General features: G+C 72.8%; 46 protein-coding genes, 1 tRNA gene and 1 riboswitch (2 of these 48 only partly in view). Of the genes, 27 read left to right on the top strand and 20 right to left on the bottom strand.

Going from position 1 to position 56,980, the window contains the following annotated elements; all coding sequences use genetic code 11:
• Positions 1 to 1,228, top strand: the 3' portion of a protein-coding gene (locus AB0D94_RS17770; protein ID WP_362052278.1) for a histidine kinase. The gene continues 83 nt to the left of window position 1, outside the view; 1,228 of the gene's 1,311 nt are visible here — the last part of the coding sequence; its start codon lies beyond the left edge, outside the window; its stop codon occupies positions 1,226 to 1,228.
• Positions 1,229 to 1,333: 105 nt separating this feature from the next.
• On the opposite strand, the gene AB0D94_RS17765 is transcribed toward AB0D94_RS17770, so the two are convergent.
• Together AB0D94_RS17765 and AB0D94_RS17760 are read right to left on the bottom strand one after the other, a co-directional pair.
• Positions 1,334 to 1,843, bottom strand: coding sequence for an SUKH-3 domain-containing protein (locus AB0D94_RS17765; protein WP_362052276.1), 510 nt, complete (start codon positions 1,841 to 1,843; stop codon positions 1,334 to 1,336).
• A 2-nt stretch (positions 1,844 to 1,845) separates the two neighbouring features.
• Positions 1,846 to 2,472: a YwqJ-related putative deaminase gene (locus AB0D94_RS17760; protein WP_362052274.1), complete on the bottom strand. Its 627-nt coding sequence runs from the start codon at positions 2,470 to 2,472 to the stop codon at positions 1,846 to 1,848.
• Between the two features lie 229 nt (positions 2,473 to 2,701).
• Between AB0D94_RS17760 and AB0D94_RS17755 the strand changes: the two genes are divergently transcribed.
• The 3 genes from AB0D94_RS17755 to AB0D94_RS17745 all read left to right on the top strand — a co-directional run bounded on the left by AB0D94_RS17755 (position 2,702) and on the right by AB0D94_RS17745 (position 7,273).
• Positions 2,702 to 3,697 carry an SMI1/KNR4 family protein gene (locus tag AB0D94_RS17755; protein WP_362052272.1) on the top strand — a complete coding sequence of 332 codons (996 nt, stop codon included), beginning with the start codon at positions 2,702 to 2,704 and terminating at the stop codon, positions 3,695 to 3,697.
• 7 nt (positions 3,698 to 3,704) lie between these two features.
• The gene (locus AB0D94_RS17750; protein ID WP_362052271.1) at positions 3,705 to 6,266 is read left to right on the top strand and encodes an SUKH-4 family immunity protein; all 2,562 of its coding nucleotides are present in this window, start codon (positions 3,705 to 3,707) and stop codon (positions 6,264 to 6,266) included.
• 134 nt (positions 6,267 to 6,400) lie between these two features.
• On the top strand, positions 6,401 to 7,273 hold the full coding sequence (locus AB0D94_RS17745; protein WP_362052269.1) for a DivIVA domain-containing protein: 873 nt from the start codon (positions 6,401 to 6,403) through the stop codon (positions 7,271 to 7,273).
• 641 nt (positions 7,274 to 7,914) lie between these two features.
• Here AB0D94_RS17745 and AB0D94_RS17740 read toward each other — a convergent pair.
• Complete coding sequence (locus AB0D94_RS17740) at positions 7,915 to 8,790, bottom strand: alpha/beta hydrolase (protein ID WP_362052267.1); 876 nt, start codon at positions 8,788 to 8,790, stop codon at positions 7,915 to 7,917.
• A gap of 81 nt (positions 8,791 to 8,871) precedes the next feature.
• On the opposite strand from AB0D94_RS17740, the gene AB0D94_RS17735 reads away from it, so the two are divergent.
• Positions 8,872 to 9,435, top strand: a complete 564-nt coding sequence (locus AB0D94_RS17735) for a CGNR zinc finger domain-containing protein (protein ID WP_362052265.1) — start codon at positions 8,872 to 8,874, stop codon at positions 9,433 to 9,435.
• A gap of 14 nt (positions 9,436 to 9,449) precedes the next feature.
• Here the strand turns inward: AB0D94_RS17735 and AB0D94_RS17730 are convergent, their stop codons facing one another.
• On the bottom strand, positions 9,450 to 10,322 hold the full coding sequence (locus AB0D94_RS17730; protein ID WP_362052263.1) for a hypothetical protein: 873 nt from the start codon (positions 10,320 to 10,322) through the stop codon (positions 9,450 to 9,452).
• An 80-nt stretch (positions 10,323 to 10,402) separates the two neighbouring features.
• On the bottom strand, positions 10,403 to 12,067 hold the full coding sequence (locus tag AB0D94_RS17725; RefSeq protein ID WP_362052261.1) for an MFS transporter: 1,665 nt from the start codon (positions 12,065 to 12,067) through the stop codon (positions 10,403 to 10,405).
• Positions 12,068 to 12,416: 349 nt separating this feature from the next.
• Between AB0D94_RS17725 and AB0D94_RS17720 the strand changes: the two genes are divergently transcribed.
• The gene (locus AB0D94_RS17720) at positions 12,417 to 13,205 is read left to right on the top strand and encodes an ABC transporter ATP-binding protein (protein WP_362052259.1); all 789 of its coding nucleotides are present in this window, start codon (positions 12,417 to 12,419) and stop codon (positions 13,203 to 13,205) included.
• A complete protein-coding gene (locus AB0D94_RS17715; protein ID WP_362052257.1) occupies positions 13,202 to 15,787 on the top strand; it encodes an FtsX-like permease family protein in 2,586 nt (861 codons plus the stop codon). Before AB0D94_RS17720 ends, AB0D94_RS17715 begins: the two co-directional genes overlap by 4 nt.
• Positions 15,788 to 15,884: 97 nt before the next feature.
• Here the strand turns inward: AB0D94_RS17715 and AB0D94_RS17710 are convergent, their stop codons facing one another.
• The 3 genes from AB0D94_RS17710 to AB0D94_RS17700 all read right to left on the bottom strand — a co-directional run bounded on the left by AB0D94_RS17710 (position 15,885) and on the right by AB0D94_RS17700 (position 17,996).
• Positions 15,885 to 17,243, bottom strand: a complete 1,359-nt coding sequence (locus AB0D94_RS17710; RefSeq protein ID WP_362052302.1) for a DUF2079 domain-containing protein — start codon at positions 17,241 to 17,243, stop codon at positions 15,885 to 15,887.
• A gap of 103 nt (positions 17,244 to 17,346) precedes the next feature.
• A complete protein-coding gene (locus AB0D94_RS17705) occupies positions 17,347 to 17,721 on the bottom strand; it encodes a type II toxin-antitoxin system VapC family toxin (RefSeq protein WP_362052255.1) in 375 nt (124 codons plus the stop codon).
• Positions 17,718 to 17,996 (bottom strand): type II toxin-antitoxin system prevent-host-death family antitoxin, encoded by a 279-nt coding sequence (locus AB0D94_RS17700; RefSeq protein ID WP_362052253.1) that lies wholly within the window; start codon positions 17,994 to 17,996, stop codon positions 17,718 to 17,720. Before AB0D94_RS17700 ends, AB0D94_RS17705 begins: the two co-directional genes overlap by 4 nt.
• Positions 17,997 to 18,225: 229 nt before the next feature.
• On the opposite strand from AB0D94_RS17700, the gene mfd reads away from it, so the two are divergent.
• Positions 18,226 to 21,756, top strand: a complete 3,531-nt coding sequence (gene mfd / locus AB0D94_RS17695) for a transcription-repair coupling factor (protein WP_362052251.1) — start codon at positions 18,226 to 18,228, stop codon at positions 21,754 to 21,756.
• Between the two features lie 96 nt (positions 21,757 to 21,852).
• Here mfd and AB0D94_RS17690 read toward each other — a convergent pair whose 3' ends face one another.
• Both AB0D94_RS17690 and AB0D94_RS17685 read right to left on the bottom strand, forming a co-directional pair.
• A complete protein-coding gene (locus tag AB0D94_RS17690; protein ID WP_362052249.1) occupies positions 21,853 to 22,032 on the bottom strand; it encodes an antitoxin in 180 nt (59 codons plus the stop codon).
• 79 nt (positions 22,033 to 22,111) lie between these two features.
• Positions 22,112 to 22,966, bottom strand: coding sequence for a hypothetical protein (locus AB0D94_RS17685; RefSeq protein ID WP_362052247.1), 855 nt, complete (start codon positions 22,964 to 22,966; stop codon positions 22,112 to 22,114).
• Between the two features lie 189 nt (positions 22,967 to 23,155).
• Here AB0D94_RS17685 and AB0D94_RS17680 point away from each other — a divergent pair, with 189 nt between their 5' ends.
• The 3 genes from AB0D94_RS17680 (at position 23,156) to AB0D94_RS17670 (ending at position 27,595) form a co-directional block, all read left to right on the top strand.
• Complete coding sequence (locus AB0D94_RS17680) at positions 23,156 to 25,363, top strand: N-6 DNA methylase (RefSeq protein ID WP_362052244.1); 2,208 nt, start codon at positions 23,156 to 23,158, stop codon at positions 25,361 to 25,363.
• Between the two features lie 109 nt (positions 25,364 to 25,472).
• Entirely contained in the window at positions 25,473 to 26,090 is a 618-nt protein-coding gene (locus AB0D94_RS17675; RefSeq protein WP_362052242.1) for a hypothetical protein, read from the top strand.
• Entirely contained in the window at positions 26,087 to 27,595 is a 1,509-nt protein-coding gene (locus AB0D94_RS17670) for a serine/threonine-protein kinase (RefSeq protein WP_362052240.1), read from the top strand. The genes AB0D94_RS17675 and AB0D94_RS17670 overlap by 4 nt, the downstream gene beginning before the upstream one ends.
• Here the strand turns inward: AB0D94_RS17670 and AB0D94_RS17665 are convergent.
• The gene (locus AB0D94_RS17665) at positions 27,583 to 29,943 is read right to left on the bottom strand and encodes a YfhO family protein (protein ID WP_362052238.1); all 2,361 of its coding nucleotides are present in this window, start codon (positions 29,941 to 29,943) and stop codon (positions 27,583 to 27,585) included. The genes AB0D94_RS17670 and AB0D94_RS17665 overlap by 13 nt on opposite strands.
• A 176-nt stretch (positions 29,944 to 30,119) precedes the next feature.
• Here AB0D94_RS17665 and AB0D94_RS17660 point away from each other — a divergent pair, with 176 nt between their 5' ends.
• Together AB0D94_RS17660 and AB0D94_RS17655 are read left to right on the top strand one after the other, a co-directional pair.
• The gene (locus AB0D94_RS17660; RefSeq protein WP_362052236.1) at positions 30,120 to 30,743 is read left to right on the top strand and encodes a SurA N-terminal domain-containing protein; all 624 of its coding nucleotides are present in this window, start codon (positions 30,120 to 30,122) and stop codon (positions 30,741 to 30,743) included.
• A 28-nt stretch (positions 30,744 to 30,771) separates the two neighbouring features.
• A complete protein-coding gene (locus AB0D94_RS17655; protein ID WP_362052234.1) occupies positions 30,772 to 31,812 on the top strand; it encodes a nucleoside triphosphate pyrophosphohydrolase in 1,041 nt (346 codons plus the stop codon).
• A 25-nt stretch (positions 31,813 to 31,837) separates the two neighbouring features.
• Here the strand turns inward: AB0D94_RS17655 and AB0D94_RS17650 are convergent, their stop codons facing one another.
• Entirely contained in the window at positions 31,838 to 33,049 is a 1,212-nt protein-coding gene (locus AB0D94_RS17650; protein WP_362052232.1) for a globin domain-containing protein, read from the bottom strand.
• 121 nt (positions 33,050 to 33,170) lie between these two features.
• Here AB0D94_RS17650 and AB0D94_RS17645 point away from each other — a divergent pair, with 121 nt between their 5' ends.
• The 9 genes from AB0D94_RS17645 (at position 33,171) to AB0D94_RS17605 (ending at position 43,814) form a co-directional block, all read left to right on the top strand.
• Positions 33,171 to 34,445: a cytochrome P450 gene (locus tag AB0D94_RS17645; protein WP_362052230.1), complete on the top strand. Its 1,275-nt coding sequence runs from the start codon at positions 33,171 to 33,173 to the stop codon at positions 34,443 to 34,445.
• Positions 34,446 to 34,548: 103 nt separating this feature from the next.
• Positions 34,549 to 35,604 carry a transglycosylase family protein gene (locus tag AB0D94_RS17640; protein WP_362052228.1) on the top strand — a complete coding sequence of 352 codons (1,056 nt, stop codon included), beginning with the start codon at positions 34,549 to 34,551 and terminating at the stop codon, positions 35,602 to 35,604.
• A 276-nt stretch (positions 35,605 to 35,880) separates the two neighbouring features.
• A riboswitch (cyclic di-AMP (ydaO/yuaA leader) is annotated at positions 35,881 to 36,052 on the top strand.
• Between the two features lie 3 nt (positions 36,053 to 36,055).
• Positions 36,056 to 36,790 (top strand): transglycosylase family protein, encoded by a 735-nt coding sequence (locus tag AB0D94_RS17635; protein WP_362052226.1) that lies wholly within the window; start codon positions 36,056 to 36,058, stop codon positions 36,788 to 36,790.
• A 286-nt stretch (positions 36,791 to 37,076) separates the two neighbouring features.
• Entirely contained in the window at positions 37,077 to 38,363 is a 1,287-nt protein-coding gene (gene eno / locus AB0D94_RS17630; RefSeq protein WP_362052224.1) for a phosphopyruvate hydratase, read from the top strand.
• Positions 38,364 to 38,491: 128 nt separating this feature from the next.
• Positions 38,492 to 38,980: a septum formation initiator family protein gene (locus AB0D94_RS17625; RefSeq protein ID WP_362052222.1), complete on the top strand. Its 489-nt coding sequence runs from the start codon at positions 38,492 to 38,494 to the stop codon at positions 38,978 to 38,980.
• A 79-nt stretch (positions 38,981 to 39,059) separates the two neighbouring features.
• Complete coding sequence (locus AB0D94_RS17620; protein WP_362052220.1) at positions 39,060 to 39,602, top strand: DUF501 domain-containing protein; 543 nt, start codon at positions 39,060 to 39,062, stop codon at positions 39,600 to 39,602.
• The gene (locus AB0D94_RS17615) at positions 39,599 to 40,540 is read left to right on the top strand and encodes a Ppx/GppA phosphatase family protein (RefSeq protein WP_362052218.1); all 942 of its coding nucleotides are present in this window, start codon (positions 39,599 to 39,601) and stop codon (positions 40,538 to 40,540) included. The genes AB0D94_RS17620 and AB0D94_RS17615 overlap by 4 nt, the downstream gene beginning before the upstream one ends.
• 380 nt (positions 40,541 to 40,920) lie before the next feature.
• The gene (locus tag AB0D94_RS17610) at positions 40,921 to 42,306 is read left to right on the top strand and encodes an NAD(P)/FAD-dependent oxidoreductase (protein ID WP_362052216.1); all 1,386 of its coding nucleotides are present in this window, start codon (positions 40,921 to 40,923) and stop codon (positions 42,304 to 42,306) included.
• 167 nt (positions 42,307 to 42,473) lie between these two features.
• A complete protein-coding gene (locus AB0D94_RS17605; RefSeq protein ID WP_362052214.1) occupies positions 42,474 to 43,814 on the top strand; it encodes a cyclopropane-fatty-acyl-phospholipid synthase family protein in 1,341 nt (446 codons plus the stop codon).
• An 83-nt stretch (positions 43,815 to 43,897) separates the two neighbouring features.
• On the opposite strand, the gene AB0D94_RS17600 is transcribed toward AB0D94_RS17605, so the two are convergent.
• Positions 43,898 to 46,450, bottom strand: a complete 2,553-nt coding sequence (locus AB0D94_RS17600; RefSeq protein ID WP_362052212.1) for an FtsX-like permease family protein — start codon at positions 46,448 to 46,450, stop codon at positions 43,898 to 43,900.
• A 95-nt stretch (positions 46,451 to 46,545) separates the two neighbouring features.
• Positions 46,546 to 47,310 (bottom strand): ABC transporter ATP-binding protein, encoded by a 765-nt coding sequence (locus tag AB0D94_RS17595; RefSeq protein ID WP_362052300.1) that lies wholly within the window; start codon positions 47,308 to 47,310, stop codon positions 46,546 to 46,548.
• A 429-nt stretch (positions 47,311 to 47,739) separates the two neighbouring features.
• On the opposite strand from AB0D94_RS17595, the gene AB0D94_RS17590 reads away from it, so the two are divergent.
• Both AB0D94_RS17590 and AB0D94_RS17585 read left to right on the top strand, forming a co-directional pair.
• Positions 47,740 to 47,821, top strand: a tRNA-Leu gene (locus AB0D94_RS17590).
• Between the two features lie 145 nt (positions 47,822 to 47,966).
• On the top strand, positions 47,967 to 48,824 hold the full coding sequence (locus AB0D94_RS17585; protein ID WP_362052210.1) for a Bax inhibitor-1/YccA family protein: 858 nt from the start codon (positions 47,967 to 47,969) through the stop codon (positions 48,822 to 48,824).
• Between the two features lie 140 nt (positions 48,825 to 48,964).
• Here the strand turns inward: AB0D94_RS17585 and AB0D94_RS17580 are convergent, their stop codons facing one another.
• Positions 48,965 to 49,195, bottom strand: a complete 231-nt coding sequence (locus AB0D94_RS17580) for a DUF4287 domain-containing protein (protein ID WP_362052208.1) — start codon at positions 49,193 to 49,195, stop codon at positions 48,965 to 48,967.
• Between the two features lie 101 nt (positions 49,196 to 49,296).
• Here AB0D94_RS17580 and AB0D94_RS17575 point away from each other — a divergent pair, with 101 nt between their 5' ends.
• Positions 49,297 to 49,635 (top strand): hypothetical protein, encoded by a 339-nt coding sequence (locus AB0D94_RS17575; RefSeq protein WP_362052206.1) that lies wholly within the window; start codon positions 49,297 to 49,299, stop codon positions 49,633 to 49,635.
• On the opposite strand, the gene AB0D94_RS17570 is transcribed toward AB0D94_RS17575, so the two are convergent.
• The 3 genes from AB0D94_RS17570 to AB0D94_RS17560 form a co-directional block, all read right to left on the bottom strand.
• Entirely contained in the window at positions 49,619 to 50,431 is an 813-nt protein-coding gene (locus AB0D94_RS17570; protein ID WP_362052298.1) for a hypothetical protein, read from the bottom strand. The two genes, AB0D94_RS17575 and AB0D94_RS17570, sit on opposite strands and share 17 nt — an antisense overlap.
• Before the next feature lie 385 nt (positions 50,432 to 50,816).
• Positions 50,817 to 52,037, bottom strand: a complete 1,221-nt coding sequence (locus AB0D94_RS17565; protein WP_362052204.1) for an acetyl-CoA C-acetyltransferase — start codon at positions 52,035 to 52,037, stop codon at positions 50,817 to 50,819.
• 218 nt (positions 52,038 to 52,255) lie between these two features.
• A complete protein-coding gene (locus AB0D94_RS17560) occupies positions 52,256 to 53,269 on the bottom strand; it encodes an SGNH/GDSL hydrolase family protein (protein WP_362052202.1) in 1,014 nt (337 codons plus the stop codon).
• A 135-nt stretch (positions 53,270 to 53,404) separates the two neighbouring features.
• Between AB0D94_RS17560 and AB0D94_RS17555 the strand changes: the two genes are divergently transcribed.
• Positions 53,405 to 54,790: a cystathionine beta-synthase gene (locus AB0D94_RS17555; RefSeq protein ID WP_362052296.1), complete on the top strand. Its 1,386-nt coding sequence runs from the start codon at positions 53,405 to 53,407 to the stop codon at positions 54,788 to 54,790.
• Positions 54,791 to 55,148: 358 nt separating this feature from the next.
• On the opposite strand, the gene AB0D94_RS17550 is transcribed toward AB0D94_RS17555, so the two are convergent.
• On the bottom strand, positions 55,149 to 55,532 hold the full coding sequence (locus AB0D94_RS17550; protein ID WP_362052200.1) for a hypothetical protein: 384 nt from the start codon (positions 55,530 to 55,532) through the stop codon (positions 55,149 to 55,151).
• 165 nt (positions 55,533 to 55,697) lie between these two features.
• Here AB0D94_RS17550 and AB0D94_RS17545 point away from each other — a divergent pair, with 165 nt between their 5' ends.
• Positions 55,698 to 56,540, top strand: coding sequence for a MurR/RpiR family transcriptional regulator (locus AB0D94_RS17545; protein WP_362052198.1), 843 nt, complete (start codon positions 55,698 to 55,700; stop codon positions 56,538 to 56,540).
• A 163-nt stretch (positions 56,541 to 56,703) separates the two neighbouring features.
• On the opposite strand, the gene AB0D94_RS17540 is transcribed toward AB0D94_RS17545, so the two are convergent.
• Positions 56,704 to 56,980: the 3' end of a diaminopimelate decarboxylase gene (locus AB0D94_RS17540; RefSeq protein WP_362052196.1), read on the bottom strand. It continues 1,088 nt past the right edge of the window; the window shows 277 of its 1,365 coding nt (coding positions 1,089–1,365); the start codon falls outside the window, past its right edge; the stop codon is at positions 56,704 to 56,706.

Genomic DNA, 56,980 nt, shown 5'->3' with positions numbered 1-56,980 from the left:
GCTCGGCGGGCTGTCGGCCCTGGAGTGCGGCTGGGAGGGGATCGCCTTCGCCCGCGAGGCGGGGCTGCCGACCGCGGTCGGGGTGCTGTTCGGGCTGCTGGTGGGCGCCGTGCTCGTGCTGCGGCGGCGCTGGCCGATCGCCGTGGTGCTGGTGGGGATCGCCGTGGCCCCGGCCGCGATGGGGTTCCTGCTCGGGGTGGTGGGCCTGTACACGCTGGCCTCCTCCGAGGTGCCCCGGCGGATCACCGCCACCCTGGCCTCGATGTCGCTGGCCGCGACCTTCGTCGTGATGTACCTGCGCACCCGCGGGGACGTGGAGGCCGACACGACGCTGGTCGTGGTGCTGTCCGGGTTCGTGGCGGTGGCGCTGACCGTGCCGCCGGTGCTGTTCGGGCTGTACATCGGGGCCCGGCGGCGGCTGATGGAGAGCCTGCAGGAGCGGGCGGACTCGCTGGAGCGGGAGCTGTCGCTGCTGGCGGACCGGGCGGAGGAGCGGGCCGAGTGGGCCCGGACGGAGGAGCGGACCCGGATCGCGCGCGAGATGCACGACGTGGTGGCGCACCGGGTGTCGCTGATGGTGGTGCACGCGGCGGCGCTGGAGGCGATCGCCCTGAAGGATCCGGCGCGCGCCGCGAAGAACGCGGGCCTGGTGGGGGACATGGGCCGGCAGGCGCTGACGGAGCTGCGGGAGATGCTCGGGGTGCTCCGGTCACCGGCCCCGAAGCCGGGCGCGGGCCTCGCGGGCGCCGCCGGCGCCTCGCGTACGGGGAGCGCCGGGGCCGTCCCGGCCGCGGCGCCTGCCGTGGCCGTCGCGCTGGTGGGGACCTTCGACGACGGGCCCTCGCTCGATGAGCTGGAGGCCCTGGTCGGGCAGTCGCGGGCCGCCGGGATGGCCGTGGACATGGTGGTCCAGGGGGCGCGGGCGGCGTACGCGGCGGAGGTCGAGCAGACCGCGTACCGGGTGGTGCAGGAGGCGCTGACCAACTGCCACAAGCACGCCCCGGGGGCGCGGGTCGTGGTGCGGCTGGCGCATCGGGACGGGGAGGTCGCGATGCAGGTGGAGAACGGTCCCTGCGACGGCGAGGTGAACGGCGCGGGCCTGCCGAGCGGGGGCAACGGGCTGGTCGGGATGCGGGAGCGCGTGCTCGGCCTGGGCGGGGTCTTCGTGTCGGGTCCGACGGACGCGGGCGGCTTCCGGGTGTCGGCGGTGCTCCCGGACCGGGCCTAGTGCCGGGCCATGCCGTGCCGGGCCGGCCATGCCGTGCCGGGCCCGGCGCTGTGATCCGGTGGTCGCTTCCGGATCACAGCGCCGGGGATGCCGGCCGGCCGCTGCCTAGCCGGTGGTGAGGCGGGTCGGCTGGAGCCCCGTGAGGAGGAGGTTGAGGGCCTCGTCGACGCTGGAGCCCAGGTACCAGTCGCCGGTGTGGTCGATCCCGTAGACGCGACCCTCGCTGTCGAGGGCCAGGTGGGAGCCCCGGTCGGCCTCGACGCCGAGGGGGCAGAGCTGGGTCGACAGGGCGCGGCCGAGGTCGGCGAAGGTGCGCGCCAGGTGGAGTCCGGTGAGCGGGTCGATCCGGACCGGCGTGGGCGCTATCTGGCGGCCCGGACCGGGGGCCGTGACGGTGAGCCCGCCGAATTCGGCCCAGGCCTCGACGGCGGCCGGGAAGACGGTGTGGCGGTGCCCGGCGGGGGTGGTGTGGTCCCGCAGGGCATCGGCCCAGTACTCGGCCTGCTTGATGTCCCAGCGGCCGGGCTCCCAGCCGGCGGTGCGCAGGGCGGAGTCCACGGCGACGGGGAACCGGGTGGCGGAGGAGCGGTCGTAGGACGCTGAGGTACTGGTCATGGCTACTCGGATGCGGTGAGGTCGACGGAGCGTACGCCGAAGTGGGCGAGGAGGGCGTCGCAGGAGCGGCACGGGGGCGCGTAGCTGCCGTGCAGGGGGTCGCCGTCCTCGCGGATGCGGCGGGCCGTGATCTTCGCGTGCTTGAGGGAGCGCCGGGCCTCGCTGGGGGTCAGCGGTTTGCGCGAGGCGCGCCTGCTGCGGGCGCCCTCCACGGCGGCCAGGTGGCGGGAGAGCAGGATCGCCTCCGGACATCGGCCGGTGAAACGTTCGCGCTGGCCGCTCGTCAGGGTGTCGAGGAAGTCCTGGACGAGGGGGTGCAGTACGGGTGGCTGGTCGGCCTTGCCCGCGGTGCCGGTGAGGGTTTCGCCGCGGACGGAGAGGGCGGCGGCCACGGTGGGGAGGATGCCGTCGCGGCGGAAGCGCAGCACGGGTGCGGCTGGTCGGCCGTCGGTGCTGCTCCAGCGCAGGCGGGGATCGCCGACGGGGCCTGCGGCGGGGTCGCCCGCGTCGGCGGCCGCCGTGATGGTTCCCGGCGGGCCGGGCGTCCCCGGAGCCGCCGGAGTCCCCGAGGTCACCGGGGTTCCGGGGCCGGTGTCGGCCGGATCTGTGCGTGTTGCCGTGTTCTGCATGGTCGCGCTTTCCCTCCCGTGGCCGCGGTGGTGCCGCTGTCGCGCACGCCCCCGTGCTGCGGGGACAGCCTGTCAAATGTCACCTGTAGTGCGGAAGCGGGGTCGAATTTTCGTATCAATTCGGATGTTCCTGGCCCTTGCGCGGGCGTGCGGGTCATGGGCGGGTGAGCCCCTTGCCCGAGCACATAGGCTGTGGTGAACCAGCCAGATCCAGCAGGGGGCTACCGCCATGACGACAGGTCGGCTCGGGCAGCAGGCCGCGCCACCCAACGCCGCTTACTCGGGGCAGGTCGTGCATTTCCCGGACCCGGTCCGGGCCGCTCGGCATCCCCATGGAGTGCGGATCGACGGGAACGGGTATCCCGACTTCTCCCGGTACGCGCGCGCGGCGGTGGAGATCGCCGAGCCGCCGGAGGGCTTCGGCGTGGACGAGCTGCGGCTGACGGACTACGTGTCCGCGAACGCGGCGATGCGCGAGGCCGGCCACGAACTGTGGGACACGGTCGGCCCGGTGGCGACCCCGCACGGCTGGACCTGGCACCACGTGGCGGGCGGCCGGCGGATGGAGCTGGTACCCGTCGAGGTGAAGGCGCTGCTGCGGCACCACGCCGGGCTGGCGACGGCGCCGGTGGACCACGTCAAGCGCGGGACGCGGCCGTTGCAGGAGATGCGCCCGGTGCACATGGGGCTGCCGAAGTCGGTGGTCTCGGTGTCCGAGGGCCAGGTGCAGGGCGTCGAGGAGGACCTCGGCTACCGGCTGCCGGAGGCGTACCGCTCGTTCCTGAAGGCCGCGGGCGGCTGCGCGCCGGTGGGCGCGGGCCTGGACGTGGACCTCGGTCTGCTGGTGGACCAGCCGTTCTTCACGGTGCGTGAGGAGGCGGCGGTCAACGACCTCGTCTACGTCAACAAGTGCCTGCGGGACCACCTGACGAAGGACTACCTGTGCGTGGCCTTCGCGCAGGGCGGGCTGCTCGCGCTGAAGGTCAGGGGCGAGGCGATCGGTTCGGTGTGGTTCTCCCCGTACGACGATGCGCGCGACCAGGACGGCTGGTCGGTTCAGGAGCGCGTGGAGCGGCTTTTGCTGCCGTGCGGCGGTGATTTCGACGCCTTTCTGGAGCGGCTGGCGGGGAACCCGCCGGAGTTGGAGACGGTGGCCGGTCTGATGGTGGACGGCGGATTCGCGCGGTCGGTTCCCGTGGCGCGTTCCGGTACGGATGAGGGGTGACGGCGCGGTGGTGACCTTTGCGCAGGCGCAGGAGCGCGCCGAGGAGTGGATCAACGGGGACGTGCCCGCGTACCAGCACCGTGAGGTGCGCGTACGGGAGTTCGGGCTCGGGTTCGTGGTGTGGGCGGAGGACCGCGCGGCGGGTCCGGTGTCGGGCGGCGGGCGGCAGCGCCTCGTCATCGCCCGGGACAGCGGCGAGGTGACGCTGTGGCCGGGGCTGCCGGTGGGTGAGGTGATCCGCCGGTACGAGGAGGAGTACGGGGCTTCGGCGGCTCCGGTGGCGGAGGCTTCGGTGCCGACGCCGCGGATCGACTCCGAGCAGACCTCCTTCATGCTCAGTCCGCCGGAGTGGTTGCAGGAGGCCGCGGACCGGGCGGGGATCCCGGGCGGTTCACCGAGCCCGGCTGCGGCTCCGGCTGCTCCGGCCCCGGTTCGGGCCGAGGCGGCACCGGCGGAGGCTTCGGCGGCGGAGCCGGTGGCCGCTCCCGAGCCGGTCTCCGCCCCCGCTCCGGCTCCGGTGGAGGCGGTCCCGCTGCGGCGCGGCGGTGAGATCCCGTACGAGCCCACCGCCAACGACGGTGTCCCGGTCGGGGCCACCCCGTGGGCCGGCACCGATGTGAACGCCGACGCGGACGACGTGTCCGTGCCGCTGCCCGCGACCGTGTTCGCGCCGCCGCTGTCGGGTTCGGACCTGGACGACACGCCGTCGTCCGGGGTGGCCCCGGAGGCGAAGACCACGCTGATGGCCGGGGGCAGCCAGCTCCCGAAGACGGCGGTCTCCCCGGCGCTGGGGTCCCTCCCCGGCTCCGGCGCGGCCGCGGGCCCCGGCCCGGGCCCGCGCTCGCACGCGGGTGACATCGCCGACGCGCCGACGAGCAAGGCCCAGGTCGGCCCGCCCCGCGGGGGCGCCGGTTCCGCGGGCGGTCCGGGCGCCGGACAGCCCGCGACGCCTCCGGGCCCGCCCGGGGCTCCGGGTACGCCCGGCGGCGCGCACCACGCCGCCACCATGCTGGCCGGCCCCGGTGTCCCGACGCCGCCCGGTCCGCCCGGTGTGCCCGGTGGCTCCTCCGGTGCGGGGCAGCCGCCCGCGCCTCCCGGCCCTCCCGGTGCGCCCGGTGCTCCTGGTGGTGGGCTGGACCATGCCGCGACGATGCTGGCCGGTCCGGCCGTGGTCGGGCAGCCCCCGGCGCCGCCCGGTCCGCCGGGCGTGCCCGGTGGTTCCTCCGGTGCGGGGCAGCCGCCCGCGCCTCCCGGCCCTCCCGGTGCGCCCGGTGCGCCCGGTGGTGGGCTGGACCATGCCGCGACGATGCTGGCCGGTCCGGCCGTGGTCGGGCAGCCCCCGGCGCCGCCCGGTCCGCCCGGTGCCCCCGGTGCCCCCGGTGGCGGAGCGCACCACGCCGCGACCATGCTCGCGGGTCCCGGCGTACCCCAGCCGCCCGGCCCTCCCGGTGCGCCCGGAGCTCCCGGTGGCGGGCTCGACCACGCCGCGACGATGCTGGCCGGTCCGCCCGTGGGGCGGCCGCCCGGTCCTCCCGGCCCGCCGCCCGGAGCACCCGGGGTCCCCGCGGGGCAGCCGCCCGCACCCACCGGTGCGCCCACCGTGGGGCCCGGCTACCAGGCCGTGCTCCGCTACCGCGCCCCCGACGGCTCCGAGCAGCAGCTCATCCGCCGCTCGGCGCCCGGTACCCCGCACCCCGAGTGGCAGATCCTGTACGAGCTGCGCGCCATGAACGTGCCGCCGCAGCAGGTGCTGGAGCTGCACACGGAGCTGGAGTCCTGCGAGCTGCCCGGCGGTTACTGCGCCCGGATGATCCGCGAGACCTGGCCGCAGGTGCGGATCACCAGCGTGGCCCCGTACGGCAAGGACCACGCGGGCCGCCAGCAGGGCATGCGGCACCTGCTGACGCATCAGGGCGAGCTGCACCAGGTGGCGGACGGTCCGGCGCGCCCCGCGCCGGTACGGGCGCCGCTGCCGCAGGTTCCGCTCCAGCCGGCGATTCCGCTGGAGGCCATCGCGCAGGAGCTGGCGGGGGCGTTCGGCCCGCAGGGGGTGTTCCGCTTCGACCAGCGGGCGGTGTCCCGTCAGGGTGTGCCGGAGATCGTGGCGCAGACGCTGATGTTCTCGGGGCTGCCCGTCGACTTCGGGCCGTTCTTCTGGGCGCAGGCGGTGCCGGGCCAGCCGGTGCCGACGCTGGCCGAGATGGCGGCGCAGCGGCAGGTGCAGCCGGCGTCGGACGCGGGCTCGTACCTCGTCGTCGGCAGCGACTTCGGCAAGGCGCTCTGCGTGCAGTACGGGACCGCGCACATAGTGGCGGTGCCGGTGGAGGGCGGTCCGGGCGGTGCTCCGGTGCCTCCGCAGTTCGTGAACTCGAGCCTGCCGCAGTTCGCGCGGTGCCTGGCGTTGCTGGGTCACATGTGGCGGCTGCGTCAGCATCTGACGCCGGAGCAGGCGGGGCGCTGGACCGTCGATTTCCAGGCGAATCTGGCGGGGCTGGACAGTGCCGCGCTGGCTTCGCCGGAGAACTGGTGGTCGGTGCTGCTGGAGCAGATGTGGGACGGACTGCTGTGATGTCCGCCTGAACGGATGATCAGTTGGATGGCCGGGTCGGGACCCTCGTACGGGGTCCCGGCCCGGCCATTCCGGCTTCTGTGAGCAAATGACGCATCCTTGACAGGAATCCCCGCGAGAGAGGCGCTTCCAGGATGAGTGCACCCATTGCGACCGTGCGCGGCCGCGGCTACCGCACGGAAGAGGTCGACCGGTATCTCGCGCGGCTCTCCGGCAGCCGGGACGACGCCTGGGAGCGCGTGGCGCGGCTGACGGTCCTGGCGAAGCGGATGGAGGAGGAGGCGGCGCGGCTGCGCGAGGCGGTCTCGGCGCTGGCCCCGCAGACGTACGACGAGCTGAGCGAGCGCGCCCGCCGGATCCTGCTGCTGGCGCAGGAGGAGGCCGATTCGGTACGGACGGACGCGCGGGCGGACGTGGCCACGACCCTGGGCGCCGCCGAGGCGCACGCCGACCGGGTGGCGGAGCTGGCGCGGGGCGACGCGGAGGCGGTGCGCGAGCAGACGGAGGTCCGCGCCCGGCAGGGCCTGCTGCGGGCGCAGCGGGAGGCCGACGACCTGCGCGCGGGGGCCCGGGACGACGCGGCGCAGTGGCGGGCGCACGCGCAGGCGGCGCTGGTGGAGACGCGGCGGCGGTCGGAGGCGCTGCTGGCCGAGCGGGAGCAGGAGCAGGCGGAGCGCCGGGAGGCGGCGGAGCGGGAGCTGGCGGAGCGGGAGGCGGAGCTGGAGGCGCGCCACGCGGAGCTGGAACGCTACGCGGAGGCCCGGCTGGCGGAGGCCCGCCGGGGCTTCGCCGAGGCCGAGGAGTCGGCCCGGCACGGCCAGGAGGACGCGGAGGCGCTGGCCGCGGAGCTGCTCGCGGAGGCGCGGGTGGCGGAGGAGCGGACGGGGCGGGAGACGGAGCGGGTCCTGCGGGAGCACGCGGAGGCGCAGGAGGAGATGCGGGCGCACATGAACCACGTCCGCGCCAGCCTGGCGGCCCTGACGGGCCGTGCTCCTGCGGAGGGCTGAGCGGATCGGGTTTGGGCCCGGCCCTGCTCCTGTGGAGGGCTGGGCGGTTCGGGTTTGGGCCCGGCCCTGCTCCTGTGGAGGGCTGGGCGGTTCGGGTTTGGGCCCGGCCCTGCTCCTGTGGAGGGCTGGGCGGTTCGGGTTCGGGCCCGGCCCTGCCCCTGCGGCGGGTTCGAGCTCGGCCCTGTCACTGCTTGGGGTTGGGTGGGATCGAGTGCGGGGCCCGGCTGCGGAGGGCTGGGCGGGATCGGGTTCGGGCCCGGTCGTGCGGTGCTCCTGCGGAGGCTGGGCGGGGCTCGTTCGGCTTCGGCCGCGCGGTGCTCCTGCGGAGGGCCTGGCCGGGGCTTCGCGGGGCCGGGGACGGGGCCGGGGCGGGGTGTCGGCCGGGACTCATGATTTATGGCGCCCTGGGCCGGCTTCGTTGCTTCGGGCTGTGGATGCGCCGACAAATCACGTTCTACGTCCCGGCCGACACCCCACCCCGTCCCCGTCCCCGGCAAGTTCCCGGTGCACCCCGCCCGTCCGGGCCTGGGCCGGGCACCTTCAGCCTCGCCGGCGTTTGAGGCGCGGGTCCGGGCGGAGCCCGGGGAACGGAGGAAGGGTGGGGTGGGGGCCGGCTCCGCGCAGCGGCACCCGTGCCCTGGTTACGGGAGCTCCGCCAGGAACGTCGCGATCAGCGGGGCGATGTGCGGGAGGTGGGTCTCCAGGGCGAAGTGGCCCGCGCCCTCGAAGACGTGGACCTCGGCGTCGGGGACGTCCTGGAGGTAGGCCTTGGCGCCCGCCGGGGTGAAGAAGGGGTCGCCCGCGCCCCAGACGACCAGCACCGGCGGCCGGGCGGTGCGCAGCCAGGACTGCCAGGCGGGGTAGTGCGCGAAGTTCGAGGAGTAGTCGAAGGCGAGGTCGGCCTGGGCGTCGGCGCGCCCCGGCAGGCCGAGGTAGTGGACGTCCAGGGTCCAGTTGTCGGGGGAGATCAGGCTGGTGTCGGCGACGCCGGTCTCGTACTGGAAGCGGGTGCCCTCCAGGGTGAACAGGCTGCGGACCCGCTCCTCGGCGCCGGGCACCTCGCGCCGCAGCCCGGCGAACTCGCGGGCCGCGTCGGAGAGTCCCTCCTCGTAGGCGTTGCCGTTCTGCACGATCAGGCCGGTGACGCGGCCGGGGCGGCGTGCGGCGAGCCGCAGGCCGACCGGGGCGCCGAAGTCGAAGACGTAGAGGGCGAAGCGGTCGAGGCCGAGGGCGTCGGTGAAGCCCTCCATGACGTCGGCGAGCCGGTCGAAGGTGTAGGTGAACCCGGCCGGGGCCTCGGTGCGGCCGAAGCCCGGGTAGTCGGGGGCGATCAGGCGGTGCGGGCCGTCGCCGAGCGCGTCCATCAGGCGGGCGAACTGGTGCGAGGCGGTGGGGAAGCCGTGCAGGAGCAGCAGTACGGGTCCCTCGGCCGGGCCTGCCTCGCGGTAGGCGATGCGGACGCCGTCCACCTCGACGGTGCGGTGCCGGACGGGCGAAGGGGTGGCGCGAGCGATCATCACATGCCTCCTGCGGTCTTGGTTCCATTAGTTTTACCGGCGATCGCTAATGGGTCAAGTGGGTGCAGTAGCATTAGACGCGTGACAGTGACCTTTCCGCTCACGGGCGAACCCCTCGCCCTGGACCTGCTGAACACCCGGCCCGCGACGGGCGACCTCGTCGGCGGTCCGGCCGGCCTCGCGGACTGGCTGGCCGCGCAGGCGGGCCGGCTGACCCCGGTCGCCGCGGTGGGCCCGGCCGAGGTGGCGGCCGCCCTGGCCGTACGCGAGGCCGCGCGCCCGGCCCTGGAGGCCGCCCGGCGCGGGGAACGGCCGCCGGCCGACGCGCTGCGCGCTCTGAACGCGGCGCTGGCCGCGGCGCCCTCCCACCGCGAGCTGGTCTGGAGCGCCGGGGCGGGGCTGACGGCCGAGTCGCGCCGGGAGGCGGGCCCGGCCCGGCGCCTCGCGGCGGAACTGGCCGAGGCGGTGGCCGAGCTGCTGACCGCCCCCCGGGTGACGGAGGTGCGCTCCTGCGAGGCCGAGGACTGCGTGCTCCTCTTCCTCCCGGCGCACCCCCGGCGGCGCTGGTGCGTGGCCTCGGCCTGCGGCAACCGGGCCCGGGTGGCCCGTTACTACGCCCGCCACAAGACGGACCCCGGCGGCTGACCCGGTGGCAGGGATCAGCCGGTGGGCCCGTCGGCCCGCTCGTCGGCCGGCGTCTGCTGCGCCGGGAGCTTCGGCGCGGTGCCCTCGTAGCGGTACGGGTCGCTGCGCAGCCCGCGGGAGCTGACCACCACCGTGAACGGGGGCCGCGCGGCGGGCGGCAGAGGGGCCGTCAGAGCGCCGGTCAGCGGGTCCGTCGTGACGGGGAGCGGGGTGTCGTCCACCGTGAGGCGGGGCTCGGTGAAGCCGCCGCCCTCGACGGTGACCAGGCCCTCGGAAACGGTGGCGTCCGTGATCACCGGTGTGGCGCGGGTGGCCATCTTGTTCACCAGGTACGCGCCCGCCGGGGCGCCCGTCAGGGCCCACATCTCCTCGGGCAGGCGCGGGAGTCCGCCGCCCACGTCGGCGAGGAAGAACAGCACCACGTACAGCATCGTGACGGCGCTGAGGGCGACGTACTGGAGGTCGACGAGGTCGGTCCGCCCGCTGTCGTTCGCGATCAGCTCCCGCACCGGCCGCCGCCCCGAAGCCGTGGGACGCGCGGCCGGTTTGGCCATGCTGCCGTTCTGCACGCGCAGGCCCACGACCGTCTTCGCCCCGATCAGGGCCACGTACGGGCCGCCCAGCAGGGGCAGGTACACCGTGGTCAGGGTGGAGAGGGGGCCGTGCTCGCCCTCGAACCAGCCGACGCCGCCGCCCGCGGTGAGCCCGTAGGCCAGGGTCGCCAGGAGCAGCCAGAGCAGGATCACCGTCCAGGCCAGGGCCAGTGTGGTCGAGGTGGACAGGCGGCCGTCGCGGCCGGTGACGAAGCGCTGGTGGCGGCGCAGCCGCAGGGCGATCGGCCCGGCCACGGCGGCCAGCAGTGCGAGCGAGAAGAGTGCGGAAACCATGTCGTCCCCCCGGAGAACGGTCCTTGCCCTGAGACTTACCCACTGGCCCGGGTCATGACAAGCCGCACCGCCGCGGGCCCTCATTCCTCCCGGTGTTCCGGCAGGACGGGGAACTTCCGCGGTGCCATCAGCAGCAGGACCAGCAGCGCGGCCACGGCCGCGAACGTCGCGCCGAGGAAGACGTGGTCCACGGCCGTGGCCACGGCGTCGCGCAGGTAGTCGGAGGCCGCCTGGGGAAGCAGCCCCGGCTGGTCGAGCGCCTTCGACACCTCGTCCAGGCTGTCGGGGAGGCCGGGCATCGGGGCGTGGGTCAGCCGGGCGGCGATGGTCGCGTTGGCGACGGCTCCGAACAGGGCGGCTCCCACGCTCTGGCCGACCTGCCGGGAGAAGAGGACGGAGGCCGTGGTGGTGCCCCGTTCCGCCCAGCCCACGGTGGACTGCACCCCGATGATCAGCGGGAGCTGGAAGAGGCCGAGGGCGGCGCCCAGCAGCAGCATGACCAGGGCGGGCTGCCAGGGTGCGCCGGGGTGGGGGAGCAGGGTGAAGGAGTAGAGGATGACGGCGGCCAGCGAGATCCCGACGGCCGCGGAGTTGCGGAAGCCGATGCGCCGGTAGACGTGCTGGCTCAGGGCGGCGCTGATGGGCCAGCTCAGGGTCATCACGGACATGACCAGGCCGGCGGCCACGGGGTCGAGGCCGAGTACGGACTGGGCGTACGTGGGCACGAACACCATCGGCGCGACCATGAGCAGGCCCAGTGCCCCGAGGGCCAGGTTGACGGCGGCGATGGTGCGCCGGCGCCACACCCAGCCCGGCAGGATCGGTTCCTCGGCCCGGCGTTCCACCCGGACGACCAGGGCGGCCAGCAGGGCGCTCGAGCCCAGCAGCCCCAGGGAGGGCGCGGACAGCCAGGGCCAGGCGACCCCGCCCTGTACGAGGGCGAGGAGCAGGACGCCGCCGCAGGCGAAGATGGACAGGGCCCCGGCCCAGTCGACCGGGCCCTTGCGCCCGGGGGACCGTACGGGCTCGGTCAGGTGACGGGCCACCATCCACAGGGCGAGCGCGGCCAGCGGCAGGTTGATCAGGAAGATCCAGCGCCAGTGCGCGTACGCGGCGAGCAGCCCGCCGAGGGCCGGCCCGGCCACGGCCGAGGTGGCCCAGACCGAGGACATCCGGGCCTGTATCTTCGGGCGGTCCTTGAGCGGATAGAGATCGGCGGCCAAGGTCTGCACCGTGCCCTGGAGGGCGCCGCCGCCCAGGCCCTGGACGATGCGGAACGCGATGAGCGCGGCCATGTTCCAGGCGAGCGCGCACAGCAGCGAGCCGACGAGGAAGAGCGCGATGCCGAAGAGCAGGACGGGCTTGCGGCCGAGGGTGTCGGACAGCTTGCCGTAGACGGGCAGGGTGACGGTGACGGCCAGCAGGTAGCCGGAGAAGAGCCAGGAGAAGACGGAGAACCCGCCGAGGTCGCCCACGATCTGCGGGACGGCGGTGGCGACGACGGTGCTGTCCAGGGCGACCAGGGCCATGCCCAGCATCAGCGAGGCGACCACGGAGGCCGGCGGCTTCCCGGCCCCGGCGGCCTTGCCCGGCGCGTGCGTCCCGGAGCCCGCCGCTCCGGCACCACCGGCTACTGCGGCACCACCCGCTACTCCGGCACCGCCCGCTGATCCGGCGCCCACTGCCCCGGAGCCCGTCGCGGACGTGCCGTCCGGACTGCCGCCGGAGCTCTCCCCTGAGGTCACCAAGATTCCTTCCCCCTGCACGTAACTCCGGGGAACACCTTCTCACCGCGGGTCCGCCGGGCGGTATCCCCCAGGCCGCCTCCCCCTGGAGGTGGAGAACCCCTAGGGGGCCCTCCACATGAGGGTCCAGGGGGCGTTCGTCCCGGCGGAGGAGGTGCGGGGCCGGGGCAGGTCCTTGACTGGTTCCTACGGGCGGGGCGCCGGGGGGTGGGGTTAACCCCCCGGCGGATACGGCGATGAGCACCAGCGCGCCGGATGCCCCCGGCCAGCAGACTCCATGACGGCGACACGCGGGCACACACGTCCCGCGGCGCATGCGGCGCACGCACGACGAACGAGGGGAAACACCGTGACAACGGCTATGACCGAGACCAGGCACGGGGGCACTGGCGGCCATGAAGCCGTCGCGGCCCGGGCACGGAAGGTCGTCAAGGCCTACGGTTCCGGCGAGACGCGCGTCGTCGCCCTGGACGAGGTCGACGTGGACATCCGGCGCGGCCAGTTCACCGCGATCATGGGCCCCTCGGGCTCCGGCAAGTCCACGCTGATGCACTGCCTCGCCGGACTCGACACGGTGACCAGCGGGCAGATCCACCTGGACGACACCGAGATCACCGGGCTGAAGGACAAGAAGCTCACCCAGCTGCGGCGCGACCGGATCGGCTTCATCTTCCAGGCCTTCAACCTGCTGCCCACGCTGAACGCCCTGGAGAACATCACGCTCCCCATGGACATCGCGGGCCGCAAGCCCGACAAGGAGTGGCTGGACCGGGTCGTGGAGACCGTCGGTCTCGCGGGGCGCCTCAAGCACCGCCCGACCGAGCTCTCCGGCGGTCAGCAGCAGCGCGTGGCGGTCGCCCGTGCCCTCGCCGCCCGCCCGCAGATCATCTTCGGTGACGAACCGACCGGAAACCTCGACTCCCGGGCCGGCGCCGAGGTCCTCGGCTTCCTGCGCCGCTCGGTGGACGAGCTCGGCCAGACCATCGTCATGGTCACCCACGACCCGGTCGCCGCCTCCTACGCGGACCGCGTCATCTTCCTCGCCGACGGCCGGATCGTCGACGAGATGTACGGGCCCACAGCCGACCAGGTGCTCGACCGGATGAAGGACTTCGACGCGCGCGGACGGACGTCATGAGCAACACCGTCCTGAAGACCTCGCGGCGCAACTTCGTCGCGCACAAGGGGCGGATGGCGCTGTCCGCCGTCGCCGTCATGCTCTCCGTCGCGTTCGTCTGCGGCACCCTGGTGTTCACCGACACCATGAACACCACCTTCGACAAGCTGTTCGCCGTCACCAGCTCCGACGTGACCGTCAGCCCGAAGGAAGCCAAGGGCGGCGAGGAGGTCTCGGACCGCGGCAGGCCCGAGACCCTGGACGGCCAGGTCGTCGAGAAGGTCGCCGAGGCCGAGGGCGTCCAGGGCGCCGAGGGCGCCGTCATGTCGATGTCCGTCACGGTGGTCAACGCCAAGAACGAGAACATGGGCTCGACCACCGGCGCCCCGACCATCGCGGGCAACTGGAACAACAACGAGCTCAAGTCCATGAAGATCACCGCCGGCCACGCGCCGCGCGGCCCCACCGAGGTGATGATCGACGCCGACACCGCGAAGAAGCACCACCTCGCACTCGGTGACGAACTGCGCACCATCGCCGTCACCGGCGACATCCGCGCCAAGATCACCGGTATCACCACCTTCACCGTGACCAACCCGGGCGCGACGATCGTCTACTTCGACACCGCCACCGCGCAGCGCCAGCTGCTCGGCGAGCCCGGCTCCTTCACGCACGTCAACGTCACCGCCAAGGACGGGGTGAGCGACGAGCAGCTGAAGCAGAACGTCACCAGTGCCCTCGGCGCGGACACCTACAAGCTCCAGACCGCCAAGGAAGCCGCGGACGCCAACCGCAAGGACGTCGGCTCCTTCATGAACGTGATGAAGTACGTGATGCTCGGCTTCGCCGGGATCGCCTTCCTCGTCGGCATCTTCCTCATCTTCAACACCTTCTCGATGCTGGTCGCCCAGCGGACCCGCGAGATCGGCCTGATGCGCGCCATCGGCGCCGACAGCGGACAGGTCCTCAAGTCCGTGGTCCTGGAGGCCTACCTCCTCGGCCTCGTCGGCTCGGTCCTCGGCGTCGGCGCCGGCATCGGCCTGGCCGTCGGACTCATGGAACTCATGGGCCAGATGGGCATGGAGCTGTCCACCGACGACCTGACCATCGCCTGGACCACCCCGGTCATCGGCCTGCTGCTCGGCATCAAGGTCACCGCGATCGCCGCCTTCATCCCGGCCCGCCGGGCCGGCAAGGTCTCCCCGATGGCGGCGCTGCGCGAGTCCGGGACCCCCGGCGACAAGAAGGCCGGCATCGTCCGCGCCGTCCTCGGCCTGGTCCTCACCGGCATCGGCGGCGCGGGGCTCTTCCTCGCCGCGGCCGCCGAGAAGGCCGGCCCCGGATCGATGTGGCTTGGCCTGGGCGTGGTCTTCACCCTGATCGGCTTCATCGTGATCGGCCCGCTGCTCGCCGCGGGCGTCGTACGGGTGCTCTCCGGCGTGGTCCTGCGGCCCTTCGGGCCGGTGGGCCGGCTCGCCGAGCGCAACGCCCTGCGCAACCCGCGCCGGACCGGTGCCACCGCCGCCGCGCTGATGATCGGCCTCGCCCTGGTCGCCTGCCTGTCGGTGGTCGGCTCCTCGATGGTGGCCTCCGCCACCGACGAGCTCGACAGGTCGGTCGGCGCGGACTACATCGTCAACTCCCAGACCGGTCAGCCGGTGCTGCCGCAGGCCGAGCAGGCGCTCCGCGCCACCCAGGGCCTCGACCACGTCACCGCCTACCGGGAGGTGGAGGCCAAGGTCACCGCACCCGACGGCGCCAGCGAGACGGTGGAACTCGGTGCCACCGACCCGACGTACGCCCAGGACATCCGGCGCAAGATGGTCGCCGGCGAGCACGCGGCGGCGTACGGCAAGGGCTCCATGTCGGTGGGCTCGGAGTACGCCACCGCGCACGGGATCAAGCTCGGCGACGAGCTGACGGTCGCCTTCACGGGCGGCAACACCGTCAAGCTGAAGGTCGCGGCGATCACCAGCGACGAGGGCAACCTCGACAAGACCATGAAGTACGTCAGCACCGCGGTCGCCCAGGCGAACGTCCCGGCCGACCGGCTGCCGCTCCCCTTCATGCTGCTGACCAGCGCGAAGGACGGGCAGTCCGACGCCGCCGCGTACGAGGCGGTCAAGGCGGCCATGGCGGAGTACCCGCAGTACATGGTGCGCAACCAGGCCGACTACAAGCAGGCGCTGAAGGACCAGGTCGGCCAGCTGCTGAACATGGTCTACGGGCTCCTCGGCCTCGCCATCGTCGTCGCGATCCTGGGTGTCGTGAACACCCTCGCCCTGTCGGTGGTGGAGCGGACCCGCGAGATCGGCCTGATGCGCGCCATCGGCCTCTCCCGCCGCCAGCTGCGCCGCATGATCCGCCTGGAGTCGGTGGTCATCGCCCTCTTCGGCGCCCTCCTCGGCCTCGGGCTGGGCATGGGCTGGGGGGTCACCGCCCAACAGCTGCTCGAGCTCCAGGACCTGAAGGTGCTGGAGATCCCGTGGCCGACGATCCTCGGGGTGTTCGCCGCCTCGGCCTTCGTGGGCCTGTTCGCCGCACTGGTCCCGGCCTTCCGGGCAGGGCGGATGAACGTACTGAACGCGATCGCGAGCGAGTAACGACCGCCGCGGTCGTACGGGGGAAACAACGGGGGAACCAACAGGGGAGGGCGCCGGCCCCGGACCGTCCGAGAGGGCGGTCCGGGGCCGGCGTCGTTCACTGCCTGCGGATCAGCACGACCCCTCCGGCCTCGCCCACGAGTTCCCACCGGTGCCCGGGGTGCAGCTGGCCGGCGTAGACGACGGGGTTCTCGCCGGCCCACGCGGAGGAGTTGTCGAGGGTGATCCAGTCGGGGACCTCCCCGCGGCTGCCGCCGATCCAGAACACCCGGCAGCGGGAGGTCAGCCGGGTCAGCGGGCCGGTGTCGGCCTCCACGGTCGCCCCGTCGGGGATCCGGTCCAGGAGCCGTTCGATCGCCACGACCCGGTCGGGCTTCTCGTACGTACTGGCCCGCGCGAGCTTTTCGGTCGGCAGGGCGGTCGCGCTCAGGGCGAGCCCGGCGGCGAGCACGGCGGTGGGCAGCTGGAGGGCGTACGCGCGCAGCCAGGGCCGCTCGCTCCGCCGGACGGTGTCGATGGCGTCGACCAGCGCGAGGGTCACGACGGGCATGAGGACGGCGCTGTAGTGCCAGTCGGTGGACCAGTAGTGGTCGTCCCCGGACAGGAACCGCCAGCCGAGGGTGGGGGCGGCGACCAGCAGCAGCGGGGAGCGGAGCGCGAGCAGGCCGGCGGTGGGGACGAGCACCCACGCGAGGGTGGCGAGCTTGGTGCCGGTGCCGGCGAACGGGCCCGCGCCGTCGATCTTGTCCCAGTAGCCGTACCCGTCGGTGGCGAAGGCCGGGACGATGACGGTGAAGACGAGGACGGCGAAGACCGAGGCCCCGCCCGCGACGGCGACGGCGGTCCAGGCGGCCCGCCGGTCGGTCGGCAGGGCCCGCCAGGCCACCACCGCGGCCAGGGCGGCGAGCGTGAAGCCGAGGTCCTCCTTGACGAGCAGCAGCGGCAGCCCCCACAGCAGGGCGGCGCCCCAGCGCCTGGCGAGCACCGCCTCCAGGGCGAAGGCCAGCAGCGGCACGGCGAAGGCGATCTCGTGGAAGTCGAACTCCACGGCCCGCTGGACCCCCCACGAGAGCCCGTACGCCACCCCGAGCGCGATCCCCCGGGCCCGTCCCAGCAGCCGCGCGGCGGCCCGGGTGACGGGGACGGCGGAGAGCGCGAACAGCCCGGCCTGGGCGACGAGCAGGGTGACGGGGCCGGGGAACACCCGGTAGAGGGGTGCGACCAGCGCGATGATCGGGCTGAAGTGGTCCCCGAGGATGTTCGTCCCGGGCCCCTTCAGGTCGGCCACGGGCTCCTGGAGGTGCGCGTAGGCACGGATGGCCTGCTCGAATATGCCCAGGTCCCAGGAGGCCCACTCCATCCGGCGGAAGCGCCCGACGGACAGCACGAGATAGACGAGGAACAGCCCGGCGGCCACCACGTAGGGCCCCGGCCACGGGACCCGGCCCTGCCCCACCGCGGCCGGGGTGGCGGGGGCAGGGCGGGTTATCGCATCGCTCGTCACGGGTCTGGCTCCTCGGCCGCGCGGCGTGAACTCCTGCGGACACGGCGCGGCGAGCTCAGACGGTCAGTACGCCGACATCGTAGAGCGGGATGAATTTGTCGCGCGTGACGAGGGTCAGCCCTTCCGACTGGGCCTGGGCGACCAGCATGCGGTCGAAGGGGTCCCTGTGGTGGAAGGGGAGCTGTCCGGCCCGGATCCCGTGGAGCGCTGTGACGGGGAGCGGCCGGAGCTGGCAGTCCCGGGCCCGTTCGGGCAGGTCCTCGGGGCCGTCCAGCTTGCCGAGGGCCTGCTTGACCGCGAGTTCCCAGGGGGTGACGGCGCTGACGTAGGCGAGCCGTTCGGTGTCGAGCAGGTCCTTGACCTCGTCCGACAGTTGCGCGGAGTCCGTCAGCCACCACACGACGACGTGCGTGTCGGCCAGCAGCTTCACTCGGCCACCCCGGTCGCCTCGGGATGCGCGACCAGGCCGAAGGCTTCGGCGAAACCGGCGTCATCGGACATGTCGTCGAAGTCGTCGGCGAAGGTGACGGGCTCCCTGAGGGATCCGCGAGAGGTCCGCAGTACCTTCCCGGCGAGCGGGATCACCTTCGCCACTGGTTCGCCGGCCTTGCTGATGATCACCTCCTCGCCGGTCGCGACCGCCTCCAGGATCTTGGAGAAGTTCGTCTTCGCCTCGTGGACGTTGTACTGCCGGGCCGCTTCCATCGCGCACTCCAGGACATGGGGTGGACTAACTGCTGGACCAAGCCTAGGGCCATCAGTGCGGCCCGCGCCAGCTCCGTCACCCCCGCGGGGGACCCGAATCCCCCGCGCGTGGCGCCCGGGGGCGTCGTAGGGTGGGAACCCCCGGCCCGTGAGACGTGTCGGGCCCTTCGCGTTGCCCCATCGCACCCGCACAACCCTCACGACCCTCACCGGACGGAAAGCCCCCTTCATGAGCCTGCACGGACTGCTCGACGCCGTCACCCGGGATCCCGCTCTCGCCGAGGCGGTCACCGCGGCCGGGGACGGCAACCGCATGCATGTGGACCTGGTCGGCCCGGCCGCCGCGCGGCCCTTCGCGATCGCCGCGCTCGCCCGCGAGACCCGGCGGACCGTCCTCGCGGTCACCGCCACCGGCCGCGAGGCCGAGGACCTGGCGGCCGCACTGCGCTCGTTCCTGCCGCCCGACGAAGTGGTGGACTACCCGTCCTGGGAGACGCTCCCGCACGAGCGGCTCAGCCCGCGCAGCGACACCGTCGGCCGCCGGATCGCCGTCCTGCGCCGGCTCGCGCACCCGGCCGGGGACGACCCCGCCGCCGGGCCCGTCTCGGTCGTGGTCGCCCCCATCCGGTCCGTGCTCCAGCCGCAGGTCAAGGGGCTCGGAGACCTCGTACCCGTGAGCCTGCGGCAGGGCGTCAGCGCCGACCTCGGCGAGATCACCCAGGCGCTGGCCGCCGCCGCGTACGCCCGCGTCGAGCTGGTCGAGAAGCGCGGGGAGTTCGCCGTGCGCGGCGGCATCCTCGACGTGTTCCCGCCCACCGAGGAACACCCGCTGCGCGTCGAGTTCTGGGGCGACGAGGTCGAGGAGATCCGTTACTTCAAGGTCGCCGACCAGCGGTCCCTGGAGATCGCCGAGCACGGCCTGTGGGCCCCGCCCTGCCGTGAGCTGCTGCTGACCGACGAGGTGCGCGGACGGGCCGCGGCCCTCGCCGAGGCGCACCCCGAGCTGGGCGAGCTGCTGAACAAGATCGCCGAAGGGATCGCCGTAGAGGGCATGGAGTCCCTGGCCCCGGTCCTGGTCGACGAGATGGAGCTGCTGATCGACGTCCTGCCCGCCGGGGCCATGGCCGTCGTCTGCGACCCGGAGCGGGTACGGACCCGGGCCGCCGACCTCGTGGCCACCTCCCAGGAGTTCCTGATGGCCTCCTGGGCGGCCACCGCGGGCGGCGGCGAGGCCCCCATCGACGTGGGCGCGGCCTCGCTGCGCGGCATCGCCGACGTCCGCGACCGGGCCCGCGAGATCGGCATGATGTGGTGGTCGGTGTCCCCGTTCTCCGCCGACGAGGCGCTCGGGTCCGACACCCTCAAGCTCGGCATGCACGCCCCCGAGGCCTACCGCGGTGACACCGCCCGGGCGCTGGCCGACACCAAGGGCTGGATCGCCGACGGCTGGCACACCGTCTACCTCACCGAGGGCCACGGCCCGGCCGCCCGCACCGTGGAGGTGCTCGGCGGCGAGGGCATCGCGGCCCGCCTGGAGGCGGACCTGCGCACCCTGGAGCCCAGCCTCGTGCACGTCGCCTGCGGCTCCCTCGACAACGGCTTCGTCGATCCGGCGCTCAAGATCGCCGTCCTCACCGAGACCGACCTGACCGGCCAGCGCACCGCCACCAAGGACCTCGGCCGGATGCCGACCCGGCGCCGCAAGACGATCGACCCGCTGACCCTGGAGGCCGGCGACTACATCGTCCACGAGCAGCACGGCGTCGGCCGCTACGTGGAGATGGTGCAGCGCACCGTCCAGGGCGCCACCCGCGAGTACCTCCTCGTCGAGTACGCCCCCGCCAAGCGCGGCCAGCCCGGCGACCGGCTCTACATCCCCACCGACCAGCTGGAGCAGGTCACCAAGTACGTCGGCGGCGAGGCCCCGACCCTGCACCGGCTCGGCGGCGCCGACTGGACCAAGACCAAGGCGCGCGCCAAGAAGGCCGTCAAGGAGATCGCCGCCGACCTCATCAAGCTCTACAGCGCGCGCATGGCGGCGCCCGGCCACGTCTTCGGCCCGGACACCCCCTGGCAGCGCGAGCTGGAGGACGCCTTCCCGTACGCGGAGACGCCCGACCAGCTCACCACCATCGCCGAGGTCAAGGAGGACATGGAGAAGTCGGTCCCGATGGACCGGCTGATCTGCGGCGACGTGGGCTACGGCAAGACCGAGATCGCGGTCCGCGCCGCCTTCAAGGCGGTGCAGGACGGCAAGCAGGTCGCCGTGCTCGTCCCCACCACGCTGCTCGTGCAGCAGCACTTCGGCACCTTCTCCGAGCGCTACAGCCAGTTCCCGGTGAAGGTGAAGGCGCTGTCCCGCTTCCAGAGCGACAGCGAGTCCAAGGTCACCCTGGAGGGGCTGCGCGAGGGCTCGGTGGACGTGGTCATCGGCACCCACCGGCTCTTCTCGCAGGAGACGAAGTTCAAGGACCTGGGCCTGGTCATCGTCGACGAGGAGCAGCGGTTCGGCGTGGAGCACAAGGAGCAGCTGAAGAAGCTCCGCGCCAACGTCGACGTGCTGACGATGTCCGCGACGCCGATCCCGCGCACCCTGGAGATGGCGGTGACCGGCATCCGCGAGATGTCGACGATCACCACCCCGCCGGAGGAGCGGCACCCGGTCCTCACCTTCGTCGGCCCGTACGAGGAGAAGCAGATCGGCGCGGCCGTCCGCCGCGAACTGCTGCGCGAGGGCCAGTGCTTCTACATCCACAACCGGGTCGAGTCCATCGACCGGGCGGCCGCCAAGCTGCGCGAGATCGTGCCCGAGGCGCGGATCGCGACGGCGCACGGCCAGATGTCGGAACAGGCCCTGGAGCAGGTCGTCGTGGACTTCTGGGAGAAGAAGTTCGACGTGCTGGTGTCGACGACGATCGTGGAGTCGGGCATCGACATCTCCAACGCGAACACCCTGATCGTGGAGCGCGGCGACAACTTCGGCCTCTCCCAGCTGCACCAGCTGCGCGGCCGCGTGGGCCGTGGCCGCGAGCGCGGGTACGCGTACTTCCTGTACCCGCCGGAGAAGCCGCTGACCGAGACCGCGCACGAGAGGCTCGCGACGATCGCCCAGCACACCGAGATGGGCGCCGGCATGTACGTGGCGATGAAGGACCTGGAGATCCGCGGAGCGGGCAACCTGCTCGGCGGCGAGCAGTCCGGCCACATCGCGGGCGTCGGCTTCGACCTGTACATCCGCATGGTCGGTGAGGCGGTCGCCGACTACCGGGCGGCCGTCGAAGGCGGGGTGGAGGAGGAGCCGCCGCTGGAGGTCAAGATCGAGCTGCCGGTCGACGCGCACGTCCCGCACGACTACGCGCCGGGCGAGCGGCTGCGCCTGCAGGCCTACCGCTCCATCGCCTCCGCGAACTCCGAGGAGGACGTCAAGGCCGTACGGGAGGAGCTCACCGACCGCTACGGCAAGCTGCCCGAGCCGGTGGAGAACCTGCTGCTGGTTGCGGGGCTGCGGATGCTCGCGCGGGCCTGCGGGGTCGGCGACATCACCCTCCAGGGCCCCAACATCCGCTTCGGGCCGGTGGAGTTGCGCGAGTCGCAGGAGCTGCGCCTGAAGCGGCTCTACCCGGGGGCGGTGCTCAAGCCCGCGACCTCGCAGGTGCTCATCCCGCGGCCGAAGACGGCCAGGGTCGGCGGGAAGCCGCTGGTCGGGCGGGAACTGCTGGCCTGGACCGGGGAGTTCCTCACCACGATCCTCGGCTCGTAGGCGCGGTCGGCCGGAAGCGCGGCCGACTCCGGCCGGAAACGTGGCCGGCCCCGGCCGGGGACCTTGCCGTCCCCGGCCGGGACCGTTCCGGCGTGGCTATTTGTTCGGATCGTCGTCGATTCCCAGCTTGTCTTCCGCCAACTGCTGGCCCTTGTTGACCTGGTCGGTGTACTTGCCACCGGTGCGCTCGTTGGCCTCTTGCTCGGCCTTGTCGGACATTTCCTTGGCCTTGGCCTTGGCCTTCTCCGGGTCCTTGAACCTGTCGAAGATCCCCATGTCGCGGGCTCCTTCCGTATCCCTTTTGCGACGGTACGCCCGTTTGGGGTGATCCGCTCGCCGGGTCGGGAGTCCGGGCTCAGGCCGCCTCGCCGGGGATGCCGCCGCCCTGCTTCGACAGGTCCAGGACGTCGGCGTCCTTCGGGGAGGTGGTGTCGACGGGGGTGCCGTAGGCGGAGAAGAGGACCTCCCCTTCGCTGTCCCCGGAGACGGTCGACTTCAGCAGGTAGGGCGTGCCCTGCGTGGCCACGCTGTCGACCGCGGTGCCCTGGCGGACCGGCGAGGTGATGGTGATCGCCGGCTGGCCGCCGACCACCGTCGCCGCGCCCTTGCGGGCCAGCGGGCTGACCTTGCCCGTACCGCCCGTGAGTTTGGCCAGGTCGCAGCTGGCGGTCATCGTCGCGGCGCGGGGATCGGTGGTCGGTATCTTCACCCAGCGGTCGGCGAGGGTCGCCACCATCTGGTCGGTCTGCTTGCGCGGGGTGTCCTTCATCGCGGCCGCCCCCCGCCAGTAGGCGGCGTCGCCCTTGAAGTGGATGAGGTCGGGGGACTTGATGAGGTTGAGCGTCCCCATGCCCTGGAGCCGGATGGCGCCGTTGCAGCTGCCCTTCTTGTCGAGGGAGAGGTCGATCTCCATCGGCTTGCCGTCCTCGGTGACCTTGGCGATCACGTGGACCGACTCGGCCTTGCTCGTCACCTCGCGGGAACGGGTCAGGATCTCGGCCGCGGACAGGTCGGCGAAGTCACCGGATCCGCCGGCCGACGCGGAGGGCGAGGCGGAGGGCGCGGGCGTCCCGGCCGCCGGCTGGGCCGGGGTGCGGGCCGCCCGGCCGATCTCCGCGGCCTTGTCCCCGCCACCGACGGCCGTACAGGCCGTCAGGGCGCACAGGGCCGAGGTGGCGAGTGCCGTCACGGCGATCGTTCGACTACGCATGAACATTCCCCCCTGGAACAACGTCAGCCCTCGACACTAGCCGTCATCGGCCACCGTGTGCGCGGGGGTTGTCGCCCGGCGCGTCAGGCCGGCCGGTCCGTGTGAACCAAGTCAACGCCATGCAGGTGGAGATATGAGTTCACGCTGTGAACCCGTCTCTTGTGTGTGCACACGGGTATGCTCCCCGGCATGTTCGAGGAGACCGGCGCCGAGAACGCCGAAGTCAGCACCGCAGCCACCGCCGCAACGGCAGCCGCAGCCGCAGCCGGAGCCGACGCCGTAGCCGCGGGAGCGGAGGTCACCGCCGCCGAGGTCGCCCGCCTGGCCGGGGTCGGCCGCGCCGCCGTCAGCAACTGGCGCCGCCGCCACGCCGACTTCCCCAAGCCCGTCGGCGGAACCGAGACCAGCCCCTCCTTCTCCCTGCCCGCAGTGCAGGACTGGCTGCGGGCCCAGGGCAAGCTCGCCGAGGTCCCGCTGCGCGAGCGGGTCTGGCAGCAGGTAGCCGCCCATCCCGGCGGAGCCGTCGCCGCGCTGGTGAGGGTGGGCGGCGCGCTCCTCGTCGTACGGGACCGGCCCACCGACTGGCTGGAGCTGACCGCCGTCTCCGACGAGCGGATGGTCACCCTGCTGCGCCCCGTCCTCGGCCAGGTGCTCGGCGCCCGCCTCGGGCCCGGCCACCCGCTCGCCGCCGCCCCGGTCCCGCCGGCGGCCGGGCCGCTGCTGCGCGCCGCCGCCGAACTCGCCGCCGAACTCGGCGCCCGCAAGGCCTTCGAGTTCCTGCTCGGCCGGTACCTCGACGCCAACCCCCGGCAGTACACCCGCACCCCCGAAGGCCTCGCCGAGCTGATGGCCGCGCTCGCCGGACCCTCGGCCCGCACCGTCCTCGACCCCGCCTGCGGCAGCGGCACCCTGCTGCGGGCCGTCGCCGCTGCCGGCGCCGTCAGCGCCGTTGAGGGGGCCACCGCCCTGTACGCCCAGGACTCCTCGCCCGAACTCGCCGCCCTCACCGCCCTGCGCCTGGCCCTGCACGGCTCCGCGCAGATCCGTACGGCCGCCGCCGACAGCCTGCGCGCCGACGCCTTCGCCCGGCGCGCCGTCGACGCCGTCCTCAGCCACCCCCCGTTCAACGAACGCAACTGGGGCCACGAGGAACTGGCCTACGACCCGCGCTGGGAGTACGGCTTCCCGGCCCGCGCCGAATCCGAACTCGCCTGGGTCCAGCACGCCCTGGCCCACCTCCGCGAGGGCGGCACCGCCGTCCTGCTCCTGCCGCCCGCCGTCGCCTCCCGCCGCTCCGGCCGCCGCATCCGCGCCGACCTGCTGCGCCGCGGCGCCCTGCGGGCCGTCGTCGCGCTCCCGGCCGGAGCGGCCCCGCCGCACGGGGTCCCGCTGCACCTGTGGGTGCTGCGCAGGCCCGCCCCGCAGGCGGCGCCCCCGGCCGGGCTGCTCCTCATCGACAGCGCCGCCGCGGTCCCCGCCGGCGACACCCCGGCCGCGGGATCCTTCGCCGAGGGCCGCCCCCGGTCCCGGTGGGCGGCCGTGCACCGCGCGGTGCAGGAGGCCTGGGCGGCGTACGACCGCACCGGTGCGGCGGAGGAGGTCCCGGGAGTCAGCCGCCTGGTGCCGGTCATCGACCTCCTCGACGACGACGTGGACCTCACCCCGGCCCGCCACCTGCCGCCCCCGGCCGCGGGCGGCGGCCCGGCCGGGCTGGGCGCCGTACGGGAACGGCTCGACGAGAGCCTCGCCCGGGCGGCCCGGCTGAGCCCCCTGCCGGCCCTGCCCGCCCCGCCCGGCCCGCCCGCCGCCCCCGCGGCCCACGGCGCCGCCCCGGCGTCCAGGCCGCCGCTGACCACCGTCAGCGAACTCCTGCGCGCCGGAGCCCTGGTGCTGCACTCCGGCACCGGCAGCGGAACCGGTACGGCGCCCGTCCTCACCGAGCAGGACGTGTACGCCGCCTGCGGCCCCTCCGGCACCCTGGCGGCCGCCGCCGGCGAGCCCGTGCTCACCGCCCCCGGCGACGTCCTCGTCCCCGTCGCCGGCGGCGCCGCCGTCGCCCGCGTCGTCTGCGCCGCCACCGCGGGCGCGGTGCCCGGCCGCGGCCTGGTCCTGCTGCGCCCCGACCCGGCCGCCCTCGACCCGTGGTTCCTGGCCGGATTCCTGCGCGGCACCGCCAACAACCGCCGTGCCAGCAGCCACGCCTCCACCACCAGCCGGCTCGACGTACGCCGGGTCCAGCTGCCCCGGCTGCCACTGGAGCGACAGCAGCGCTACGGGGTCCGCTTCCGCGCGCTCGCCGAGTTCGAGGACGCGCTGCGGCTGGCGGGACGGCTCGGGGAGCAGCTGGTGCAAGGCCTGTACGACGGTCTGTCGGACGGCACGGTCCTGCCGGAGTGAGCGGTCGGGCGGCGACCGTACAACGGTTGGGGCATCCCCTCACCGATGGCCGGGGAGGCTGTATACGCTCAGTCCCGCAACCTTTCCGCACGGCCCGTCAGGAGCAGCGATGCACGGCCCCGGCCTCCCGCCGCAGCACGGTCACCAGCCCACCACCGGGGGCGTGGTGGCACTCCGTGTGCTGTTCACGCTGCTGCCGATCCTCACCTGCGGGTTCTTCGCCTGGGGGACGATGCTGCGGCTCGCGCTGGTCACCCGCAAGGCGCACGACTGGGTGCTGCTGGTGGTCAGCGGCATGCTCTCGGTCTCGTGGCTGGTCCTGATCGGGATGGACCCCACGGAGGACACGAGCGGCTGGCAGGGCAACCTCGGCGCCGGCGGCTCGGTCTTCACCGGTCTCGCGATCTGCGTGTACTACCTCGTCGCCGACATCAAGCACTACGAGGCCAGGTCTGCGGCCCCGCCCGCGCACTGGTACCCGGCGCAGCGGCCCGCGCCCTACGTGCCCCCGCAGCCCCAGCCTCAGCCGCCGGTCCAGGGGTACGGGTACCCGCCGGCCCAGCAGCAGGCCCCCGCGCAGCCGCCGATGCCGCCGCAGGCCCAGCCCCAGCCTCAGACGCAGCCGCGGATCGGGCAGGTCCGCGCCGAACTCGACGAGCTCAGCGAGCTCCTGCGCAACCAGCCGCCCCGCGACCAGACCTTCCCCGACCAGGACACGCCCCGGTGACCGAACGCCTCATCGGAGACCGCTACCAGCTGGCGACCGTGCTGGGCCAGGGCGGCATGGGCCAGGTCTGGACGGCCTACGACCGCCGCCTGGACCGGCGGGTCGCCGTCAAACTGCTGCGCCCCGACAAGGTCGCGGGCCCCGGCACCGTCGCCGAGGAGCTGCGCCGCCGTTTCGTGCGCGAGTGCCGGGTCACCGCGCAGGTGGACCACCCCGGCCTGGTCACCGTGCACGACGCGGGCAGTGACGGCGACGAGCTCTACCTCGTCATGGGCTACGTCGAGGGCGCCGACCTGGCCGACCACCTCGCCGAGCACGACCCGTACCCCTGGCAGTGGGCGGTCGCGATCGCCGCGCAGCTGTGCGCGGTGCTGTCGGCCGTGCACGCGGTGCCGATCGTGCACCGCGACCTCAAGCCCCGCAACGTGATGGTCCGCCCGGACGGCACCGTGCTGGTCCTCGACCTCGGCGTCGCCTCGGTGATGGACACCGACACCACCCGCCTCACCAGCACGGGCACACCGATCGGCAGCCCGGCGTACATGGCCCCCGAGCAGGCCATGGGCGGCGCGGTGGGCCCGTACACGGACCTGTACGCCCTCGGCGTGCTGCTGTACGAACTCCTCACCGGCAACGTCCCCTTCGCCGGATCCACCGCCCTCGGCGTCCTGCACCGCCACCTGTACGAGCCGCCGCTCCCCGTCCGTCAGCTGCGCCCGGAGATCCCGGCCGGGCTGGAGGCGATCCTGCTGCGCCTGCTCGCGAAGGATCCGCAGGACCGGCCCGGCTCCGCGCAGGAGGTGTACGAGGCGCTCTCCCCGCTGCTGCCCGCCCGCGGCAGCGCCGGCCCGGCCGGCCCGCTCGACCCGACCCGGCCCTTCCTGCGCCCCCACGCCCCCTGGCCCGACCGGGCCACCGTCGTCCCGCCCCGGCCGAGCGCGCCCCCGGCCCCGCCCAAGCCGGACATCCCGGGCGCGGTCGACGAGGCCCGCAAGCTCCTGGACGAAGGTCGGCTCACCCAGGCCGTGGACATCCTCGGCGGCATCCTCCCGGCGGCGGCCGCCGAGCACGGCGAGCACTCCCCGGTGGTCCGCTCCCTGCGCAAGCAGTACGCCGCCACGCTGATGGACGACGGCCAGTACCGCCGCGCCCTGCCGGAACTGCGCCGGCTCGCCGACGAGTTCCCGGCCGGCGACCCCCAGTCGCTGCGCTTCCGCTACGACTCGGCGCAATGCCTGGAACAGCTCGGCGAACCGGCGGCCGCCCTCGCGGAGTACCGCTCGCTGCTGCCGCTCTTCGAGAACCACTACGCCAACCCGGATCCGGGCCTCCCCCTGGAGGTCCGCCGCCGCATTGCCCACCTGCTGCTCTCGCTGGGCGACCGCCCGGCGGCCCACGACACCCTGGCCCGGCTGCTGTTCGACGCGGAACGGCTGCACGGTCCGCAGCACGCCTTCCCGGCCGAGATCCGCCGCACCCTCCAGTGGCTCGGTCAGGTGCGCTGACGCCTCCTCAGGGGGTGTCCGGACAGCCAGGACAGTCCGAGCAGGACGGCCAGGGCCGCGCCCGCGAGCGCCGTGCCCGGGAGCAGGCCCGGCGGGCGGAAGGCGCAGGTGAGGGTGGTGGCGCTGCCGTCCAGCGGCAGCGCGACGAGGCCCAGGTGGGCCGAGGCCGGGCGGCCGTTGCAGCTCCACCCCGCGATCGCGGGGACCGAGAGGACCGCCGTGCCCGTGGCGCCGGGGGGCAGCTCGGCCCGGACGTCCGAGGAGCCCACCCGCAGGGAGGTCGCCGCCGAGGTGCGCAGGGACGCCACCGCCGCGTCGAGCCGCGGCCGGTCCAGGCAGGACAGGGTCCACCGGGGCGGCGGGGCCGCGTCGAAGACCAGGGCCGAGGAGGGCCCCCGGGAGACGCCCATCGGCTGGAGGGCCGCGCGGTTGCGGGGGGCGCTGCCGTTCAGCCGGAAGGCCGGCCCGTCGGCGAGGCGGGCCGTCGCGTTGTACTCCGGCGCCCACAGGTAGGCCTCCGTGCCCGCGCGGCAGACCCCGGGCGCGACCGGGTCCTCGTACACCCGCGCGCCCAGCAGTAGCTCCTGGTTGGCGAAGGGGGAGTCCCCGTAGGCCGGGACGGGGCCCGGCGGGCGGAGGGTGACCAGCGGCGGGACCTCGGCCCGGCCGACGGTGCCGTCGGGCCGCAGCCGGGCGCCGACCGCGAAGACGGCGTCCGTCACCGGGTTGTCGATGCTCTGGACGTTGCGCCCGCGCGAGGTCCAGCCCGCCCCGAGGGCCACCATCGTGTGCGTGAACACCGCGGGGGTGTGGCTGCTGTAGTACGAGCCGCCCTCCCCGCCCAGCAGCAGCGGATCGTTGCCCGACAGCGCGGGCCGGCTCGGATCGGTGCGGTACGCGGGCCAGCCCCCGGCCCCGGCCAGGGCCCCGGCGCGCGCCGTGTGGGCCCCTCCCCAGGAGGGGTAGTCGTCGAGGCCGCCCAGCTTGCCCTTGTGCCCGTACGCGGTGGTCGCCGCGGCCTGGACCAGCAGCACCGTCGCCAGCCGGCCCGCCGCCGGCAGGGCGAGCGCGCGCCGGCGCAGCGCCCACCAGGCCGCGCCGGCCACCGCGAGCCCGCCGCAGAACAGCAGGTACCCCGATGACGTCGCCAGCGTGCTGCCGCGTGCCCACCAGGCGGCCGCCGCCAGCAGCGCCGCCCCGCCCGCCAGCGCCCGTACCCGCGGCAGGCCCGCCGCCAGCCCGGTCCAGGCGGCGATCACGGCGATCCCGGCCAGCACGAAGGTCTGCCGGTACGGGCTGCCGTTCGGTGTCGCGAACAGGTGCCAGGCCAGGTGGGTGGGCGCCCACTGGAGGGAGAGCGCGACGGCGGCCGTCAGCGCCGCCCAGTACAGCCGGGTGCGCGCCGGAACGGCCCGGTGGAAGGGCAGCGCGGCCAGCAGCAGCAGGGTTCCGGTGCCGACGAAGACGGCGGGGGAGGAGAAGGAGTACGTCCCCGGCAGCAGCCGAGCGAACAGGTCCGCCCAGGACACCGGCCGGAACTCCTTGACCCACCCCGGGTAGGCCTGTCCGGAGCTGAGGAAGAGGGGAGCCAGCACCGGCGCCGCGAGGGCGATCCCGAGGACGGTCGCCACGGCGGCCCGGCCGACGACGCGCAGCCGCTCCGCCGCGCCTTCCCGGGTCAGCACCACCCGTACCAGCAGCACCAGCGCCGCACCCAGGGTCGCCATGTAGGCGGTGTAGAAGTTCGCCGTCCAGCACAGGGCGACCACCAGCGCCCCCGCCACCGGCCGGCGCCCCCGCAGGGCCCACTCGCCCGTCAGGCACAGCAGGGGGAAGGCGATCAGCCCGTCCAGCCACATCGGGTTGTAGGAGGCCTCGATCACCGACCAGCCGCACAGCGCGTACGAGGCCCCCAGCAGCCCCGCCGCCCACCACGGCCCGCGCCGCTGGGTGCGCAGCAGCCAGGTCATGGCCGCCGCGGCGGCGGCCGTCTTCAGCACGGTGACCACGTACACCGCGAGGTCTATGTCCGCGCGCGGGAAGAACCCGACGAGCACGGCGAAGGGGCTGGCCAGATAGGTGCCCAGGTCCGGCAGGAAGCTCGTGCCGTACCCGGACTGCCAGTTGAAGAGCAGTCCGCCCCGCGCGCGGCCGTGCAGGAGGTCCCACAGGTGCGCGTGGAAGGGCACGAACTGATTGCCGAGGTCGTTGATGCTGCGGTGGCGCGGTCCGTACGGGAAGACGCGGGCGGCGGCGTCCCCGGCACACACGGCCACCGTCGTGATCAGTGCGGCGAGCGCCGAGCCCGACAGGCTCAGGCGGCGCGGCGAGCGGTGCGGTGTCGACATGGTGGGGCGACCCTGGCAGCACCGGGGGTCCGAAGGATGGCCACCGGGTGAACGCGAACCCCAACACCCCGGGAATCGTTGGTCGAACCAGTGGCTCGGACCACTCCGACCTCATAACATCGATCACCGCACGGCCTTGTGCAAGAACGCACAATCTCCCGGCCCTGGAGGCTCCTTTGCACCGTCGCACAGCGCTCTCCGTCTCCGCCGCCCTGCTCGTGGCGGCCCCCCTCCTGTCCGCCTGTTCGGGGGAGACCCGCCCCGGCACCGCGGCCGTCGTCGGCGGTGAACGGATCACCACTTCCGCGCTCCAGGCCCAGGTCAACGACGTGCGCACCGCACAGAACGGCTCGGGCCGGGCCGCCGCCGAACTCATCGCCGGCACCCCCAACCTGGAGCGGGCCAAGCTCGGCAAGATGATCCAGCTCCGGGTGCTGGAGAAGGCCGCGGACACCGCGGGGATCTCGGTGAGCACCAAGGAGATCGAGGAGGCCCGCGAGGCACAGGAGCAGGGCGGCACGGGAAGCCTGGAGGAGCGGGCCCTCCAGGGCCGGGTCCCCCTCGCGCCCAGGCAGATCGACGAGGAGCTGCGCTTCCAGCTGCTCCTCGGCAAGCTCACCGAGCGCTTCGGCGAGGACAAGATCCTCCAGCCGCTCTCCCAGGCCGCCGAGCAGCTCGACATCGAGGTGAACCCGCGCTACGGAGCCTGGGACGCCCGCCAGATCGGTCTGGGCGCGGCGGACACCCCCTGGATCACCCAGCGCACGGCAGCGGAGCAGGCGCCCCCCGCCGGAGCCTGACACCGCCGACCGGAGGTAGGTTCGGAGGGTGACCGACCACGCCCCCTCCGAATTCACCGCGGCCGAGCCCACCGGCCGCATCGTCCTGCTGACCACCAGCCACCGGGTCGCCCCCGGCGTGCTGTCCTGGCCCGCGTGGCAGACCTTGCACGCCGCGGACCGGGTGCTGTGCGCCGACCCCGGCCACCCGCAGCTGCCGTACCTGCGCGAGGCGGGGATCGAGGTCGTCCACGAGAGCCCGGACGCGCAGGCGCTCGTCGAGGCCTGCGCGGGCGGCCGGACCGTCGTGGTGCTCCCGGGCGGGGAGGGCGACCAGCGGCTGACCGACGGGCTGGCCCGGCTGGCCGGCTCCGGCCGGGTCGCGATGCCCGACCTGGAACTGCTGCCGGGCTCCTACGACCTGCCGGGCGCGCGCCTGCTCGACCTGGTCCAGGTGATGGACCGGGTCCGGCGCGAGTGCCCCTGGACCTCGCAGCAGACCCACCGGGGCCTGGCCAAGTACGCGATCGAGGAGGCGTACGAGCTCGTCGAGGCGATCGAGGACGGGGACCGGGAGGAACTGCGCGAGGAGCTCGGAGACGTACTCCTCCAAGTGGTCTTCCACGCCCGGATCGCCCAGGAGGGCACCGGGGACCCCGAGGGGGATGACGAGGGCGGTGCCGGGGCGTTCTCCATCGACGACGTGGCCGGGACCCTCGTGGAGAAGCTGGTCCACCGCCACCCGCACGTCTTCGGCGACGCGAAGGCCGAGACCCCCGAGGACGTCCACGCGCACTGGCAGCGCACCAAGGCGGTCGAGAAGCAGCGGGAGTCCGTCACGGACGGGATCCCGCTGGGCCAGCCCGGTCTGGCGCTGGCGGCCAAGCTCGCGGGACGGGTCCGCGCGGGCGGGGTGGCCGTGGAACTGCCCCGCGGCGAGGGCATCGGCTACGAGTTGCTGGCCCTGGCGGCGCGCGCCGAGGCGGCGGGCACCGACCCGGAGACCGCGCTGCGCGCGGCGGCCCGTGCCTACCGGGACGCGATCCGGGCCGCCGAGGGAGTCGCCCCGGACACCGCGGACCCGGCCTGATCGACGAGACGCCCCCCGGCGCGGGTCAGTAGTTCCGCGGGGCGCGGCCCGAGGGGTTGTGCCAGTGCGGGGCGGGCCGGTTCAGGAACCACTCGCCGAAGCCCAGCGGGCGGCCGCCCGCGCCGTCGCGGCCGGTGGCGGGTATGGAGTCGTAGAAGATCCGGCCGGGGCGGGCGCCCAGCTCCTCCAGGAGGCCGGAGGTCGCCTCGATGAACAGCGGCGGTCCGCTGAGGTAGACGTCCTGGTCGGGCCACAGGCCCCGGTTGCCGAGGGCGGTGGCGAGCCGGTCGGTGGCCTGGTTGCGGTGCTGCCCCGGGGCGGGCGTGATGTAGGTGACGGCGAGCCAGTCGCGGGCGGCCTCCCACGCGTCGATGAGCGGGCGGTCGTAGAGGTGTGCGGCGTCCCGGGCGGTCACGAAGAGCCGTACGTCCTGATCGGGAGGCTGCTGCGCGAGTTCTTCGAGCATGGCCCGGATCGGGGCCCAGCCGGTGCCCGCGGCGATGAAGCTGACCGGGCGGTCCTCGTCGCGGCGGAAGGTCAGCCGGCCGCCGGGCGCGCCGAGCCGCAGCACGTCGCCGGGCCGTACCTCGCGGACCAGGGCGTTGCTCAGCCGCCCGTGCTCGATCCGGCTGACGTGGAGGTCGACGGTGTGGTCGGGGCGCGGGGCGTTGCCGATCGAGTACGTGCGCCAGGTCGTGGGGACCCGGTCGCTGCTGACGCTCACGTACTGGCCGGGCAGATGGCGCAGCGGCGCGTGCGGCCGCAGGGTCAGCACGCCGATGTCCTGCCCGTACTGGACGTGGCGCACGACCTCGGCGTCCCACCACGGCGGGTCCTCGCTCTCGTCGGCGCCGGCCGTCATCGCGTCGGCGATCACCTGGTACGCCTCGGCCCAGGCCTTCTCCACGTCCGGGTTCCAGGCGTCGCCGGAGGTCGCGGCGAGCGCGGCGAGCAGGCTGGAGCCGACGGCCGCGTAGTGCTCGGGGCCGGCCAGGAACTTGCGGTGGTCGCGCCCGAGGTCGCGGAGATAGGGGAGGAGGCTCTCGTCCTCCAGGTGGGCGATCACGTGGGTGAGCGCGGCGAAGAGCCGGTCCCGCTGGCGCTCCATGTCCTCGGCGGAGGCCGGGAAGAGGTCACGGATGCCGGGGTTGTGCCAGAAGAGGTGGGAGTAGAAGAACTTGACCGCGTGCTCGGCCCGTCTCTCCACCACCGCGAAGCTGCTTTTCAAGATCCTCACATCCACAAAACCGAAAGTAGGAACGCGGGGGAACGTGAGGTCAAGTGATGGGGGATCTACGGACAGCCGCGACGAACAGCCCATATGGGGTGCCGGGTGCGGGCCGGGATACGGTCATCAGGTGCACGAGCAGACTCCCGCAACCCCAGCCGACACCCCCGTACCCGAGGGTCCGACCCTCTTCGACTGGGAGTTCGCGACCGACCCCTATCCGGCGTACGCCTGGCTGCGCGAGCACTCCCCGGTGCACCGCACCAAGCTGCCCAGCGGGGTCGAGGCCTGGCTGGTCACCCGGTACGCCGATGCCCGCCAGGCCCTCGCCGACCAGCGGCTCAGCAAGAATCCGGCGCACCACGAGGGATCGGCTCACGCCAAGGGCAGGACCGGGATCCCCGGGGAGCGCAAGGCGGAGCTGATGACGCACCTGCTCAACATCGACCCGCCGGACCACACCCGGCTGCGGAGGCTGGTCTCGAAGGCCTTCACCCCGCGCCGCGTCGCCGAGTTCACCCCGCGCGTGCAGGAGCTGACCGACCACCTCATCGATCAGTTCTCCGCCAGGGGCGAGGCGGACCTCATCCACGAGTTCGCCTTCCCGCTCCCCATCTACGCCATCTGCGAGATGCTCGGCGTACCGCGCGAGGACCAGGACGACTTCCGGGACTGGGCCGGGATGATGATCCGCCACGGCGGGGGGCCGCGCGGCGGGGTGGCCCGCTCGGTCAAGCAGATGCGCACCTATCTCGGCGAACTCATCCACCGCAAAAGGGATGATCTGGGGCAAGATCTGATCTCCGACCTGATCCGGGCCAGCGACCACGGCGACCACCTGACGGAGGCCGAGGCCACCGCCATGGCCTTCATCCTCCTCTTCGCGGGCTTCGAGACGACCGTGAACCTCATCGGCAACGGGGTCCACTCCCTCTTCATGAACCCCGGCCAGCGCGAGCGCCTCCAGCGCTCCCTCGCGGCCGGTGAGAGCGCCCTGCTGGAGACCGGGGTCGAGGAGCTGCTGCGCTACGACGGCCCCGTGGAGCTGGCCACCTGGCGGTTCGCCACCGAGGCGCTGACCCTCGGCGGCCGGGAGATCGCGGCCGGCGATCCGGTGCTGGTCGTCCTCGCGGCCGCCGACCGGGACCCCGAGCGGTTCGCCGAACCGGACACCCTCGACCTCTCCAGGACCGACAACCAGCACCTCGGCTACGGGCACGGGATCCACTACTGCCTGGGCGCTCCGCTCGCGCGGCTTGAGGGGCAGACCGCGCTCGCGAGTTTGCTGACGCGTCTGCCCGATCTGGAACTTGCCATTCCCCCCGAAGACCTGCGGTGGCGGGGCGGGCTCATCATGCGTGGCCTGCGCACCCTTCCGGTCCGCTTCACACCCCGGAACGACTGAAGGCGCGCTGACCGGAAGTCAGTTACCGGCGGAACTTGTGACAACCGTTCGAAGGAGGCTAGGTTCTGCCGTTACCCCGCCGTTATGCGAAAGGTGCACCCTCATGCGTTCCGGGAACGGCCGCCACAGACGCCCCCGCCAGGTCCCCGCGCTGGTAGTCACAGCCGGAGTCACTGGCTCAGCACTGGCCCTGCCACTGCTTGCCGCCACCAACGCCACGGCTGCCGACACGTCCACGTGGGACAAGGTCGCCGAGTGCGAGAGCGGCGGCACGTGGAGCGCCAACTTCGGCAGCGGCGCGTACGGCGGGCTCCAGTTCACCCAGGAGCAGTGGCAGAGCGCCGGCGGGCTCGACTTCGCCGAGCGGCCCGACCTCGCGAGCCGGTCCCAGCAGATAGCCGTGGCCGAGCGGGTGCTGGCCTCCCAGGGGCCGCAGGCGTGGCCGCTGTGCGCGGCCTCGGCCGGGCTGACCCAGCAGGGCCCGGCCCCCGAGGTGGACCCCGGCCTGCCCGGCGGTTCCGGGCCCGTCGCGCCCTCCCCGTCCCGCCCGGACGATGTCGTGCCGCCCGCCGGACAGGGTGCGCCGGCCACGGACTTCGGGGCTCCGACCCCGGTGCCGAGCCCGTCCGGGACCCCTGCGCCCGCGATCCCGGACGGCCCGCTCGCGCCCTCCCTCGGACTGCCCGTCATGCCCGCGCCGGACTTCCCCCCGACGGTGGACCCGTCCGCTCCGGCGAGCCCCGAGGTCCCGGGCGGCGAGAGCACCGCTCCGGTGGACCCGACCACTCCGGCTCCCTCCCCGGACCCGACGGCGCCCACGGCCCCCACCACTTCCCCGTCCCCGTCCGACCTCACGGTCCCGGCGACCCCGGGCGCCTCGGCCGACCCGACGGTCCCGCCCGCCTCCGCCGACCCGTCCGCCCCTGCCGAGGGCAGCGGCAAGCACCGTGGCACGCCCGCGGTCGAGGCTCCCGCCGCGCCTGATGCCGCGTCGGACCCCACGTACACGGTGAAGGCGGGCGACAGCCTGACCGCCATCGCGGACGCCAAGGGGCTCAAGGGGGGCTGGAACGCCCTCTACCAGGCCAATGAGCAGGTCATCGGCGGGGATGCCGACCTGATCAAGCCTGGGCAGAATCTGGATCTAACCAAGCAATAGGGGCACTTCGGGCATCCGGAAAAGGATGATTGTCGGTTTTCTGTAAGTGAGACATGTGTCTCTTCAGGTCAACTGGCGTGTCCCGCCCGGAAGCTGCTGCAAACCCCGCCCTCACCTGCGCAAACACCCTTGCGGAGGGCGCAAGTAGGGGTCGTTTCTCCCCGATGTGGCTCGTTGAACATCGGGGAGAGACCTGTCTACCTTCTGAATCGCTCGCCACCGCGAGCTCCTTCGACCGCATCGCCGAATCCTGCCGGCGGACGGGGGGAACAGTCGTCGCGTCAAGCGCCGAAGGCAGGAGCGGGGGAACCAAGGTAGGCGCCGGGAGCGGCCGTTGAGAGACGGTCACGCCACCGGCTAGGGGTTAAGGCGTGCGCTGGTCGCGCGTCCGGGCAACTCACTCGCCCGAACCCGACAGCTCACCTCGCAGGCGTCGGTGAGGAGAAACTCCATGCTGCTTTCCGGCAAGGGCAAGCACCGCCGCGCCTCCAAGGCCGCTCGCATCGTCACGCTCGCCGGTGTCACCGGTGTGGCAGTCGCCGCCCCCCTGATGGCGGCCGGCTCCGCCAGCGCCGCCACGGCCTCCGAGTGGGACCGTGTCGCGCAGTGCGAGTCCGGTGGCAACTGGGCCATCAACACGGGCAACGGCTACTACGGCGGCCTGCAGTTCTCGTCCTCCACCTGGGCCGGCTACGGCGGCAAGGCGTACGCCGCCCAGGCCAACCAGGCCACCAAGTCCCAGCAGATAGCCATTGCCGAGAAGGTCCTCAAGGGCCAGGGCAAGGGCGCCTGGCCGTCCTGCGGCGTCGGCCTGTCCAACTCCTCGTACACCGGTGGCGGCGCGGCCGAGGCCCCCGCCAAGCCGAAGGCCGAGCCGAAGAAGCAGGAGAAGAAGGCCGAGCCGAAGAAGGAGACCAAGCGCTCCGAGGCTCCGGCCACCCGCTCCGAGCGCACCGAGGCCGCCCCGGCCAAGCCGAAGGCCCAGGCCCCGAAGACCGAGGCCCCCAAGACCGAGGCCCCGAAGACCGGCAACGGCTCGTACGAGGTCAAGCCCGGCGACACGCTCGGCAACATCGCCGAGGCCAACGGCGTCCAGGGCGGCTGGCAGCACCTCCACGAGCTGAACAAGGACATCGTGGCGGACGCCGACCTGATCTTCCCCGGTCAGAAGCTGAAGCTCAGCTGAACACTGCGGTCATGACCGCAGGACAGTTCGCGGCCCGCCGCTGAACGCATGCACCGACCCACCGCCCGGCGCGTCCCTTCCACGCGCCGGGCGGTGGCGTGTGCGCCGTCAGAACCGCCCCGGGCAAGGGTCCTATGTCCCGGAAGACGGGTATTCGGGCCCTTTTTCGTCCCAGGAGGCGGGCGGTCGGGCGGCCGAGCGCCCGGAGCCGGTTAGGCTCTAGTCGGCAAGGCCGTCCCACGGCCTGACACGCCACCGCACACCCAGCGTCACATCCCAGAAGGAGATGCTCGTGCCGTCCATCGACGTCGTCGTAGCCCGGGAAATCCTGGACTCCCGAGGCAACCCCACGGTCGAGGTCGAGGTTGGCCTCGACGATGGCAGCACCGGCCGTGCTGCAGTTCCGTCCGGCGCCTCCACCGGTGCCTTCGAGGCCATCGAGCTCCGTGACGGTGACCCCAACCGCTACATGGGCAAGGGCGTCGAGAAGGCCGTCCTGGCCGTCATCGAGCAGATCGGCCCGGAGCTCGTCGGCTACGACGCCACCGAGCAGCGCCTGATCGACCAGGCCATGTTCGACCTGGACGCCACCGACAACAAGGGCTCGCTCGGCGCCAACGCCATCCTCGGCGTCTCCCTGGCCGTCGCGCACGCCGCGTCCGAGGCCTCGGACCTGCCGCTCTTCCGCTACCTCGGCGGCCCGAACGCGCACCTGCTGCCCGTTCCGATGATGAACATCCTCAACGGTGGGTCGCACGCCGACTCCAACGTGGACATCCAGGAGTTCATGATCGCCCCGATCGGCGCGGAGTCCTTCTCCGAGGCGCTGCGCTGGGGTGCCGAGGTCTACCACACCCTCAAGAAGGTCCTGCACACCAAGGGCCTCTCCACCGGGCTGGGCGACGAGGGCGGCTTCGCGCCGAACCTGGACTCCAACCGCGCCGCGCTCGACCTCATCGTCGAGGCCATCAAGCAGGCCGGCTACACCCCGGGCAAGGACATCGCGCTCGCGCTCGACGTCGCCGCGTCCGAGTTCTACAAGGACGGCAAGTACGAGTTCGAGGGCCAGTCCCGCTCGGCCGCCGAGATGACCGAGTACTACGAGGAGCTCGTCTCCGCGTACCCGATGGTCTCCATCGAGGACCCGCTGTACGAGGACGACTGGGCCGGCTGGAAGACCCTCACCGACAAGCTGGGCTCCAAGGTCCAGATCGTCGGCGACGACCTCTTCGTCACCAACCCGGAGCGCTTGGCCCGCGGCATCGAGGAGGGCTCCGCGAACGCCCTGCTCGTGAAGGTGAACCAGATCGGTTCGCTGACCGAGACCCTCGACGCCGTCGAGATGGCCCAGCGCAACGGCTTCAAGTGCATGATGTCCCACCGCTCCGGCGAGACCGAGGACGTCACCATCGCCGACCTCGCCGTCGCGGTGAACTGCGGCCAGATCAAGACCGGCGCCCCGGCCCGCTCGGACCGCGTCGCCAAGTACAACCAGCTGCTGCGCATCGAGGAGATCCTCGACGACGCCGCGGTGTACGCGGGCCGCAGCGCCTTCCCCCGCTTCAAGGGCTGACGCCCTGAAGCCCGGCGTCCCGCGTTTCAAGGGCTAATCACGCTCTTGCTTCCGTACGTCCCCGCACTCGGTCCCGTACCGTGTGCGGGGACGTATTGCGTAGTGCGTACATAGGGGAGGCGGGATCAATGGCCGGGAACCGGGATCGGTTCTCCACCTTCTCCACCGCGACCAGGCTCAAGCAGCTCGGCGAGCGGACCGCCGCCCACGTCTACCGCTCGCAGTCGCGCCGCCAGGTCCGCCGCAGCCGGCTCACCGGCCGGGCCGCACTGCTCGTGCTCGTCCTCTGTACGCTGGTCGTCGCCCTCGCGTATCCGATGCGCCAGTACGTCTCCCAGCGCTCGGAGATCTCGGAGCAGCAGCGGGCCGCCGCCGCCGCGCGCGAACGGCTGGAGCGGCTGCGCGACGAGAAGGCCCGCTGGCAGGACGACGCCTACGCGGAGCAGCAGGCGCGCAAGCACCTGCACTACCTCCGTCCGGGGGAGACCGGCTACATCATGAACGACCCCGGAGCGGGCGGTCCCGCACCGCGCCGCACCGGCCAGGCCGGCTCCGACCGGCCCTGGTACTCGAACGTCTGGGACGGCGTCGACAAGGCCGACCGCCCCGGCGACTGACGAGCACCGCACCGAGTGCGTACCGAGTACGCACCGAGCACCGCACCCATCCACGAGAACGAAGAGACTTCCTCCAGGCATGCAGACGCCCCCGCCCCAGACCGACCGGACCGAGCCGACCGACGCGGACATCGAAGCGTTCGAGCAGCAGCTCGGCCGCCCGCCGCGCGGGCTGCGCGCCATCGTGCACCGCTGCCCGTGCGGCCAGCCGGACGTGGTGGAGACCGCCCCGCGGCTCCCCGACGGCACCCCCTTCCCGACGCTGTACTACCTGACGTGCCCGCGCGCGGCCGGTGCCATCGGCACGCTGGAGGCCAACGGCGTCATGAAGGAGATGCAGGCCCGGCTCGCCGAGGACCCGGAACTGGCCGCCGCCTACCGGGCCGCGCACGAGGACTACATCCAGCGCCGTGACGCCATCGAGGTGCTCCAGGGCTTCCCGAGCGCCGGCGGGATGCCGGACCGGGTCAAGTGCCTGCACGTGCTGGTCGGCCACTCCCTGGCGGCCGGCCCGGGCGTGAACCCGTTCGGCGACGAGGCCCTGGCGATGCTGCCGGAGTGGTGGGCCAAGGGCGCCTGCGTCACCCCGTGCGGCGAGAAGAAGCAGGAGGAGTCGCGGTGACGCGGGTCGCGGCCGTCGACTGCGGTACGAACTCCATCCGCCTGCTCGTCGCGGACGCCGACCCGGTCGCGGGCGAGCTGGTGGAGCTGGACCGGCGGATGACCATCGTCCGGCTCGGCCAGGGCGTGGACAAGACCGGCCGTCTCGCCCCCGAGGCCCTGGAGCGCACCTTCGCCGCCTGCCGTGAGTACGCGGCGGTCATCAAGGAGCTGGGCGCGGAGCGGGTCCGCTTCGTGGCGACCTCCGCCTCCCGGGACGCCGAGAACCGGGACGAGTTCGTCCGGGGCGTGCTGGACATCCTGGGCGTCGAGCCCGAGGTGATCTCCGGCGACCAGGAGGCCGAGTTCTCCTTCACCGGCGCCACCAAGGAGCTGGCCGGAACCGACCACCTGGAGAAGCCCTTCCTGGTGGTGGACATCGGCGGCGGCTCCACCGAGTTCGTCGTCGGCGAGGACCACGTCCGGGCCGCCCGCTCGGTGGACGTGGGCTGCGTCCGGATGACCGAGCGCCACCTGGCCGTGGACGGGGTCGTCAGCGACCCGCCCACCGAGGCGCAGATCGCGGCCGTACGGGCCGACATCGAGGCGGCGCTGGACCTGGCCGCCGAGTCCGTCCCGCTGGGCGAGGCGCGCACCCTGGTCGGTCTGGCCGGCTCGGTGACCACGGTCGCCGCGATCGCGCTGGGGCTGTCCGCGTACGACTCCTCGGCCATCCACCACTCCCGGATCTCCTACGAGCAGGTCCGCGAGGTCACCGAGCGGATGCTGACCTCGACGCACGCGCAGCGCGCGGCGATCCCGGTCATGCACCCCGGCCGGGTGGACGTGATCGGCGCGGGCGCTCTGGTCCTGCTGACGCTCATGGAGCGGATCGGGGCCTCGGAGGTCGTGGTCTCGGAGCACGACATCCTCGACGGAATCGCCTGGTCCGCTGCCTGACGGAGGGCTTCCGGGGGACTTTGGTCCCGTGATCCACACGAACTTCGTGAAGTTCTTCACAAGGAAATGGGGCCTGTTGGTTCAAGAGGAGGGCCCTTCGGGGCGCTCCGAGGGCCCGCAGGCCCCTTTTTCCGCGCGTTCGTACGAATAGCGGTAGCGACAGATTCCGCATCAGAGGTACGGACAAAAGCCGGTGGTCCAGTCCGCTCAGTAGCCTGGAGGCCAGTTCAGGACGGGTGAACAACGATTCCAGTTACACCGTGGTTCCCGTTGAGCGCCATGACCTGGGTCACGTGGGCCGCGCAGTGTAGCAGAGGCCCTGTGTCACCTTGTGAAGGGGCTCACGAGCGTCACCCCCTGGGGTGCTGGATACTCGTTCCATGAGCACCACGGAGCGTCCCAGGATCCTCGTTGTAGGAGGTGGGTACGTAGGCCTGTACGCAGCCAAGCGCATCATGAAGAAGATGCGTTACGGCGAGGCGACCGTCACGGTCGTCGACCCGCGCTCGTACATGACCTACCAGCCCTTCCTCCCCGAAGTGGCCGCAGGCAGCATCTCGCCTCGGCACGTCGTCGTCCCGCTGCGACGCGTGCTGCCCAAGGCTGAGGTTCTCACCGGCCGGGTCACCACCATCGACCAGGACCGCAAGGTCGCCGTCGTCACGCCGCTGGTCGGCGAGGCGTACGAGCTGCCCTTCGACTACCTGGTGATCGCGCTCGGCGCCGTCTCCCGCACCTTCCCGATCCCCGGCCTCGCCGAACAGGGCATCGGTATGAAGGGCGTCGAAGAGGGCATCGGCCTGCGCAACCACGTCCTCGAGCAGCTCGACAAGGCCGAGTCCACGACGGACGAGGACGTCCGCCGCAAGGCCCTCACCTTCGTCTTCGTCGGCGGCGGCTTCGCCGGGGCGGAGACCATCGGCGAGGTCGAGGACATGGCCCGCGACGCCGCGAAGTACTACTCCAGCATCAAGCGCGAGGACATGCGCTTCATCCTGGTCGACGCGGCCGACAAGATCCTTCCCGAGGTCGGGCCCAAGCTCGGCACCTGGGGCAAGGAGCACCTCGAGTCGCGCGGCATCGAGATCTACCTCAACACCTCCATGGACTCCTGCGTGGACGGCCACGTGGTGCTGAAGAACGGCCTCGAGGTCGACTCCAACACCATCGTGTGGACCGCCGGCGTGAAGCCGAACCCGGCACTGGCCCGCTTCGGCCTGCCGCTCGGCCCCCGCGGCCACGTGGACGCCGCCCCGACCCTCCAGGTCACCGGCACCGACTACATCTGGGCCGCGGGCGACAACGCCCAGGTCCCGGACGTGGCCGCCCGCAAGGCCGGCGTGGAGAACGCCTGGTGCCCGCCGAACGCGCAGCACGCGCTGCGGCAGGCGAAGGTCCTCGGCGACAACGTCATCTCCGGCATGCGGGGCTTCCCGCAGAAGGAGTACGCGCACGCCAACAAGGGTGCGGTGGCGGGTCTCGGTGTCCACAAGGGCGTCGCGATGATCGTCATGGGCAAGATGAAGATCAAGCTGAAGGGCCGGCTGGCCTGGTACATGCACCGTGGCTACCACGGCATGGCCATGCCCACCTGGAACCGCAAGATCCGCGTCTTCGCCGACTGGACCCTGGGCATGTTCCTCAAGCGCGAGGTCGTCTCCCTCGGCGCCCTGGAGACTCCCCGCGAGGAGTTCTACGAGGCCGCCAAGCCGGCGCCGGCCCCGGCCGCCGCGGCGAACACCCCCCAGAAGGCCAAGGCCTCCTGACCCGGTGCTGCCGCTGAGAAGCTGAGCACGACCCCGAAGGGGCCGCCCGCCATCCGTGGTGCGGGCGGCCCCTTCGGCGTACCCGGCGGGGCGCACGGCTGGACGGGCGGCTTACCCGGGGCGGCGGATGGGTAGACGGTTTCGTCGGACCTTTGTGGAGGTGCGCCATGACCGACGCCGCGCCGCGGCTGGCCGCTGTTGCCGAGATCCTGCTGGGCGCCCCGCTGCCCGTCCGTATCCGGGCGTGGGACGGCAGCGAGGCCGGCCCGCCCGGAGCCCCGCTCCTGGCCGTGCACGACCGCCGCGCGCTGCGCCGCGTGCTGTGGAAGCCCGGCGAACTGGGCCTGGCCCGCGCCTGGGTGGCGGGGGAACTGACCGTGGAGGGCGACCTGTACGCCGTCCTGGAGCGCGTGGCGGGCCTGCTGTGGGAGCGGCCGCGCGAGAGCGCCTCCGCGGGCCCGCCCGCCGGGGACGAGGCCCCCGCCCGCCCGCCCGCGGGCCTCCGCGCCCTGCTGCGCGATCCCGTGCGGCGGGCGGCCGTACGGGAGCTGATCGCCCTCGCCGGGCCGCTGCCGCCGCCCCCGCCGCCCGCCGAGGAGGTCGCCCGGTACTCCGGGCCCCGGCACACCAAGGTCCGCGACCGCGAGGCCATCAGCCACCACTACGACGTGGGCAACACCTTCTACGAGCGGGTGCTGGGCCCCTCGATGGTGTACTCCTGCGCCTACTGGAGCGCCGGTTCCACGCTGGAGGAGGCCCAGTGGGACAAGCTGGACCTCGTCTGCCGCAAACTCGGGCTGACGGCCGGCGACCGGCTCCTGGACGTCGGCTGCGGCTGGGGCTCCATGGCCCTGCACGCGGCCCGCGAGTACGGCGTGCGGGTCACGGGCGTCACCCTCTCGCGCGAACAGGCCGCGTACGCCCGCAAACGCGTCGCCGACGACGGCCTGGCCGACCTCGTCGACATCCGGATCCAGGACTACCGGGACGTCAGGGACGGGCCGTACGACGCGATTTCCTCCATCGGGATGGCCGAACACGTAGGGGCCGAGCGCTACCGCGAGTACGCCCGCACCCTGTACGCCCTGCTGCGGCCCGGCGGCCGGCTGCTGAACCACCAGATCGCCCGCCCCCCGGCGCCCGACGAGGAGGCGTACCGGATCGACCGGTTCATCGACGCCTACGTCTTCCCGGACGGCGAACTCTCCCCGCTCGGCACCACCGTGGGCGAACTGGAGCGGGCCGGCTTCGAGGTCCGCGACGTGGAGGCGCTGCGCGAGCACTACGCGCTGACCCTGCGGGCCTGGGTGGCGCGGCTGGAGGAGCACTGGGACGAGGCCGTACGGCTGTCCTCGCCCGGCCGGGCCCGCGTCTGGCTGCTCTACATGGCGGCCTGCGCGCTCGGCTTCGAGCGGGCCCGGCTCGGCGTGAACCAGGTGCTCGCCGCGAAGCCCGCGACGGGCGGCGACGCGGGCCTGCCGCTGCGGCTGCGCACCTGGGGCGCGTAGGGCGGGCTCCCGTACGGACAGCGGGAAGGGCCCCGGGGCGTGCTGCCCCGGGGCCCTTCCGTCACTCCTGAACCGCCCGTCGGCTACTCCGTCTTGATGGCCGTCAGCATGTTCAGGCGGGCGGCGCTGCGGGCCGGCCACATGGCGGCCAGGACGCCGACCACCGCGGCCAGCAGGAGGAAGATGCCGATCCGGTCGTACGGGAGGACCAGCTCGTAGTTCGGCATGGACTTCGCCAGCGTGCTGCCGACGGCCCAGGCGAGGAAGACGCCGATGGCCACGCCCAGGACCGCGCCGAACAGCGAGATCACCACGGCCTCCAGGCGGATCATGTTCTTGACCCGGCTCCGGTCGAGACCGATCGCCCGCAGCATGCCGATCTCCTGGGTCCGTTCGAAGACGGACATCGCCAGGGTGTTGACCACACCGAGCACCGAGATGACCAGCGCCATGCCGAGCAGGCCGTACATGATGTTCAGCATCGTGTTGATCAGGCCGCCCATCTCGTTGCGCATGTCCTGCTGGGTGGCGACGGAGATGGCCGGGTTCTTGCCCAGGGCGTCGACGACCTTCTGCTGGCCGGCCTTGGAGGCCCCGCCGTCGACGTTGACGTACACCTTCGGGATGTACTGCTCCTCGCTGTGCTCACTGAGGATCTTGTTGTCGATGACGTAGGGGGAGAGCATGCCCTCCATGTCCTTGTAGACCGCGCCGACCTTCAGGGTGGCCTTCTGGCCGTCGTCGTACTGGACCTGGAGGGTGGAGCCGACGCCGAGGTTCTGCTTCGTCGCGGTCTTCTCGGCGACCGCGAGCTCGCCCTTGCCGAGGCTGTCCAGGGAACCGCTCGTGACCTCGATGTTCAGCATCTGGCCGATGGTGGCGGGGTTGACGCCGGAGGCCGACCGGAAGTCGTCGCCGACCTTGAAGCTGCCCGCCGCCTCCGGGGAGACCGCCTTGATCCCGGGGGCCTTGGCCAGGGTCTCGGCCACCGACTTGTCCAGGCTGCCCATGTCGTCCGCCATGGAGACCCGGTAGTCCGCCTTGAGCTTCTCGGTGCTCATACGGTCGACGACCTGGCCCACGGTGATGCCGAGCACCGACAGGGTGGTGACCAGGGTGAGGCCGATCGCGAGGGAGGCGGCGGTGACGGCCGTGCGGCGCGGGTTGCGCACGGCGTTCTGGGCGGCCAGCTTGCCGGGGACCCCGAACACCTTCTGCAGGAGGGGGCGGACGGCCGCGATGACCGGCTTGGAGAGCAGGGGCAGCAGCACGATCATGCCGATGAGCATGAAGAACGCGCCCGCGCCGATGAGCATGCGGCCCTGGTCCCCGCCCGTGGACACGCCGAGCAGGACCAGGCCGACGGCGAGGACGCCGATGACGGAGCCGATGACGTTGCGCAGCACCAGGGACTTCGCGCTGGCCGGCAGGTGGGCGCTGCCCATGGCGGCGACCGGGGCGATCCGGCCGGTGCGCCAGGCGGGCAGGACCGCGGCGACCGTGGTGACCACGATGCCGATGACCAGAGCCGCGATGACGGTGCCCGGCGCGATCACGAGGCCGCCGCCCGGGAGCTTGGCGCCGAAGGACCCGATCACGGAGCGGATGCCGACCGCCAGGCCGATGCCGCTGATCAGGCCGATGGCGGCGGACAGGGCGCCGACGACCAGGGCCTCGGCGAGGACCGAGCGCATGACCTGGCCGCGGTTGGCACCGACGGCGCGGAGCAGGGCCAGCTCCTTGGTGCGCTGGGTGACCAGCATGGTGAAGGTGTTGTAGATGAGGAAGACGCCGACGAAGAGCGAGATGCCGGCGAAGACGAGCAGCATGGTGCTCAGCTGGCCGAGGCCCTCCTCGATGTCCTTGGCCTGCTCCTTGGCGAGCGCCGCGCCGGTCTGCGCCTTGGTGTTCTTGGCGTCGAGCAGCGGCTTGATCTCGGCGAGCAGCTGGTCGGCGGAGGCGCCGCCCTGGGCGGCGACCGACAGTTCCTCGAAGTAGCCGGGCTTGAGGTAGAGCTCCTGGGCGACCTCGGTGTCGAAGAGCACCAGGCTGCCGCCGGCCTGGACGGCGCCGTCCTCCGTGGTGAAGACGCCGGCGAGGGAGTACTCCTTGACCGGGCCGTTGGTGGCGACGCGGACCTTGTCGCCGACCTTGTACGCGCCCGCGTCGGCGGTCGCCTTGTCGAGGGCTATCTCGTCGGCCTTGACCGGGCCGGCGCCCTGGAAGAAGGCGTAGCGCGGGTCCTTGCCGTCCTTGACGGGCGCGTAGTTGGAGCCCTTGTTGGACCAGCCGGCGCCGATCAGCTTGCCGCTCTCGTCGCCCACGCCGGCGAAGCCGGATACGCGGCCGGAGACGGAGTCGACGCCCTTGAGGGCCTTGATCTTCTCAAGGGTCGCCTGGCTGAGGCCCGGCTCGCCCTCCTTCTGACCGTCCTCGCTCCGGCCCTGGCCGTACGAGGTGACCGAGACGGCCACGCCGTCGTAGCTCTTGGCGGATTGGTTGGAGAGGGACTTCTTGAGCGTGTCGGTGAACACGAGGGTGCCGGAGACGAAGGCGACGCCGAGGGTGACGGCGAGCACCGTCATCAGCAGCCTGGCCTTGTGCGCGAGGACGTTGCGCAGGGCGGTACGGAACATGGGGTCTCAGTCCTGGGGCTGGAAAGTCTGGAGGAGGCCTCGGGGGCTTCCGAGGGCGTGCTGCGGGGCCGCGGGGCGGTCCCCGGCCGGCCGGGTCAGCTGGTGCGGCCCTTGGCGTCGAACGCCTTCATGCGGTCGAGCACGCCGTCGGCGGTGGGGCTGAGCACCTCGTCGACGATCCGGCCGTCGGCGAGGAAGATGACGCGGTCCGCGTAGGAGGCGGCGACCGGGTCGTGGGTGACCATCACGACGGTCTGGCCGAGCTCGCGGACGGAGTTGCGCAGGAAGCCGAGGACCTCGGCGCCGGAGCGGGAGTCGAGGTTGCCGGTGGGCTCGTCACCGAAGATGATCTCGGGGCGGGAGGCCAGGGCGCGGGCCACGGCCACGCGCTGCTGCTGGCCGCCGGAGAGCTGGGTCGGGCGGTGGGAGAGGCGTTCGGAGAGGCCCACCATGGCGATCACGGAGTCGAGCCACTGCCGGTCGGGCTTGCGGCCGGCGATGTCCATCGGGAGCGTGATGTTCTCCAGGGCCGTCAGGGTCGGCAGCAGGTTGAAGGCCTGGAAGATGAAGCCGATCTTGTCCCGGCGCAGCTGGGTGAGCTGCTTGTCCTTGAGGGAGCCCAGCTCGGTCTCGCCGATGCGGACGGAGCCGGAGGAGAAGGTGTCCAGTCCGGCGACGCAGTGCATAAGGGTGGACTTGCCGGAGCCCGAGGGGCCCATGATCGCGGTGAACTGGCCCTGGGCGAAGTCCACGGAGACGTTGTCCAGGGCGACCACCTGGGTCTCGCCCTGGCCGTACACCTTGGAGAGGCCGGTGGCGCGGGCGGCCACGGCCTGGGTGGTGTGCGGGGCGTAGTTCATGGTGGTCACGGAAGCGACTCCTGTCGGGACTGGGGTTGCGGTACGGCGGATCGGCGGGACGTTCCCATCGTCGCCGCGCCCACCCCCGCTCGGGATCAGCCGAGGTGCCCGTTCTCCGGCCCACTGGAGTCTGATCACCGGGCCGCCCGTGTCCTCCTCTGGTATGACAGGAGCCCTGAGGGCGGCCGGAGCCGCGGGGTGGCGCGGAGGGGTGGCGCGCGGGGTGGCGCGGGCCATCGAAATCCCGTCAATCCCGTACCGGGGGTGATCGCCGCCCGGAACGGGCCGACCGCGCATTCTCGGGTCTGACGGCCCCTCAAGCGCCAATAAAATCAGACAACATCGGATAGAGCGCCCGATGGCGGCCACGGTCTTCCGGATAGGCTCGGCGCAGTGTTCACGGCTTTTCTACGGGGGCCACTTCGCCCTGCCCGGATGGTGGAATGCAGACACGGCGAGCTTAAACCTCGCTGGCCCTCGGGCCGTGCCGGTTCAAGTCCGGCTCCGGGCACTCCGCAGCTCTCGCGCGGCTCCTCGTATATCCCCTGCGCTTCGCCGTGCCTTCTCCTAAGATCCTCCTCCAGCAGTAGGGTGCTTTCTTTGCGAGCGCATTACTCTTGTTGCAAGGCTGCGCACGGTGGCCATGGAGGAGTGAGATGAGGAGCAGTAACCCGGTCTTCTCGCGACGGGGGTTCAGCCGCGACAACGGTGGCTACGCGCAGTTCGATGCGCAGCAGCACCAGCAGGCCGGGGCCGCGACCAACCCGTACGCGACGAACCCGTACGCGACCGACCCGACCACGGGTATGCCGCAGGCGGCGCCGCGCACCAATGCGATGACCATCGACGACGTCGTGAGCCGTACGGCCATGACGCTCGGCACGGTCGTCCTGACGGCGACCCTCGCCTGGGTCCTGCTGCCGGTCGACCCCGCCAACCTCGGCAAGTCCTACGGCATCGCCATCGTCGCGGGTCTCGTCGCGTTCGCCCTGGCGATGGTCCAGGCCTTCAAGCGCAAGGCGGTCCCGGCGCTCATCCTGGGCTACGCGGCCTTCGAGGGTGTGTTCCTGGGCGTCATCAGCGCCGCCGTCAGCACGTACCTGAGCCCCGGCGTGGTCATCCAGGCCGTGATGGGCACGATGTGCGTCTTCGCCTCCGTGCTCTTCGCCTACAAGATGGGCTGGATCCGCGTCACCCGCCGTTTCTACGGCTTCGTGATGGCCGCAGCCATGGGCTTCATGCTGCTCATGGTCGCGAACCTGCTGTTCTCCGTCTTCGGCGGCGGTGACGGCCTCGGCTTCCGCAGCGGCGGCCTCGGCCTGCTGTTCGGCGCCATCGGCGTCATCCTCGGCGCCTGCTTCCTCGCCCTCGACTTCAAGCAGGTCGAGGACGGCGTGGCGTACGGCGCCCCGCGCGAGGAGGCGTGGCTGGCGGCCTTCGGCCTCACCATGACCCTGGTGTGGATCTACATGGAGATGCTGCGCATCTTCTCGATCCTCTCGGGCGACGACTAGCAGGACCCGGCCGGACCGGCAGCAGCCGTCCGGTCGGCCCGCAGCACCGGGAAGGCCCCGCGAGCACACCGCTCGCGGGGCCTTCCCGCGTTCCTGGGCGACAGGGGTCGGGGACTGGAGTCGGGGGTGGGAAGCAGGGCTCAGCCGAAGCGGCGTGCGGCTCTGCGCAGGTCGTACTCGTGGATGATCGCCTTGGCCTGGCCGTACGACAGCTCGTGCGCGCCGAGGAGCCAGCTGACCTTCTCCTCGAACCGGACGAGGGAGGGGCCCTCGTCGACGGCGCGGAGCCAGTCGGAGATGTCACGACCGGTGGTCCGGGGGATTCTGTCGATCATGTTGCGGTGGGTCTGCTCGGAGAACTCTACGGACATGGGCGCCTCCGGAGGTATCGCCGTGCTGTTCTCTTCACGACACCGTGCCGGAGAGTTCGCCCGTTGGCAATGGTGCCCGGGCGGCGCGTAAGGTCGGCCGGGTGCTCGATACTTCACCCCTGACCGCCGTCGTGGAACGTTTCGCGGACTGGCTGCGGGCCGCCCCGCAGAGCCGCCTCCAGCAGGGAGCCGCCGCCGTGGCCCTGGAACTGGCCCGCGAGCTCTCCGCCACGGCGCAGGGGCTGGAGCAGGGCGGCCCGGTGCGCCGGATGCCGGAGGCGGGCCTGTTCGTCGTCGGGGACCAGGTGGCCGTGGCCGGGCTGGACCTCGCCGAGGCGCTGCGGACCGCGCCGGACCGGGACGGCACGACGGCCCCGTCCGAGGTGCTGGACGAGGCCGTGCGGCTGGTGGAGCAGGCGGAAGTCAGAGCGAGGCGATGACGCGGTCCGCGAGGATGTAGACGTTGCTGTCGGGGTCCTCGGCGTCACCGCAGGAGAAGGTCAGCGCGTACGCGCCGGAGATGCCCGAGCCGCCCAGCAGGACGGGCGCGGTGCCCGAGCGCAGGGCCTCGGCGAGGCGTTCGGCGGTCTCCCGGTGGCCCGGGGTCATGCACAGCGTGGTGCCGTCGGTGAAGACGTACACGTCCAGCGTGCCCAGCGGGCCGGGGCGGACGTCCGCGAGGGCCGTACGGGCCTCCGCGAGCTCCTCCAGGCGGTTCACCGTGCGCTCGTGGTCGGCGCCGGGGTGCGACTGGACCGGCACGAAGTCCGGGTGCGAGGGGTGGCGCCGGCGGGCGGCGGCCAGTTCGGCCGAATCCTCGGGGTAGGCCGGGTACTCGTCCACGACCTCGTCGCCGAGGATCTGGTCCAGACCCACCATGTCGGCCTGCCGGGGCAGGAAGACCGGGGCGTCCTCGCCGAGCCCGGGCAGACCGCCCAGCAGGGACGGAGCGTCGGCGGCGTCGCGGGCCTCCTGAGCGGCCCAGAAGGCGCGCGCCTCGGCCAGCTCGCGCTCACGCTCCTCGGCCAGGGCTTCGGCCACCGCGGCTCGTATCTCCGCGGCGGGGGACTCCACGGCGTGGCGGGCGTGCGGGACGGTCGCACCGCGCGGGTGCACCGGTCCGGCCAGCTCACCGCGCAGGGCCGTGACCTGCTTGCGCAGTCCGTGTACGGCGTGCAGCGCAGCAGCGCCCACGGCCGTGGCAGCGGCCGTGGTCAGCAGCAGGGCAAGAGACATGGCGCTCACTGACTAACTCCCGTTGTGATTCGATCCCCCGACTTCCTACATCAGAGTGTCCTGACCTGGGAATGGCGTGCAGTGCATTACGTCACGAATTGGACAGGGCTTTGGTCACACCCGTCCCATGCGTACCGGCGTTGACCTGCGGAAATACCTCTCCCCCAGGACATAGGTCACATCCTGGGGGAGATTCGGTCACAGATGGGCCGCGACGGGATTAGATTCTGCGTCAGTACGCAGGTCAGCGGCGGTCCGGCCCAGCCGCCGTGTTCCCCCGGTCACTCAGCTGAGCCGCTCGCATCGTCGGTCGCGCTGAGCCTCGCCACCGCTGCGGGCAGGTGCCGCCCTCGTGCCTCGGGCGACCCCTACCCTCCGCTCCGGCTCAGCTCAGCCGCTCGATGACCATGGCCATGCCCTGGCCGCCGCCCACGCACATCGTCTCCAGGCCGAACTGCTTGTCGTGGAACTGGAGGCTGTTGATCAGGGTGCCGGTGATACGGGCGCCGGTCATCCCGAACGGGTGACCGACGGCGATGGCCCCGCCGTTGACGTTCAGCTTGTCCAGCGGGATCTCCAGGTCGCGGTAGGACGGGATGACCTGCGCCGCGAAGGCCTCGTTGATCTCGAAGAGGTCGATGTCGCCGACCGTCAGGCCGGCCCGCTTCAGGGCCTGCTTCGACGCCTCGACCGGGCCCAGGCCCATGATCTCGGGGGAGAGGCCGGTGACACCGGTGGAGACGATCCGGGCCAGCGGGGTCAGGCCCAGCTCCCGCGCCTTGGTGTCGCTCATGATGACCAGCGCGGCGGCGCCGTCGTTCAGCGGGCAGCAGTTGGCGGCCGTGACCAGGCCGTCGGGGCGGAAGACGGGCTTGAGGCCCTGCACGCCCTCCAGGGTGACGCCGGCGCGCGGGCCGTCGTCGGCGGAGACGACCGTGCCGTCCGGGGTGGTCACCGGGGTGATCTCCCGCTCCCAGAAGCCGTTCTTGATCGCGGCCTCGGCGAGGTTCTGCGAGCGGACGCCGAACTCGTCCATGTCCTGGCGGGTCACGCCCTTGATCCGGGCCAGGTTCTCAGCGGTCTGGCCCATCGCGATGTACGCGTCGGGGACCAGGCCGTCCTCCCGCGGGTCGTGCCAGGAGGAGCCCTCGCTCTCCGCCACGGCGGCGGTACGGGCCTCCGCGTCGGCGAAGAGCGGGTTGTGGGTGTCGGGCCACGAGTCCGAGTTGCCCTTCGCGAACCGCGACACCATCTCCACACCGGCCGAGATGAAGACGTCGCCCTCGCCCGCCTTGATGGCGTGCAGCGCCATCCGGGAGGTCTGCAGCGAGGAGGAGCAGTACCGGGTGATCGTGGTGCCCGGCAGGTAGTCCATGCCCATCTGCACGGCCACGATGCGGCCGAGGTTGTTGCCCTGCTCCCCGCCCGGCAGGCCGCAGCCCAGCATCAGGTCGTCGATCTGGCGCGGGTCCAGCTCCGGGACCTTGGCGAGCGCGGCCTGGATGATCGTGGCGGTCAGGTCGTCCGGGCGGACGTCCTTGAGGGAACCCTTGAAGGCACGCCCGATGGGCGAGCGGGCAGTGGAAACGATGACGGCTTCGGGCATCGGGGCTCCAAGGGTGCGACGTTGCGGGACCGCATGCGAAGTTACCGCCCCGTACGGTCGAGGTCACCGGCCGGGAGGTGTGATGCCCGTCGCTCCCGCGGGGTCTGCGGTCCCGGGCCGGGCCCGTACGACTGTGCGGCGCCGCTGCTGGGGCCCTGCCCCGGACCCCGCTCCTCAAACGCCGGAGGGGCCGGAGGCGCCGGGCACCGCGGAGCGAACTACACCGGGTCGGAGACCACCGCGGCCGGCGACGACAGGTCCTCGGCCTGGACCCGCCGGCGGCGGCGGTGCTTGAGGAGTGCCCAGGGGCCACGGGCCGCCGTGACCTCCGTACCCGCCTCGCCCGCGGCGGCGGACGCGGCCTTCGCCACCGGGAGCATGTCCTCGTCCCGCGACACGTCCAGCCGGTCGGACTCGGGCCACAGACCGAGCGCCGCGCACAGGGTCGGCAGCATGGCCATGGCGGCGGTCGCGTACCCCTCCGCCGACGGGTGGTAGGAGTCCGGACCGAACATCTCGCGCGGGTTCGCGGCGAACTCGGGGCCCAGCAGATCCCCCATCGAGACCGTACGGGCACCCAGCGCGACCACCCCTATCGTCTGCGCGGCGGCCAGCTGGCGCGAGACCCGGCGGGCCACCCAGCGCAGCGGCTGGTACACCGGCTCGATGGTGCCCAGGTCCGGGCAGGTGCCCACGACGACCTCGGCCCCCGCCAGGCGCAGCCTGCGGACCGCCGAGGTCAGCAGCCGCACCGACTGGGTGGGCGGCATCCGGCGGGTCACGTCGTTCGCGCCGATCATGATCACGCACACGTCGGGGGCGGGCGCGTCACCTTCCAGCAGCAGGCCCACCTGCCGGTCCAGATCGTCCGACATGGCCCCCGACTGAGCCACGTTGCGCAGCTCCACCGGCCGCTCGGCCACCGCCGCCAGCCCGGAGGCCAGCAGGGCCGCGGGAGTCTGCCGGGCCCGCCGTACGCCGAGACCCGCCGCCGTGGAGTCGCCCAGCATCCCCAGACGCAGCGGGCCGGGGCTCTGTTCGGGCCCGGAGAACTCGCTCCCGTACAGCCCGTCCGCGCGGGGCGGCTCCCCCAGTCCGGTCCCCACCGTCCGCTTGGCGAACTGCACCTCCGCCAGCACCAGTCCCACCGCGGCGGCCCCGACCAGCCCGATTCCGCCCCCGCCGTACGCTGCCCCCGCCGCGATCCGGCGGGCTGTCCTCGCTCTGGACACTCTTCAGGCCACCTCGCTTCCTGACTGAGCCTCGTTTGACCTACCTGCCCCGTACGGACGGTCGGCCAATCCCTTTCCGCATACTCTGGCCGGACCTCCCGGAGAACCCGTGGAGTCCCCTCCTTGGAGAACATGGTGCAATTCCACGACTCGATGATCAGCCTCGTCGGCAACACCCCGCTGGTGAAGCTCAACCGTGTGACCGAAGGCCTCCAGGCCACCGTGCTGGCCAAGGTCGAGTACTTCAATCCCGGCGGATCCGTGAAGGACCGGATCGCCGTACGGATGATCGAGGCGGCCGAGCAGAGCGGAGCCCTCAAGCCCGGCGGCACCATCGTGGAGCCGACCAGTGGCAACACGGGCGTAGGACTCGCCATCGTGGCCCAGCAGAAGGGCTACAAGTGCATCTTCGTCTGCCCTGACAAGGTGTCCCTCGACAAGATCAACGTCCTGCGCGCCTACGGCGCCGACGTGGTGGTCTGCCCGACCGCCGTCGACCCCGAGCACCCGGACTCGTACTACAACGTGTCCGACCGCCTCGTGCGCGAGACCCCGGGCGCCTGGAAGCCCGACCAGTACAGCAACCCGAACAACCCCCGTTCGCACTACGAGACCACCGGTCCCGAGCTGTGGGAACAGACGGACGGGAAGATCACCCACTTCGTCGCGGGCGTCGGCACCGGCGGCACGATCTCCGGCACCGGCAACTACCTGAAGGAGGTGTCCGGCGGCAAGGTCAAGGTCATCGGCGCCGACCCCGAGGGCTCGGTCTACTCCGGCGGCTCCGGCCGCCCCTACCTCGTCGAGGGCGTCGGCGAGGACTTCTGGCCGACCGCCTACGACCCGAACGTCACCGACGAGATCATCGCGGTGTCCGACAAGGACTCCTTCCAGATGACCCGCCGGCTGGCGAAGGAAGAGGGCCTCCTCGTCGGCGGCTCCTGCGGCATGGCCGTCGTCGCCGCCCTGCGCGCCGCCGAGGGCCTGGGCCCGGACGACGTCGTCGTCGTCCTGCTGCCCGACAGCGGCCGCGGCTACCTCAGCAAGATCTTCAGCGACGAGTGGATGGCCGGCCACGGCTTCCTGGAGGAGGCCGGGCCCTCCGCGCGCATCGGTGACGTGCTGGCCGACAAGGAGGGCGGCATCCCCTCCCTGGTCCACATGCACCCCGAGGAGACCGTCGGCCAGGCCATCGAGGTCCTGCGCGAGTACGGCGTCTCGCAGATGCCGATCGTGAAGCCGGGCGCCGGACACCCGGACGTGATGGCCGCCGAGGTCATCGGCTCCGTGGTCGAGAAGGAACTCCTGGCCGCGCTGTTCGCGCAGCGGGCCTCCCTCGGGGACCCGCTGGAGAAGCACATGAGCGCACCGCTGCCGCAGGTCGGCTCCGGCGAGCCGGTGGCCGAGCTGATGTCGGTGCTCGGCGAGGCGGACGCGGCGATCGTGCTGGTCGAGGGCAAGCCGACGGGTGTGGTCAGCCGTCAGGACCTGCTCGCCTTCCTGGCCAAGACCGCGAAGTAGCAGCCCGCGGTACGGAGCCGCGCGCGGCCGTCGCGCAAACGGTACGGGCCCGACACGTGACGGCAGCACCGGCTTAACACGGCTCCGGCACAGTGGTGTTCGTCGGCGGGGAAGCCCGGGCAACCGGATCCCGGCCGGCACACCGAACGGCGTTGCGTACCCCGGAGCGGCTCCCGGACCACGTGGACGCCACGGACGCGGACGGCCCTGACCCGGCCGTGTCCAACGCGGGGACCGCCGTCGTCCCGCCCCCGGGCAACCGGGGTGCGGCGGTCCCCGCGCACTCCTCTTTCAGGCTCGGTTCGCCTCCGGGACGCCTGTTGCCGGCTCGGCTCACTCGCCCCTGCGGTGTGAAGGGTCAGGCGGAGGTGTGCCGGCCTCCGCCTGACCGGAGCCGTTTGCCCGCGTGGATGAAGTTCACACCCACGATGCCGATCCAGGCCACCAGCAGACCCGCGAAGTGCGCGTGGGCGGCGGCGATGGCCGAGAGCGGGATCGCCAGGACCAGGGAGACGATGGCGAAGCCGAAGCGCTCGCCGAAGTTCCCGTCCGCCGGATCGGGGCGGTGGCCGCCGCCGCGCGCGGCGGAGAGGCGTTCCTCGGCGAGCCGGCGCCGGACCTGCGTGTCGACCTTCTCGACGAACGAGTCCACGAGCGCGGCCTCGTACTCCGGACCCAGCTCCCGCCGGGCTTCCAGCGTGGCGTCGAGTTCCTTCTTCAGCTCTCGGGCGTGCGCGTCCATGGCCCCACCGTAGGAACCGCCGCGTCCCGCGGCACTGGGGCTAGCCCCCGTATCCCGCCGGGCCCCGCGTCCCGCGTCTCGCGGACCGGCACCGGCTTGCCGAGCTGCATAACCGCATGCAGAGTGCTCCGTGACTGAATAAATCACCGGGACGGAGGGGACGGGATGAGCGACAGCCCGGCCGCGCGGTTGCAGAAGCTGTTCGAGGGCCACCGGCTGACACCGACCCAGCGGCGGATCGCGCACTGCATGGTGCGCGGTGCGGCGGAGGTGCCCTTCCTGTCGAGCGTGGAGCTCGCGGAACTGGCCGGGGTGAGCCAGCCCTCGGTGACCCGGTTCGCGGTGGCCCTCGGCTTCGACGGGTACCCCGCCCTGCGCCGGCACCTGCGCGAGGTGGCTCCGGCGGAGCGTGCGGGCGCCGCGCCCGAGGACGCGTACAACGAGTACCAGCAGGCCGTCCAGGGCGAGATCGAGAACCTGCGGCAGCTGGCCGCGGTGCTCGCCGACCCCGCGCCGGTCCAGGAGGCGGGCCGGCTGCTCGCGGCCTCGGTCCCGCTGCCGGTGCTGGGGCTCAGGGCGGCGTCCTCGCAGGCGCGCGGCTTCGCGTACTTCGCCGCCAAGGTGCATCCCGACGTACGGCTGCTCGACGAGGGCGGCTCGATGCTTGAGGACCGCATCGACGCGGCCCGCTACGACGGCGCCACGGCGCTGCTCTGCTTCGCGCTGCCCCGCCACCCCCGGGAGGTCGTGGAGACCCTCGAACGCTCGCGCAGGGCCGGGCTGACCGTGGTGACGGTCGCCGACTCGGCCTTCGCTCCGGTGGCCCGCCACTCGGACCTGCTGATCCCGGCCCCGGTCGGCACGGGTCTGGCCTTCGACACGGCCTGCGCGCCGATGCTGCTGGGCCGGGTCCTTCTGGAGGCCATGGCCGACGCGCTGCCGGACGCGCAGGCGCGGCTGGAGGCCTTCGACGCCAGGGCCGCTGCGCGGGGGCTGTTCGTGGAGTAGCACCTGCGGCGCCGCTGCCGGGGGCCCTGCCCCCGGACCCCCGCGCCTCGAACGCCGGCGGGGCTGGATCTTTCAGCCCGTCCGGCGTTTGAGGACCGGGTCCGGGCAGAGCCCGGGAAACGGCGAAAGGGCGGGGCGGGGAGAGGCTCCGCGCAGCGGCGGGCTAGCGCAGGGCGTCCCGGAAGGCACCGCCCGCCTCGGCGACGATCTCCGCGAGGCTCTGCGCCGGGCGCGCGAGGCTGAAGCGGACCTCGTCTGCCCCGGTCACGGCGAAGCCGTGCACCGCCGGGCGGGGCAGGCTGTTGTAGCCGTAGTGGGCCGTGAAGAAGTACGCCCCGGTGTCCGGGACGCCGATCAGGTCGCCGGGGGAGAGCCGCGGCAGCTCCCGGCCCGTGGCGAGGAGGTCGCCCGCGAAGCAGGCCGGGCCCGCGACGTCCTGG

Origin of the sequence: Streptomyces sp. NPDC048255 (assembly GCF_040652415.1) — a bacterium.
Taxonomy (GTDB): domain Bacteria; phylum Actinomycetota; class Actinomycetes; order Streptomycetales; family Streptomycetaceae; genus Streptomyces.
The sequence above is the reverse complement of the archived record's forward strand: the minus strand, read 5'-3'. Positions and strand labels throughout refer to the sequence as shown.

Coding starts and splice junctions, on each gene's coding strand:
- AB0D94_RS17765 (WP_362052276.1), bottom strand. CDS start 1,843: ATGACCAGTACCTCAGCGTCCTACGACCGCTCCTCCGCCACCCGGTTC.
- AB0D94_RS17760 (WP_362052274.1), bottom strand. CDS start 2,472: ATGCAGAACACGGCAACACGCACAGATCCGGCCGACACCGGCCCCGGA.
- AB0D94_RS17755 (WP_362052272.1), top strand. CDS start 2,702: ATGACGACAGGTCGGCTCGGGCAGCAGGCCGCGCCACCCAACGCCGCT.
- AB0D94_RS17745 (WP_362052269.1), top strand. CDS start 6,401: ATGAGTGCACCCATTGCGACCGTGCGCGGCCGCGGCTACCGCACGGAA.
- AB0D94_RS17740 (WP_362052267.1), bottom strand. CDS start 8,790: ATGATCGCTCGCGCCACCCCTTCGCCCGTCCGGCACCGCACCGTCGAG.
- AB0D94_RS17730 (WP_362052263.1), bottom strand. CDS start 10,322: ATGGTTTCCGCACTCTTCTCGCTCGCACTGCTGGCCGCCGTGGCCGGG.
- AB0D94_RS17715 (WP_362052257.1), top strand. CDS start 13,202: ATGAGCAACACCGTCCTGAAGACCTCGCGGCGCAACTTCGTCGCGCAC.
- AB0D94_RS17700 (WP_362052253.1), bottom strand. CDS start 17,996: ATGGAAGCGGCCCGGCAGTACAACGTCCACGAGGCGAAGACGAACTTC.
- mfd (WP_362052251.1), top strand. CDS start 18,226: ATGAGCCTGCACGGACTGCTCGACGCCGTCACCCGGGATCCCGCTCTC.
- AB0D94_RS17690 (WP_362052249.1), bottom strand. CDS start 22,032: ATGGGGATCTTCGACAGGTTCAAGGACCCGGAGAAGGCCAAGGCCAAG.
- AB0D94_RS17685 (WP_362052247.1), bottom strand. CDS start 22,966: ATGCGTAGTCGAACGATCGCCGTGACGGCACTCGCCACCTCGGCCCTG.
- AB0D94_RS17680 (WP_362052244.1), top strand. CDS start 23,156: ATGTTCGAGGAGACCGGCGCCGAGAACGCCGAAGTCAGCACCGCAGCC.
- AB0D94_RS17675 (WP_362052242.1), top strand. CDS start 25,473: ATGCACGGCCCCGGCCTCCCGCCGCAGCACGGTCACCAGCCCACCACC.
- AB0D94_RS17665 (WP_362052238.1), bottom strand. CDS start 29,943: ATGTCGACACCGCACCGCTCGCCGCGCCGCCTGAGCCTGTCGGGCTCG.
- AB0D94_RS17640 (WP_362052228.1), top strand. CDS start 34,549: ATGCGTTCCGGGAACGGCCGCCACAGACGCCCCCGCCAGGTCCCCGCG.
- AB0D94_RS17635 (WP_362052226.1), top strand. CDS start 36,056: ATGCTGCTTTCCGGCAAGGGCAAGCACCGCCGCGCCTCCAAGGCCGCT.
- eno (WP_362052224.1), top strand. CDS start 37,077: ATGCTCGTGCCGTCCATCGACGTCGTCGTAGCCCGGGAAATCCTGGAC.
- AB0D94_RS17625 (WP_362052222.1), top strand. CDS start 38,492: ATGGCCGGGAACCGGGATCGGTTCTCCACCTTCTCCACCGCGACCAGG.
- AB0D94_RS17620 (WP_362052220.1), top strand. CDS start 39,060: ATGCAGACGCCCCCGCCCCAGACCGACCGGACCGAGCCGACCGACGCG.
- AB0D94_RS17610 (WP_362052216.1), top strand. CDS start 40,921: ATGAGCACCACGGAGCGTCCCAGGATCCTCGTTGTAGGAGGTGGGTAC.
- AB0D94_RS17605 (WP_362052214.1), top strand. CDS start 42,474: ATGACCGACGCCGCGCCGCGGCTGGCCGCTGTTGCCGAGATCCTGCTG.
- AB0D94_RS17600 (WP_362052212.1), bottom strand. CDS start 46,450: ATGTTCCGTACCGCCCTGCGCAACGTCCTCGCGCACAAGGCCAGGCTG.
- AB0D94_RS17595 (WP_362052300.1), bottom strand. CDS start 47,310: ATGAACTACGCCCCGCACACCACCCAGGCCGTGGCCGCCCGCGCCACC.
- AB0D94_RS17585 (WP_362052210.1), top strand. CDS start 47,967: ATGAGGAGCAGTAACCCGGTCTTCTCGCGACGGGGGTTCAGCCGCGAC.
- AB0D94_RS17580 (WP_362052208.1), bottom strand. CDS start 49,195: ATGTCCGTAGAGTTCTCCGAGCAGACCCACCGCAACATGATCGACAGA.
- AB0D94_RS17570 (WP_362052298.1), bottom strand. CDS start 50,431: ATGTCTCTTGCCCTGCTGCTGACCACGGCCGCTGCCACGGCCGTGGGC.
- AB0D94_RS17565 (WP_362052204.1), bottom strand. CDS start 52,037: ATGCCCGAAGCCGTCATCGTTTCCACTGCCCGCTCGCCCATCGGGCGT.
- AB0D94_RS17550 (WP_362052200.1), bottom strand. CDS start 55,532: ATGGACGCGCACGCCCGAGAGCTGAAGAAGGAACTCGACGCCACGCTG.
- AB0D94_RS17545 (WP_362052198.1), top strand. CDS start 55,698: ATGAGCGACAGCCCGGCCGCGCGGTTGCAGAAGCTGTTCGAGGGCCAC.